The organism is Ensifer sp. Root31 (assembly GCF_001424825.1).
Classification (GTDB): Bacteria; Pseudomonadota; Alphaproteobacteria; order Rhizobiales; family Rhizobiaceae; genus Ensifer; species Ensifer canadensis.
In genome coordinates, this window is the sequence record NZ_LMCO01000026.1 from 1 (window position 1) to 57671 (window position 57671).

The 57671-nt window shown below is 62.3% G+C and carries 52 protein-coding genes (1 of these 52 running past the window's edge); 33 read left to right on the plus strand and 19 right to left on the minus strand.

Going from position 1 to position 57671, the window contains the following annotated elements; translation table 11 throughout:
• The first annotated feature begins 188 nt into the window (after positions 1-188).
• Together ASD00_RS22560 and ASD00_RS22565 are read left to right on the plus strand one after the other, a co-directional pair.
• Positions 189-1586, plus strand: coding sequence for a PLP-dependent aminotransferase family protein (locus ASD00_RS22560; protein ID WP_057208892.1), 1398 nt, complete (start codon positions 189-191; stop codon positions 1584-1586).
• A 394-nt stretch (positions 1587-1980) separates the two neighbouring features.
• Positions 1981-3024 (plus strand): glutamine synthetase beta-grasp domain-containing protein, encoded by a 1044-nt coding sequence (locus ASD00_RS22565; RefSeq protein WP_057208895.1) that lies wholly within the window; start codon positions 1981-1983, stop codon positions 3022-3024.
• 185 nt (positions 3025-3209) lie between these two features.
• Here ASD00_RS22565 and ASD00_RS22570 read toward each other — a convergent pair whose 3' ends face one another.
• The 7 genes from ASD00_RS22570 to ASD00_RS22600 form a co-directional block, all read right to left on the minus strand.
• Positions 3210-4118 (minus strand): ABC transporter ATP-binding protein, encoded by a 909-nt coding sequence (locus ASD00_RS22570; protein WP_025428413.1) that lies wholly within the window; start codon positions 4116-4118, stop codon positions 3210-3212.
• Positions 4115-4918 (minus strand): ABC transporter ATP-binding protein, encoded by an 804-nt coding sequence (locus tag ASD00_RS22575; protein ID WP_057208897.1) that lies wholly within the window; start codon positions 4916-4918, stop codon positions 4115-4117. Before ASD00_RS22575 ends, ASD00_RS22570 begins: the two co-directional genes overlap by 4 nt.
• Positions 4915-5805, minus strand: a complete 891-nt coding sequence (locus tag ASD00_RS22580) for an ABC transporter permease (protein ID WP_057208900.1) — start codon at positions 5803-5805, stop codon at positions 4915-4917. The genes ASD00_RS22575 and ASD00_RS22580 overlap by 4 nt, the downstream gene beginning before the upstream one ends.
• A 1-nt stretch (position 5806) precedes the next feature.
• On the minus strand, positions 5807-6784 hold the full coding sequence (locus tag ASD00_RS22585) for an ABC transporter permease (RefSeq protein WP_025428416.1): 978 nt from the start codon (positions 6782-6784) through the stop codon (positions 5807-5809).
• Positions 6785-6948: 164 nt separating this feature from the next.
• Positions 6949-8595 (minus strand): ABC transporter substrate-binding protein, encoded by a 1647-nt coding sequence (locus ASD00_RS22590; protein ID WP_057208902.1) that lies wholly within the window; start codon positions 8593-8595, stop codon positions 6949-6951.
• Between the two features lie 35 nt (positions 8596-8630).
• Positions 8631-9653 (minus strand): glycoside hydrolase family 3 N-terminal domain-containing protein, encoded by a 1023-nt coding sequence (locus ASD00_RS22595; protein ID WP_057208905.1) that lies wholly within the window; start codon positions 9651-9653, stop codon positions 8631-8633.
• Between the two features lie 24 nt (positions 9654-9677).
• On the minus strand, positions 9678-10157 hold the full coding sequence (locus tag ASD00_RS22600; RefSeq protein ID WP_057208907.1) for a GNAT family N-acetyltransferase: 480 nt from the start codon (positions 10155-10157) through the stop codon (positions 9678-9680).
• A 521-nt stretch (positions 10158-10678) separates the two neighbouring features.
• Between ASD00_RS22600 and napE the strand changes: the two genes are divergently transcribed.
• Genes napE through ASD00_RS22630 form a run of 6 tightly spaced genes read left to right on the plus strand, consistent with a single transcriptional unit; the run spans position 10679 to position 15302 of the window.
• Positions 10679-10870, plus strand: coding sequence for a periplasmic nitrate reductase, NapE protein (gene napE, locus ASD00_RS22605; RefSeq protein WP_025428420.1), 192 nt, complete (start codon positions 10679-10681; stop codon positions 10868-10870).
• A 17-nt stretch (positions 10871-10887) separates the two neighbouring features.
• A complete protein-coding gene (gene napF / locus ASD00_RS39105; RefSeq protein WP_244494681.1) occupies positions 10888-11373 on the plus strand; it encodes a ferredoxin-type protein NapF in 486 nt (161 codons plus the stop codon).
• Positions 11366-11653 carry a chaperone NapD gene (locus ASD00_RS22615; RefSeq protein WP_025428422.1) on the plus strand — a complete coding sequence of 96 codons (288 nt, stop codon included), beginning with the start codon at positions 11366-11368 and terminating at the stop codon, positions 11651-11653. The genes napF and ASD00_RS22615 overlap by 8 nt, the downstream gene beginning before the upstream one ends.
• Complete coding sequence (gene napA / locus ASD00_RS22620; RefSeq protein WP_057208913.1) at positions 11628-14132, plus strand: periplasmic nitrate reductase subunit alpha; 2505 nt, start codon at positions 11628-11630, stop codon at positions 14130-14132. Before ASD00_RS22615 ends, napA begins: the two co-directional genes overlap by 26 nt.
• Positions 14102-14602 (plus strand): nitrate reductase cytochrome c-type subunit, encoded by a 501-nt coding sequence (locus ASD00_RS22625; protein ID WP_057208915.1) that lies wholly within the window; start codon positions 14102-14104, stop codon positions 14600-14602. The genes napA and ASD00_RS22625 overlap by 31 nt, the downstream gene beginning before the upstream one ends.
• A 4-nt stretch (positions 14603-14606) precedes the next feature.
• On the plus strand, positions 14607-15302 hold the full coding sequence (locus ASD00_RS22630) for a NapC/NirT family cytochrome c (protein ID WP_025428425.1): 696 nt from the start codon (positions 14607-14609) through the stop codon (positions 15300-15302).
• Between the two features lie 40 nt (positions 15303-15342).
• On the opposite strand, the gene ASD00_RS22635 is transcribed toward ASD00_RS22630, so the two are convergent.
• On the minus strand, positions 15343-15711 hold the full coding sequence (locus ASD00_RS22635) for a YbaN family protein (RefSeq protein ID WP_025428426.1): 369 nt from the start codon (positions 15709-15711) through the stop codon (positions 15343-15345).
• Between the two features lie 19 nt (positions 15712-15730).
• A complete protein-coding gene (locus tag ASD00_RS22640) occupies positions 15731-16432 on the minus strand; it encodes a DUF2161 family putative PD-(D/E)XK-type phosphodiesterase (RefSeq protein ID WP_057208940.1) in 702 nt (233 codons plus the stop codon).
• 244 nt (positions 16433-16676) lie between these two features.
• On the opposite strand from ASD00_RS22640, the gene ASD00_RS22645 reads away from it, so the two are divergent.
• Together ASD00_RS22645 and ASD00_RS22650 are read left to right on the plus strand one after the other, a co-directional pair.
• On the plus strand, positions 16677-18041 hold the full coding sequence (locus ASD00_RS22645) for a nodulation protein NfeD (protein WP_025428428.1): 1365 nt from the start codon (positions 16677-16679) through the stop codon (positions 18039-18041).
• A 26-nt stretch (positions 18042-18067) separates the two neighbouring features.
• Positions 18068-18841, plus strand: a complete 774-nt coding sequence (locus tag ASD00_RS22650; protein WP_025428429.1) for a slipin family protein — start codon at positions 18068-18070, stop codon at positions 18839-18841.
• 22 nt (positions 18842-18863) lie between these two features.
• Here ASD00_RS22650 and ASD00_RS22655 read toward each other — a convergent pair whose 3' ends face one another.
• The 4 genes from ASD00_RS22655 to ASD00_RS22670 all read right to left on the minus strand — a co-directional run bounded on the left by ASD00_RS22655 (position 18864) and on the right by ASD00_RS22670 (position 24259).
• Positions 18864-19676, minus strand: a complete 813-nt coding sequence (locus ASD00_RS22655; protein WP_025428430.1) for an inositol monophosphatase family protein — start codon at positions 19674-19676, stop codon at positions 18864-18866.
• 122 nt (positions 19677-19798) lie between these two features.
• Entirely contained in the window at positions 19799-20860 is a 1062-nt protein-coding gene (locus ASD00_RS22660; RefSeq protein ID WP_025428431.1) for an ABC transporter ATP-binding protein, read from the minus strand.
• Positions 20857-23094: an iron ABC transporter permease gene (locus ASD00_RS22665; RefSeq protein ID WP_057208918.1), complete on the minus strand. Its 2238-nt coding sequence runs from the start codon at positions 23092-23094 to the stop codon at positions 20857-20859. The genes ASD00_RS22660 and ASD00_RS22665 overlap by 4 nt, the downstream gene beginning before the upstream one ends.
• Before the next feature lie 136 nt (positions 23095-23230).
• A complete protein-coding gene (locus tag ASD00_RS22670) occupies positions 23231-24259 on the minus strand; it encodes an ABC transporter substrate-binding protein (RefSeq protein WP_025428433.1) in 1029 nt (342 codons plus the stop codon).
• A gap of 192 nt (positions 24260-24451) precedes the next feature.
• Here ASD00_RS22670 and ASD00_RS22675 point away from each other — a divergent pair, with 192 nt between their 5' ends.
• Positions 24452-25453, plus strand: coding sequence for a substrate-binding domain-containing protein (locus ASD00_RS22675; RefSeq protein ID WP_025428434.1), 1002 nt, complete (start codon positions 24452-24454; stop codon positions 25451-25453).
• Positions 25454-25492: 39 nt separating this feature from the next.
• On the opposite strand, the gene ASD00_RS22680 is transcribed toward ASD00_RS22675, so the two are convergent.
• Positions 25493-26290 carry a phosphatase PAP2 family protein gene (locus ASD00_RS22680; RefSeq protein WP_057208920.1) on the minus strand — a complete coding sequence of 266 codons (798 nt, stop codon included), beginning with the start codon at positions 26288-26290 and terminating at the stop codon, positions 25493-25495.
• A 277-nt stretch (positions 26291-26567) separates the two neighbouring features.
• A complete protein-coding gene (gene fabZ / locus ASD00_RS22685) occupies positions 26568-27056 on the minus strand; it encodes a 3-hydroxyacyl-ACP dehydratase FabZ (protein WP_025428436.1) in 489 nt (162 codons plus the stop codon).
• 354 nt (positions 27057-27410) lie between these two features.
• On the opposite strand from fabZ, the gene ASD00_RS22690 reads away from it, so the two are divergent.
• From ASD00_RS22690 to ASD00_RS22705, 4 genes are all read left to right on the plus strand, one after another.
• Positions 27411-28106 (plus strand): response regulator, encoded by a 696-nt coding sequence (locus ASD00_RS22690; protein ID WP_025428437.1) that lies wholly within the window; start codon positions 27411-27413, stop codon positions 28104-28106.
• Positions 28103-29275, plus strand: a complete 1173-nt coding sequence (locus ASD00_RS22695) for an ATP-binding protein (protein ID WP_171521349.1) — start codon at positions 28103-28105, stop codon at positions 29273-29275. Before ASD00_RS22690 ends, ASD00_RS22695 begins: the two co-directional genes overlap by 4 nt.
• Positions 29276-29491: 216 nt before the next feature.
• A complete protein-coding gene (locus ASD00_RS22700; protein WP_234908102.1) occupies positions 29492-30496 on the plus strand; it encodes a DUF535 family protein in 1005 nt (334 codons plus the stop codon).
• A 144-nt stretch (positions 30497-30640) separates the two neighbouring features.
• Positions 30641-31033 carry a GFA family protein gene (locus ASD00_RS22705; RefSeq protein WP_025428440.1) on the plus strand — a complete coding sequence of 131 codons (393 nt, stop codon included), beginning with the start codon at positions 30641-30643 and terminating at the stop codon, positions 31031-31033.
• Positions 31034-31058: 25 nt separating this feature from the next.
• On the opposite strand, the gene ASD00_RS22710 is transcribed toward ASD00_RS22705, so the two are convergent.
• The 3 genes from ASD00_RS22710 to ASD00_RS22720 form a co-directional block, all read right to left on the minus strand.
• On the minus strand, positions 31059-31688 hold the full coding sequence (locus tag ASD00_RS22710) for a LysE family transporter (RefSeq protein ID WP_025428441.1): 630 nt from the start codon (positions 31686-31688) through the stop codon (positions 31059-31061).
• Between the two features lie 3 nt (positions 31689-31691).
• Positions 31692-32141 (minus strand): Lrp/AsnC family transcriptional regulator, encoded by a 450-nt coding sequence (locus ASD00_RS22715; RefSeq protein ID WP_025428442.1) that lies wholly within the window; start codon positions 32139-32141, stop codon positions 31692-31694.
• Between the two features lie 89 nt (positions 32142-32230).
• Entirely contained in the window at positions 32231-33289 is a 1059-nt protein-coding gene (locus tag ASD00_RS22720; RefSeq protein WP_057208922.1) for a LacI family DNA-binding transcriptional regulator, read from the minus strand.
• A gap of 242 nt (positions 33290-33531) precedes the next feature.
• Here ASD00_RS22720 and ASD00_RS22725 point away from each other — a divergent pair, with 242 nt between their 5' ends.
• From ASD00_RS22725 to ASD00_RS22760, 8 genes are all read left to right on the plus strand, one after another.
• Positions 33532-34524, plus strand: coding sequence for an autoinducer 2 ABC transporter substrate-binding protein (locus ASD00_RS22725; RefSeq protein ID WP_025428444.1), 993 nt, complete (start codon positions 33532-33534; stop codon positions 34522-34524).
• 183 nt (positions 34525-34707) lie between these two features.
• Positions 34708-36222: a sugar ABC transporter ATP-binding protein gene (locus tag ASD00_RS22730; RefSeq protein ID WP_025428445.1), complete on the plus strand. Its 1515-nt coding sequence runs from the start codon at positions 34708-34710 to the stop codon at positions 36220-36222.
• The gene (locus tag ASD00_RS22735) at positions 36215-37216 is read left to right on the plus strand and encodes an ABC transporter permease (protein WP_025428446.1); all 1002 of its coding nucleotides are present in this window, start codon (positions 36215-36217) and stop codon (positions 37214-37216) included. The genes ASD00_RS22730 and ASD00_RS22735 overlap by 8 nt, the downstream gene beginning before the upstream one ends.
• Complete coding sequence (locus ASD00_RS22740; protein WP_025428447.1) at positions 37213-38211, plus strand: ABC transporter permease; 999 nt, start codon at positions 37213-37215, stop codon at positions 38209-38211. Before ASD00_RS22735 ends, ASD00_RS22740 begins: the two co-directional genes overlap by 4 nt.
• Before the next feature lie 2 nt (positions 38212-38213).
• Entirely contained in the window at positions 38214-39062 is an 849-nt protein-coding gene (locus ASD00_RS22745) for a sugar phosphate isomerase/epimerase (protein WP_025428448.1), read from the plus strand.
• Between the two features lie 93 nt (positions 39063-39155).
• Positions 39156-40601, plus strand: coding sequence for an FGGY family carbohydrate kinase (locus ASD00_RS22750; RefSeq protein WP_057208942.1), 1446 nt, complete (start codon positions 39156-39158; stop codon positions 40599-40601).
• Positions 40602-40621: 20 nt separating this feature from the next.
• Positions 40622-41317: a class II aldolase/adducin family protein gene (locus ASD00_RS22755; RefSeq protein WP_057208924.1), complete on the plus strand. Its 696-nt coding sequence runs from the start codon at positions 40622-40624 to the stop codon at positions 41315-41317.
• A 93-nt stretch (positions 41318-41410) separates the two neighbouring features.
• A complete protein-coding gene (locus ASD00_RS22760) occupies positions 41411-41983 on the plus strand; it encodes a gluconokinase (RefSeq protein ID WP_162174748.1) in 573 nt (190 codons plus the stop codon).
• A gap of 370 nt (positions 41984-42353) precedes the next feature.
• On the opposite strand, the gene ASD00_RS42335 is transcribed toward ASD00_RS22760, so the two are convergent.
• Positions 42354-42476, minus strand: coding sequence for a hypothetical protein (locus ASD00_RS42335; protein WP_025428452.1), 123 nt, complete (start codon positions 42474-42476; stop codon positions 42354-42356).
• A gap of 620 nt (positions 42477-43096) precedes the next feature.
• On the opposite strand from ASD00_RS42335, the gene bcsN reads away from it, so the two are divergent.
• From bcsN to ASD00_RS22810, 10 genes are all read left to right on the plus strand, one after another.
• Entirely contained in the window at positions 43097-44074 is a 978-nt protein-coding gene (gene bcsN / locus ASD00_RS22765) for a cellulose biosynthesis protein BcsN (protein ID WP_057208926.1), read from the plus strand.
• Between the two features lie 112 nt (positions 44075-44186).
• On the plus strand, positions 44187-46367 hold the full coding sequence (bcsA, locus tag ASD00_RS22770) for a UDP-forming cellulose synthase catalytic subunit (protein ID WP_057208928.1): 2181 nt from the start codon (positions 44187-44189) through the stop codon (positions 46365-46367).
• Positions 46364-48712: a cellulose biosynthesis cyclic di-GMP-binding regulatory protein BcsB gene (locus tag ASD00_RS22775; protein ID WP_057208931.1), complete on the plus strand. Its 2349-nt coding sequence runs from the start codon at positions 46364-46366 to the stop codon at positions 48710-48712. The genes bcsA and ASD00_RS22775 overlap by 4 nt, the downstream gene beginning before the upstream one ends.
• On the plus strand, positions 48709-49764 hold the full coding sequence (locus tag ASD00_RS22780) for a glycosyl hydrolase family 8 (RefSeq protein WP_082523680.1): 1056 nt from the start codon (positions 48709-48711) through the stop codon (positions 49762-49764). Before ASD00_RS22775 ends, ASD00_RS22780 begins: the two co-directional genes overlap by 4 nt.
• The gene (locus tag ASD00_RS22785) at positions 49761-51971 is read left to right on the plus strand and encodes a hypothetical protein (protein WP_057208932.1); all 2211 of its coding nucleotides are present in this window, start codon (positions 49761-49763) and stop codon (positions 51969-51971) included. Before ASD00_RS22780 ends, ASD00_RS22785 begins: the two co-directional genes overlap by 4 nt.
• A gap of 283 nt (positions 51972-52254) precedes the next feature.
• On the plus strand, positions 52255-53418 hold the full coding sequence (locus ASD00_RS22790) for an isovaleryl-CoA dehydrogenase (RefSeq protein ID WP_025428458.1): 1164 nt from the start codon (positions 52255-52257) through the stop codon (positions 53416-53418).
• 53 nt (positions 53419-53471) lie between these two features.
• Positions 53472-55079 carry a carboxyl transferase domain-containing protein gene (locus tag ASD00_RS22795; protein WP_025428459.1) on the plus strand — a complete coding sequence of 536 codons (1608 nt, stop codon included), beginning with the start codon at positions 53472-53474 and terminating at the stop codon, positions 55077-55079.
• A gap of 10 nt (positions 55080-55089) precedes the next feature.
• Positions 55090-55473, plus strand: a complete 384-nt coding sequence (locus ASD00_RS22800) for a RidA family protein (protein ID WP_057208934.1) — start codon at positions 55090-55092, stop codon at positions 55471-55473.
• 16 nt (positions 55474-55489) lie between these two features.
• Positions 55490-57478: an acetyl/propionyl/methylcrotonyl-CoA carboxylase subunit alpha gene (locus ASD00_RS22805; RefSeq protein ID WP_025428461.1), complete on the plus strand. Its 1989-nt coding sequence runs from the start codon at positions 55490-55492 to the stop codon at positions 57476-57478.
• Positions 57475-57671 carry the start of a hydroxymethylglutaryl-CoA lyase gene (locus tag ASD00_RS22810; protein WP_057208936.1) on the plus strand. Its footprint extends 673 nt past the window's final position, so the window shows 197 of its 870 coding nt (coding positions 1-197); the start codon lies at positions 57475-57477; its stop codon lies beyond the right edge, outside the window. Before ASD00_RS22805 ends, ASD00_RS22810 begins: the two co-directional genes overlap by 4 nt.

Below are 57671 nucleotides of genomic sequence, written 5' to 3' on the forward strand. Positions count from 1 at the left end.
GTAAGCCGAAAGGCCGGAAGCGTGACTGTCCCTCGATCATCACCTGCATCTCAATGGTCCGTTCTCTCCTGGGACGCGGCTGCTTTCATGCCACCTCCTTTCCACCTGTATCGGCTGGGGGCGATGGTTCTTCCAGAGACAATGCGGTACAGTTACGCCAAACTGTCCTGTGCGAAGGTCCAATACAGATGGCGTTTCAACAAACGGAGATCGGTGGCGAAACCTTGCTCGACGGGGTCATGGGCACGATCCGGCAGCGCATTGCCAGCCGGTCGTTGACGCCGGGCGCCAAGCTTCCGTCCATTCGGGCGCTTGCGACAACGATGCGGGTTTCCAAATCGACGGTTGTCGAGGCTTACGAGCGTCTGGCGGCCGAAGGCGTGATCCGGTCGCGGCCCGGCTCCGGCTTTTTCGTGTCTGCCCCCCTGGCGCCGTTGTCGCTCACGGAAGTCGGACCGCGGCTCGACCGCGCAGTCGACCCTCTCTGGGTTTCGCGTCAGGCGCTTGAAACGGACGCCCACGTTCTGAAGCCCGGTTGCGGCTGGTTGCCGGCGTCCTGGATGCCGGAGGCAGCGCTCAGGCGGGCGCTGCGCTCGCTCGCGCGCACGGATGCCGCGAGCCTGACGGATTACGGCACGCCGCTCGGCTTGCGACCGCTGCGGCAGTTGCTGTCGCGAAGGCTGGCCGAGCATGGTGTCGAGGCATCGCCCGATCAGATCATCCTGACCGAGTCAGGCACCCAGGCGATCGATCTTCTCTGTCGGTTCCTGCTCGAACCGGGCGATACCGTCATCGTCGACGATCCATGCTACTTCAATTTCCAGGCGCTGTTGCGGGCGCATCGCGTCAATGTCGTCAGCGTGCCCTATACGCCTGTTGGTCCCGATCTCGATCGCTTCGCCGAGGCGCTGGAGGCCTACCGTCCTCGCCTCTACATCACCAATTCCGCCGTGCACAATCCGACCGGCGCCACGCTTTCTCCCGTGATTGCCCACCGCCTGTTGCGACTTGTCGAGCAGGCAGGGTTGACTGTTGTCGAGGACGACATCTTCGCCGATTTCGAGCATGTGCCGGCGTCACGGCTTGCCGCCTTCGATGGGCTCGACCGTGTGGTGCAGATCGGCAGCTTTTCCAAGACGCTCTCCGCCTCGGTGCGCTGCGGCTATATCGCCGCCCCCCGAGGCTGGATCGAGGGGCTGACCGATCTCAAGATCGCGACCACTTTCGGCGGCCCGAGCCTTGCAGCCGAACTGGTGCTGACCCTTTTGCGCGATGGCAGCTACCGAAAGCACATGGAGGCGCTGCGGCTGCGGCTGACGCGGACGATGACCGAGACGGTAGCGCGCCTGGCCACGGTCGGGATCACGCCCTGGATCGAGCCGCAGGCCGGCATGTTCCTCTGGTGTCGGCTCCCGGAAGGTCTTGATGCCTCGGAGCTGGCCCAGAAGGCGCTGGCTCACGATATTGTCCTCGCCCCCGGCAATGCTTTCAGCCATTCGGGTTCGGCGGCAGGATTTCTGCGCTTCAACGTCGCCCAATCGATTGATGAGCGGCTCTATCGCGTGCTGGCTGAGATTGCTCGATAACCACTCATATCCATAGCGGCCGATTTGAGCGAGCCGCGAGACGGTGCTTGTTCTTCGAGCAGCCTTTTTGACGCGGGTTGTTGTCGATCCGGCAAGGCGGCCGCAGCTGTGTCGCCTCAATTCGCCGGTGTTTACGGCACTCCGCCGGGCCTGTGCCTCAAACCGCGGCGTTCGATGCCTATTTTGTGTGCAATTCGCTTCATCCTTAATCTCGACACGTCTTTCGATCCATCGCGGGGAATGTTGCCGGCATTGATTTTTCGATCTTTGGCGGCGCAAACGCGAACTGGCACGATTAATGCTTTCGTGTGAGCACCGGTTGTTGGGCAGCTGAATTGGACTGCCGGACCGCTTCGGAACTTAGCCAGATCATGGCGCCATGTGAGAGAACGCAATGACAAAGTATAAGCTCGAGTACATTTGGCTCGATGGGTACACACCGGCCCCGAACCTCCGCGGAAAAACCTTGATCAAGGAATTCGATGCATTCCCGAAGCTGGATGAGCTTCCTTTCTGGGGCTTCGACGGAAGCTCGACGATGCAGGCGGAAGGCAAGAGCTCGGACTGTGTCCTGAAGCCTGTCGCCGTTTATCCCGACAGCGAACGTAAGAACGGCGTTCTCGTGCTCTGCGAAGTCATGATGCCCGATGGCAAGACGCCGCATCCGTCCAACACCCGCGCAACCGTCATGGAAGACGATAGCGCCTGGTTCGGCTTCGAGCAGGAATACTTCTTCTACAAGAACGGCCGTCCGCTCGGCTTCCCGGAAACCGGCTTCCCGGCACCGCAGGGCCCGTACTACACCGGTGTCGGCTACAGCAATGTCGGCGATATCGCCCGCCAGATCGTCGAAGAACATCTCGACATCTGCCTGGCGGCCGGCATCAACCACGAAGGCATCAATGCCGAAGTGGCTAAGGGCCAATGGGAGTTCCAGGTCTTCGGCAAGGGTTCCAAGAAGGCCGCCGACGAAATCTGGCTGGCGCGCTACCTGCTGCAGCGCCTGACTGAAAAGTACGGCATCGATATCGAGTATCACTGCAAGCCGCTCGGCGACACCGACTGGAACGGCTCGGGCATGCATGCCAACTTCTCGACCGCCTTCATGCGCGACGTCGGTGGCAAGGACTACTTCGAAAACCTGATGTCGGCTTTCGAGGACGCCCGCGCGGATCACATCGCCGTCTACGGACCCGACAACCATATGCGCCTGACCGGCAAGCACGAGACGCAGTCGATCCACCAGTTCAGCTACGGCGTGGCTGACCGCGGCGCTTCGATCCGCGTCCCGCACAGCTTCGTCAACAACGACTACCGCGGCTACCTCGAAGATCGCCGCCCGAACTCGCAAGGCGACCCCTACCAGATCGCTTCGCAGATCCTGAAGACGATCTCGACGGTTCCGACCGATGTCGAAAACCAGATGAAGGCGGCCTGAGCATGTGTCATGGCGTGCTGTAGCGGCACGCCATGCACGCTCTGTCTCCAAGCATATGCAATCGCTAACGGTTGCAAAGACAAAACGCCCCGCTTTCGAGCGGGGCGTTTTGTCTTTTGCTGTCCTGGGAGGATAGCTTCGGGGAGGGTGGGTGCCGGCGGCAATGCCGGCGGCGGCGCCGCGGTTCAGGCGGTGCGAACGAAGTGGTCCGTATCCACTTCGACGATGCGGTCCTGCGTCATCGCGGATTTGCGCCGGATCTCTTCGACATCCTCCGGACGCAGCCGAACGCTCGGGTCGTCGAAGCGGATATCCGGGTCAGGCACGGCAGAGAGCAGCAGCTTGGTGTAGGGGTGAGCGGGGTTGTCGATCACCTTGCCGACATTGCCCCATTCGACGATCTGGCCGGCATACATGACGGCGATATCCTCGGCGACATAACGGGCGGTGGCGATGTCGTGGGTGATGTAGAGCAGACCGAGCTTCATCTGCTGCTTCATCTCGCTCAAGAGATTGAGCACGCCGAGGCGAACAGAGACGTCGAGCATCGACGTCGGCTCGTCGGCGACGATCACTTCCGGCTTGGCGGCAAGCGCGCGGGCGATATTGACGCGCTGGCGCTGGCCGCCGGAAAGCTCGTGCGGATATTTGGGCGCGACGAGGTCGGGGTCGAGTTTCACCTGTTGCAGCAGCGCACGAACCGTCGCGTCGATCTCGGAACGCTTGATATCCGGGCGGTGCAGCAGCAGCGGCCGCTTCAAATGATAGGCGATGGTATGAGCCGGGTTGAGCGAGGCGAACGGGTCCTGGAAGATCATCTGCACCGCGCGTCGGTAGAGGACCGTCTCGGCCGGGCTGGCGCCGTCGACCGGCTCGCCCCTGAAGAGGATCTTTCCCTCCGTCGGCATATATTCGCGCATCGCCATACGGGCGCAGGTGGTCTTGCCGCTGCCTGACTCGCCGACGAGGGCGAGTGCGCGGCCTGCATGCAGCGAAAACGAGATCGAGCGGGCCGCATGGACTGCGCCCGGACCGTGGCCGAATGTCTTGGTGACCCTGTCAAGCGCAAGGATCGGGGTTGGCTGGGCGGTCATAGCAGGACACCTCCATGGAGCGACGGGAAGGAGGTCCAAAGTTGTTTTGTGTAGTCGTGCTGCGGCGATCCGTAGATCGCCTCCGCCGTGTTCTGCTCGACGAGCTTGCCGGCGAGCATGATGCCGATCCGGTCGCAGAACTGCACCATCAGCCCGAGATCGTGGGTGATGAACAGAACGGCGAAGCCGAGGGTTCGCCGCAATTCGTTGATTCGCTGGAGGATTTCACGCTGGACGACGACGTCGAGCGCCGTCGTCGGTTCATCCATGACCACCAGCCTCGGATCGAGCGCCAGGCAAATGGCGATGACGATGCGCTGGCGCATGCCGCCGGAAAACTGATGCGGGTAGTCGCGCATGCGGTCGGGCGCGATATCGACGAGTTTCAGCATTTCGGCGGTGCGGTCGCGCGCCTGCGCACGGCTCATGCCCTTGTGGGTCTTCAGCACGTCATAGAATTGCTGTTCGATGCGCAGCACCGGATTGAGCGAGTTCATCGCGCTCTGAAACACCATGGCGACCTCGCGCCAGCGGAAATCACGCAGGCCCTTGTCATCAAGGTCGAGCACATTGCGACCGTTGAGCAGGATGGTGCTGTCACGCCGGATGAGCGCCGGCGGCTTGTGCAGGCGGCTGATGGCGAAGGCGATGGTGCTCTTGCCGCAACCGGATTCGCCGGCAAGGCCGAAGACTTCGCCGGGGGCGACGTCGAAGCTGACATTGTCGACGGCACGAAAGTCCTTTTCCTCGCCGATATAGTCGATCGTGAGGTTTTTGACGGATAGCAATGGTGCGGTCACAGGCGACCCTCCCCGGAGCGGATGAGCGCGGACCAGCGCCCGAGACGGTTGCCGGTCCGCAGCCGCGGATTGGCGATTTCGTCGACGGCGAAATTCAGAAGCGACAGGCCGATGCCGAGAAAGGCAAGCGCGAAGCAGGGGGTGAGAATGTCCCACCAGGCACCGACCGAAAGCGCCGAGGCCTTCTGCGCGGCATAGAGCATGGTGCCCCAGGAGACGACCTTAGGGTCGCCGAGGCCGAGAAACTCTAGCGTCGCCTGGGTGATGATCGCGAAGATGACGCTGCCGATGAAGTTGATGCCGACGATCGAGATCAGGTTGGGGAAGATCTCGAAGGTCATGATGCGCCAGCGTGGCTCACCCATCATCTCCGCCGATTTGACGTAGTCCTTTTGCTTGACGGAAAGCGTCTCGGCGCGGGTGACGCGCGCGCCCCAGGCCCAGGAGGTTCCGCCAAGGATCAGCGCGATGACCCAGGGGCTGGCCTGACCGATGAAGGCGGCGAGCACCAGGAGCAGCGGCAGGTTGGGAACCACTAGCACCATGTTGGTGAAGAAGCTGATGACTTCGTCGACCTTGCCGCCGCGATAGCCGGCGAGAATGCCGAGCGCCGTGCCGACGATTGTGATGAGCAGGCCTGCGCCGAAGCCGACGGCAAGCGAGGTGCGGGCGCCATAGATCAGCCGCGTGAACACATCCTGGCCGATGCGGGTGGTGCCGAGCCAGTGGGCAAGCGACGGCGCCTGATGCGGCCGTCCGACGCGGGCGCCTGGATCGTAGGGGGTGAGCAGTGGTGCGGCGATCGCCACGAGAAGGATGAAGGCGATGATGGCGACGCCGACCAGAGCCTTGCGATTGCGGATCAATCCGAAGGGGTTGGTCTTCATCTCACGCCTTCTTCAGTCGGGGGTCGAGCAGCACATAGCTGACGTCGACGATGAAATTGGCAACCAGCATGGTCGCGGTCATGATCAGCAGCTGCCCCTGGATGACAGGGTAGTCGCGGGCAAGGATCGCCTGGTAGAGGATGTTGCCAAGGCCTGGATAGTTGAACACGACTTCGGTCACCAGCGAGCCGCCGAGGATCGTGCCGATGGCGATGGCAAGGCTCGACACGGTCGGCAGCAGCGCATTGCGCGCCGCGTACCAGAGCATCACATGGCCGTCCGACAGGCCCTTGGCGCGGGCCATGACGATATAATCCTCGCCGAGCAGGTTGATCATGTTGTTGCGCATGGTGACGGCGAAACCGCCGGTCAAGACCGTGCAGAGCGTCAGCATCGGCAAAATGCCGTGATAAAGCACGCTACCGAGATATTGCAGCGTAAAGGCCGGGTCGAGTGCCGGGTCGGCGGCGTAGCCCGTCGGGAACCAATTCAACGTGAAGCCGAAGAAGAAGACGACGATCAGCGACGTAACGACGGCCGGAACCGAGGTCGCGAAGATCGCACCGACCGAAACGATGACATCGAAAAGGCTGCCGCGGCGCCAGGCGGCGAGAATGCCGAGGAAGGTTCCCAGCGTGAAGCTGATGATGGTCGCCGTGCCCATCAGGCCGACCGTCCACACCAGCGCGTTGCCGAGAACCGTCGTCACCGGAAGCGGGAAATATTTGATCGAGCGGCCGAGGTCGCCGCTGAAGATGCTGCCGAGATAGGTCAGATATTGCTGCCAGAGCGGGCCATCGACGAAGCCGAAGGTGAGCTTCAGCGCCTGCAGACTTTCGGGTGGAAGCTCCGCCCCCGCGCTCGAAAACATGATCTGCACGGGATCGCCCGGCATCAGCCGCGGCAAAAAGAAGTTGATCGTCGCCGCCGCGACGAAGGCTGCCAGATAGAAGCATAGGCGGCGAAGCAGGAAAGCCATGGGGACTCCATCGACTGCGCCCTGGCCCTGTTACCGGCAGGAAAGGCGGCAGAAACGCTTTGAAATGGCGCAAGCCTTTAATCGCGGAGCTATTGTGCTCCCGAGGCCGGCGCGAAAGCGGGAGCGGCCCGGTGATGAGCCACTCCCGCCAGTCCTGGGGGTGTTTAGTTGACCGGTTCGAGTGCCAGCAAATGCAGCAGGCGCGCCGGGTTGGTCCGCGAGATCGACGGATTGACGAACGGGGTCTCGGCCGTCACCCAGCCTTTGAAGCGCTTGGTGTTGTACTGGTACCAGTTTGGATTGTTGAAGACCGGCATGATCGGCAGGTTCTCGGCGACGATGCGCTGAGCCTTGTTCATGGCTTCCTTCTGCTTGGCGAGGTCAGCCGTGTGGGTGAACTCGGTCAAAAGCTTCTCGACATCGTCATTGAACCAACGCTGCGCGGTAAAGCGCGTCTTGCCCTTGTCCGAAGCGCTGAAGGCGCGCTTGTAGGGATAATAGGGCGAGGCCGAGGCCGGCAGACTGTTGATCGCCGCGTCGAAGGTGCCGTTGATGAGGTTGCCGGTCCATACGGCTTCCTCCGGCGTTTCGATCTTGGCGTCGAGGCCGACGGCCTGCAGGCCCTCGACGGCGATCGTGACCGTGTCGATCCAGTCAGTCCAGGCGCTCGGAACGATGATCGAGAAGGCGATCTTGCTGCCATCCGGATTGTCGCGGAAACCGTCACCGTCCTTGTCGACATAGCCGGCCTCGTCGAGCAGGGCCTTGGCGGCATCGGCGTCGTATTTGCCGTAGGTGCCGAAATCGGTCGCGACCGACGGATCCGCCCAGCTCTTATAGAGTTCGCCCATGCCGGCAGGGTCTTCGTTGAGTGTCGGATAACCGTAGCCGGCGACGTCGACCATGGTGCCGCGATCAAGCGCCATGCTGGCCGCACGACGGAACTTCACGTCGTTGAAGGCCTTGCGGTTGTTCTCGTTGGCGGTTTCCTGGTTGAAGAGGAACGCCACCATGCTGCTCGGCGAATACCAGAAATGGTAGTGCTCCGGGTCCTTGGCGACGTAGACGTTCTCTATATCCGGGATGAAGGAAACGCCCCAGTCGAGCGTGCCCGACGCGGTCGCGGTCAGAATCTGGTTGTTGTCGGCAAGCTGCGGGAAGCGCATGCAATCGACTTTGAGCGCGGCGTCCCAATAGTGCGGGTTGCGGCACTGGTCGTAGGTCTGGCCGGTGAAGCGCGGGATCTCCGTCATCGGGCCGCTGCCAACAGGTGTTTCGTTGGCGAAGGTCACCGGTTCGGCGATGTCCTTCCAGACATGCTCCGGCACGATCGGCAGCTGGGCAAGCTGTTCGGCAGCAAGCGAGCTTGGATTGGCGAGCGTGAAGCGAACGGTCTGGCCGTCGACGGCTTCGACGCCGGTGATGAAGGTCCAGATGCTGACGAAGTCGAGCGCCGGGAACTTCTTCAGGTAGTCGTAGGTGAACTTGACGTCAGCAGCCGTCAGCGGCTTGCCATCAGACCATTTCAGGTTTGGGCGCAGCTTGAACTCGATGCTCTTCAGATCGTCGGCAAGCTTGAAGCTTTCGGCGAGGCGGAAGACCGGCTTGTTGTCATCGAAGCGATTGAAGACGACCAGCGGCTCGTAGATGAAGTCGAGCGTGCTTTGGCGCGCCGACGTCTGGTTGAACGGGTTGAAGTTGCGAACCCAGGTCGTGGCCGGCTCGATATTGACCGTCAGGATCGACTGCGCCACGGCCGGTGCAGCGAAAAGGGTCAGCGCGGTCGCTGCCCAGAGAATGGATTTTTTCATGGTTTCTCCCCTCTTGATTGGTGAGTGGCGTCTCGTCAGGCGACGAGAACGCTCTTGAACATCTCTTCGACTTCGGCGTGCGCCGCGCGAATGTCGACCTTGAGCTTGCCGAGCCGGCTCTGGCCGGCGGCGATACGCTTCTGGGCTGCCTCTGTCAGCGGACGGGCGGCCTTGGCGGCAGCCTCGCTCTCGGCCAGATCGCCGTGGCTGTGAAGTGCGACGTCGGAGCCGGCGTCGAGCACCTGCTTCACACGCTCGGGCAAGGTGCCGCGCAGTGATTCCATGAAGATGCAATCGGACACCAGCACGCCCTCATAGCCCATGTCGTTGCGGATCACTTCATGCATCGTCGGCGAGATCGAGGCCGGCAGCTCGCTGTCATAGGCGGAGTAGACGACGTGCGCGACCATCGCCCAGGGCGTGTCCTTGAGGGCAACGAAGGGCTTGAAGTCGGTTGTGACAAGCGTTTCGCGCGATGCGTCGACAACGGGCCGTTCCTTGTGGGAATCACGTGTCGCGCGGCCATGCCCAGGGATGTGCTTCATGACAGGCATGTTGCCGGTCTCAAGCAGGCCATCGACCACCTCGCGGCCGAGGGCGGCGATGAAGTCCGGATCCGAACCGAAGGAGCGCGCACCGATGACGGCGCTGGTCGTTTCGAAGACGAGATCGAGGACCGGCGAGCAGCCGCTGGTGAGGCCGAGTTCGCTCATCATCGTGCCCATTGCCTGGGACGACAGGCGAAGCGCCTTTTTGCCGAGCGCAAGGTCATGGCGCGCCAGTTCGGCAAACTGGCCGAAGCTGCGGAAAAGCGGCCAGGGACCGGCGTCGAGATGCTGGACGCGACCGCCCTCCTGGTCAGTGAAGACAGGTGCGTCGTCGCGCCCAACGGCCTCGCGGAAGCGCTCGATCAGGATCTTGACCTGGCCGGGCTCGCGCAGATTGCGTCGGCCGACGAAGAGGCCGAGCGGGTTGGTTTCGCGAAACAGGGCGAACTCGTCGTCCGAGAGTGTTGGGTTTGGTAGGCCGACGAAGAGGGCGAGCGGTGTCGATGCCATTGGAGAGCTCCGATGTTCAGATGATTATTTGGATGGATTACGAAGCATGCCTTCGTAGATGCCTTTGTCGGCGGCGGGGATGGCAACGGCGCCGATGGTCTTGGCGTAGAAATCGACCGGGCCGGCATCGCCGATAAAGGCATAGGCATGGCCGAGCGTCTTCATGGTCTCGAGCGATGCGGTCAACAGATCAACGCCGATACCGCGCCCTCGGCTCTCGCCGGCGACCCCGGTCGGGCCGAAGAAACCGCGCGCCGTCGTGTCGTAGCAGGCAAAGCCGAGCAGCTTACCACCTTCCACCGCGATCAGGCAGGCGATCGGCTGGCGGGAGAAGGCGACCGAAACCTCGCTCGCCCAATTCTCACTGAAGTTCTGCCTTACCCAGTCGACGACGACGTGCATTTCGGGCGGCAGCGCCGGGCGAATACGAATGCCGGTCGTGTCGGTTTTCCGCTTGAGATTGGCGAGCGTCGGCGAATACAAGCTCACAAGCAAGTCCGGCACCCCTAGTCCTCCGTATATTCCCTTATTAAGGAATTGATCCCTTTGTAATGCAATATGTGTCCTCATCTCCGGCGGGTTGTCAACCGGCAATCGTGGCGATGGGGTGGGAGGGTTGACGCTTCACCATGATGGCAGCGAGAACAGTCGGCTGCGCATAGTATTATCGCGCCACAGAGCCTTGGCTCCGGCGAACTCGTCGGCGGTCAAACGACGAATCATCGAGTTGCCTTCAAAAACCAATGGCTTCGAGACTGAACATGCGCGCACTGCCAGCACATGCGCCAAGCTGTCGCCGCCGCTCTTCGTTCTCTTGTTGTTCTTTTCATATTGTAATTTACAAAAATACTAAGTTTGATTTTCGCTGTTTTTTTCAAGGAACCACTGCAATTCCCAGGGCAAATATCTCATTGAATTGACAGATGTTATTTTTATTCTTGATTACAAAAGTAGAGTTTGTTCCGCTTTATTTTCCGTCACGGATTGTTACTATGCTTTCGGTTCAACGAGCCCGGGAGCCAGGCGTGTCAGAGTTACCTCCACAGCACTTGACCGAGCAGGAGCCGCGATCTCGCCGGCGCCAGGAGCTTTTGACATTTCTTGTTCTTGCCTTTGGCATCTGGCCGCTGGTGGCCGTCGGCGTGGTCGGCGGTTACGGCTTCATCGTATGGATGCTGCAGATCGTTTACGGCCCTCCCGGCCCGCTTGGGCATTGAGGTGATCCATGGGGGCGATGACAACCAGACGAGGATTGTTCCTGGGCCGGCAGGCGGAGCGGAGGCGCGTCCTGCCGCCGGGCGTCACGCTTGAAAGCCTGACGGCATGCACCGGCTGCGGCCAATGTGTGGAAAAGTGTCCCACCCAAATCATCGTGCTGCTTGACGAACGTCCGTCGCTCGATTTTTCAGGCGGCGAATGCACGTTCTGCGGCGGTTGTGCACGGGCCTGTCCGGAGCAGGTATTCGCAGCGGAGGCCGTAACGCGGCTTGCCCATGTCGTTGCGATCGGCGACGGCTGCCTCGCGCGCAACAATGTCGCCTGCCAATCCTGTCGCGATGCCTGTCCGCAGCAGGCGATCCGATTTCGGCCGCGGACCGGCGGGCCGTTCCTGCCAGAGGTGGATGTCAACAGTTGCAGCGGATGCGGTGCCTGCATCGGCGTCTGTCCTGTCGGTGCAATCGGCATTGCGGATCGGGTTCAGGAGGGCGTCCATGCCTGATCCCTCCCGGCAATATCATATCTCAAGCGCCGTCGTCGTCGCTCTTCCGGCGATGAAGGATGCTGTCCTTGCCGCGCTGGCGCGCATGGCAAATGTCGAGGTTTACGGCCATGAGGGCGGCAAGATTGTCGTCGTCATCGAGGGAACGAGTACCGGCATGCTTGGCGAATGCCTGTCGACGATCTCCACGCTCGAGGGCGTGGTAGCGGCCAATATGGTTTTCGAACATGTCGAAACGGAAGGAGTGACGGACGATGACCACCGAACTGATGCGGCGTGATATCCTGAAGGCGCACGCGGCCGGCATCGCCGCCGCCACCGCCGGCATCGCACTGCCCGCCGCCGCTCAACCGGTGCCCGGCGGTATCAGCGCGCTCGAAATCAAGTGGTCGAAGGCGCCCTGTCGCTTCTGCGGCACCGGCTGCGGCGTCATGGTCGGCGTCAAGGAGGGGCAGGTCGTTGCCACCCATGGCGACATGCAGGCCGAGGTCAACCGCGGCCTCAACTGCATCAAGGGCTATTTCCTCTCCAAGATCATGTATGGCTCCGACCGGCTGAAGACGCCGATGCTGCGCAAGCTGAACGGCGCCTACAGCAAGGACGGCGAGTTCGAGGCGGTGAGCTGGGACGAAGCCTTCGACGTCATGGCCGAACAGTGCAAGAAGGTGCTGAAGGAAAAGGGGCCGACGGCGGTCGGCATGTTCGGATCCGGCCAGTGGACGATCTTCGAGGGCTATGCTGCGACGAAGCTGATGCGCGCCGGCTTCCGCTCCAACAACCTCGACCCCAATGCCCGCCATTGCATGGCCTCGGCGGCCTACGCCTTCATGCGAACCTTCGGCATGGACGAGCCGATGGGCTGCTATGACGACTTCGAGCATGCGGACGCCTTCGTGCTTTGGGGCTCGAACATGGCGGAGATGCATCCGATCCTGTGGACCAGGCTTGCTGATCGCCGCCTGGGCCAGTCGCATGTGAAGGTGGCCGTCCTGTCGACCTTCACCCACCGCAGCATGGACCTCGCCGACATTCCGATGGTGTTCAAGCCCGGCACCGACCTGGTGATCCTCAACTACATCGCCAATTACATCATCGAGAAGGGCCGGGTGAACGAGGACTTCGTTCGCAAACACACCACCTTCATGCGCGGCGTCACTGATATCGGCTATGGCCTGCGTCCGGACAATCCCATCGAAGTTAAGGCTGCCAATTCATCCGACCCCGGCAAGATGGAACCGATGGACTACGAGGCGTTCAAGGCGTTCGTCTCGGAATACACTCTGGAGAAGACCGCCGAGATGACCGGTGTTGACCCGGCGTTTCTGGAGGAACTCGCCGAACTCTACGCCGATCCGCAGCGCAAGGTGATGTCGTTGTGGACCATGGGGTTCAATCAGCATGTGCGGGGCGTCTGGGCCAACCAGATGGTCTACAACATTCACCTTCTGACCGGAAAGATCTCGGAGCCCGGCAACAGCCCGTTCTCGCTGACCGGCCAGCCGTCTGCCTGCGGCACCGCGCGCGAGGTCGGCACCTTCGCCCACCGTTTGCCTGCCGACATGACCGTGACCAATCCGGAGCACCGCAAGCACGCCGAGGAGATCTGGCGCGTTCCGCATGGGATCATCCCGGAAAAGCCCGGCTATCACGCTGTCGAGCAGGATCGCATGCTCAAGGATGGCAAGCTCAGCTTCTACTGGGTTCAGGTCAACAACAACGTCCAGGCCGCCCCCAATACCAGCAACGAAACCTACCAAGGCTATCGAAACCCGGAGAATTTCATCGTGGTCTCGGATGCCTATCCGACGATCACGGCCATGAGCGCCGACCTCATCCTGCCGGCGGCCATGTGGGTGGAAAAGGAAGGCGCCTACGGCAATGCCGAGCGGCGGACCCATGTCTGGCACCAGCTGGTGCAGGCGCCGGGCGAGGCGCGCTCGGATCTCTGGCAGATGGTCGAGTTCTCCAAACGCTTCATAACCGACGAAGTCTGGCCGGCCGAAATCCTCGCTGCCAACCCAGAGTTCAAGGGCAAGAGCCTGCATGACGTCCTGTTCCAGAACGGTGAGGTCAACCGCTTCCCCTTAAGCGAAGTCAGCGGCGACTACGCCAACAACGAGGCCGAAGCCTTCGGCTTCTACCTCCAGAAGGGCCTGTTCGAGGAATATGCCACCTTCGGTCGCGGCCATGGCCACGATCTCGCGCCATACGACCGATACCACGAGGAACGCGGTCTGCGTTGGCCGGTGGTCGACGGCAAGGAGACACGCTGGCGCTATCGCGAGGGCTACGACCCCTACGTCAAGGCCGGCGAGGGCGTGAAATTCTACGGCCGCCCGGACGGCAAGGCGGTCATTCTTGCGGTGCCCTACGAGCCGCCGGCGGAATCACCCGACGAGGAATTCGATCTCTGGCTGGTGACGGGTCGCGTGCTCGAACACTGGCATTCGGGTTCGATGACGATGCGTGTGCCGGAGCTCTATCGCGCCTTTCCGGGCGCCCGCTGCTTCATGAATGCGGATGACGCCCGCAAGCGCGGCATCAATCAGGGAGCGGAGGTGCGGATCATGTCGCGGCGCGGCGAGATCCGCTCACGCATCGACACGCGCGGACGCAATCGCATGCCGCCCGGCGTGATCTTCGTGCCGTGGTTCGATGCGAGCCAGTTGATCAACAAGGTGACACTCGACGCAACGGATCCCATCTCCAAACAGACGGATTTCAAAAAATGCGCAGTCAAGATCGTCTCAGTCGCTTGAAGCGACCAGAATGGGTGGTCGTTGCCATCGGCCTCGCCATGTTTGTCACGACGACGGCGATTGCCCAGGTCGTCCAGCAAATGGTGCCGCAGCTTGAAGGCCCGACACCACAGATGGAAACCGGGGCTGCCGCGAGCTTGCCGAAATGGGTGGTCGATGACAAACGCAAGATGCGCGCCTATCCGGATCAGCCGCCGATCATTCCGCACTCGATCGAGGGCTATCAGCTTTCGGTCAATACCAATCGCTGTCTCTCCTGCCACAAACGCGAGTTCACGCAGGATAGCGGCGCACCGATGATCAGCGTGACGCACTACATGACGCGCGACGGGCAGATGATCGCCGACGTTTCGCCGCGGCGCTACTTCTGCACGGCATGTCATGTGCCGCAGGCGGATGTTCGCCCATTGGTCGACAATGTCTTCAAGGACATGAGCGAACTCGGCGTCAAGCCGGCCGGAAGCGAGTGAGCCCATGCAGCGGATCCGGAGACTTATCCTGTGGGCGTGGCGGCTTGTCAGCACGCCGGCGGGCACGCTCAGCCTCGGCTTTCTGACGCTGGGCGGCTTCATCGGTGGCGTGATGTTCTGGGGCGCCTTCAATACGGCGCTGGAGATCACCAATACCGAGAAGTTCTGCACTTCCTGTCACGAGATGAAAGACAACGTCTATGAGGAACTGACGCGCACGATCCATTTTTCCAATCGTTCCGGCGTGCGCGCCTCCTGCCCGGATTGTCACGTTCCGCATCAGTGGACCGACAAGATCGCCCGCAAGATGCAGGCGTCGAAGGAGGTCTGGGGCAAGATCTTCGGCACCATCAACACCCGCCCCAAATTTCTGGAAAAACGGCTTGAACTGGCCCAGCACGAATGGGCGCGGCTGAAGGCCAACGACAGCCTGGAATGCCGCAACTGCCATTCCTCTGTTGCCATGGATCTGCAGAAGCAGACGGAGCGGGCCGCCACCATTCACACGCGCTACCTGCTATCGGGCAAGGCGACCTGCATCGATTGCCACAAGGGCATCGCGCACGAACTGCCGAACATGCAGGGTATCGATCCCGGCTGGAAGATGCCGAAGGAGCTGGAAGGCACAAGCACCTCGGGCATGACGCCGATCGACGATCTTCGCCGCGCGATGATGGAGCTTCACGCCAGCAATCTCTGATCGTCGCTTCCGGTAAATGCGCCGCGAAGTGGGTGACCCCTCAGGCGGTCGGCCTGGTGATGATAAAAAGGGCCGGGAGCAGCATCGCCCCGGCGACAACCGACGCAAGCGGCAGGCTCGGTTTGCTGACGATGCAGAAGAAGGCGAAGCTCGTAGCCATCAGCGAAATGGCTATGATCTTTGCCCGTGCCGGTATCGCACCTTTTTCCCGCCAGAGCCGCAAGGATGGACCGAAGGTCGGGTGTTCCAGCAGCCAGCGCTCAAGTCGCGGCGACGCGCGAGCGAACAGGCCGGCCGCCAGGAGAAGAAAGGGCGTGGTTGGCAAGATCGGCAAAAAGATGCCGGCGACGGCGAAACCGATCATCAGCCATCCAAGACCAAGACAGAGCAGCCGAAGAGGAAGGTTCATAGCTGGTCTCCAAGCCGGGTCAATCTTCGGAACATGTCGACATCGCCGCGGTATCATTCTCACCCGATACTCGGCCTTGCGGCCAGCGCCGAAGTGCTTCAGCTCCCATTTCGGTCAGCGCATAGATGCCGCGGTCGACCCGTTCGAACCAGCCATAGACATTGCCTTGCAGGATCTTGGCGGCATCGGGTGCGGCCTCACGCAGGTCGCGAGGACGTAGATTGCCATCCTGCAATGCCGCCGCGCAGGCGAGGGCCTGCTGGCGATAGGCGGTCATGATCGGCGCGCGCGTGCTGCCGCCGAGCGTCGGGTCGCCCTTGCGACGGCGGTGTTCCTTGATGAGACGCGCTCGCTTTTTCAGGTTCCTGCGCGGCATGGCGGCCGATGCCGCAACAATCACGTCGACCGTGCCGTTGTCGGCAACAGCGAGCATGCCGAACCCGAGCCGGCGGCAGAGATCGCGAAAGCGGCGGTCGCTCTCCCGCCCTTTGCCCTTGGCCGAGACACGCGCTGCGATCCAAACTTCGTCACCGGCATTGGCGCGATCCACTGCCTGCAGCACCAGTTCCAGATTGAACGTCAGCTTCAGCTCGCAGATAACGACGAGCGGCGGCTCGTCGTCGCTGAGCGCAAGGATATCGCAGCCCCCGACCTCACCTTTGACGGAGTATCCCGCCTCTTCGAGGAAGCGCTTGATCGGAAGATAAAGTGTTGTCTCCAAGCGGATGGGTTCCTGTCGAGATCGAAGGCGGTTCGTCTTGGCAAGTGCCGCCATGGTCGTTTGTTACGCGAGCCGGGGCAATTGTTCTGACATGCAGATAACCCCGATCCGGGGCTTTGTCATCCGGTTGTCCGGTCGCAGCTCGGTGGTGCGTTGTGCTTCGTCTTAACTTTATGGTGTGTTAATATTGCTGCGTGGGCGGCCTTCGCCGGAGGGCGCCCGGTATCCGAGGCTTTGACGACAGATGTTGCGAGTCCTCACCCTGTTGCTGTCGCTGATATCAGCATTCGTGTTTCCCGCCGCGTCCGCGCCAGAAACCGAGAAGGTTGTTTTGGTGCTGTCTTTGAAGGGGGCGATCGGTCCGGCATCGGCTGAATATATCAAACGCGGATTGCAGAAGGCCAATGATCGGCACCTGCCGCTTGTCGTTCTCCAAATGGATACGCCGGGTGGTCTCGATACCTCCATGCGCGAAATCATCCAGGCGATCCTGGCATCATCCGTTCCAGTCGCGAGCTTCGTTGCACCCAGCGGAGCACGTGCGGCAAGCGCTGGCACCTACATCCTCTATGCAAGCCATATCGCTGCCATGGCGCCGGGAACCAATCTCGGGGCGGCAACGCCGATCGCTATCGGCGGAGACATGTTCGGCGGCCAGAAGGACGAGCGTCCCGGCGAGAACGACAAAGATACTGCTGCCCAATCTCGGCCAACCCAGACGACAATCGAGGCCAAGCTCATCAACGATGCCGTCGCCTATATCCGCGGACTGGCCGAGTTGCGCGGGCGCAATGCCGATTGGGCCGAACGGGCTGTGCGCGAGGCTGCGAGCCTGTCTGCGGCTGCTGCCGTTCAGGAGAAAGTCGTCGATTTCACTGCCGCTTCCATCGACGATCTGCTGAAGCAGGCGCAGGGGCGAATTGTCCGTGTCGGGCAGGCGGATATCACGCTTGAAACGACTGGGCTTGGCGTGGAGGCTTTTGTGCCCGACTGGCGCACGCGCCTGCTTGGGGTGATCACCGATCCGAACATCGCGATCATTCTGATGATGATCGGCATCTATGGACTGATCTTCGAGTTCCTGACCCCCGGATCGGTCGTGCCTGGCACCGTCGGCGGGATCTGCCTGCTGCTCGGTCTCTACGCACTGGCCGTTTTGCCGGTGAGCTATGCCGGTCTCGGTTTGATCCTGCTCGGCGTCGGCCTGATGGTTGCGGAGGCGCATTCGCCTTCTTTCGGTGTACTCGGTGCCGGCGGCGCCCTGGCGCTGGTTCTCGGCGCTGCGATCCTTTTCGATACCGACACTCCGGGGCTGCAGGTCTCATGGGCTATGCTTGCCGGCGTCGGCATTGCCAGCCTCGGTTTCAGCCTGCTCGTCGCCCGTCTCGCCTTCAGCGCGCGGCGCCATGCGGTGGTGACCGGCGGCGAGCAGATGATCGGGCTGGCGGGCAAGGTCGATAGCTGGGCCGGCGCCAGCGGCTATGTGATCGCCCACGGCGAACGGTGGCAGGCTGTCAGCAGCCAGACGCTGGATGCGGGAGAAAATGTGAAGGTTGTCGGCCGCAACGGGCTGACGCTCGAGGTCGCGCGCGACGAGGCAAAAGCCTGACGCATGCGGTAGAAGGAGTAAAGATCATGGACATACTTGGGAGCCTCGCTCCCTATCTCGCGATCCTGTTGTTCCTCCTGATCGTCATTGCCTATGCGATCAGGATCCTGCGCGAATATGAGCGCGGCGTCATCTTCACACTCGGTCGCTTCACGGGCGTCAAGGGTCCGGGGCTGATCCTGCTTCTTCCCTATGTCCAGCAGATGGTGCGGGTCGATCTTAGAACCCGCGTGCTCGATGTTCCAAGCCAGGACGTCATCTCGCACGACAACGTGTCGGTCCGCGTCAGCGCGGTCATCTACTTCAGGGTGATAGATGCCGAAAAGTCGACGATCCAGGTCGAGGATTTCATGATGGCGACGAGCCAGCTCGCCCAGACGACATTGCGCTCAGTACTCGGCAAACACGACCTCGATGAGATGCTGGCAGAACGCGACCGCCTGAACGAAGACATCCAGAAGATCCTCGACAGCCAGACCGATGCCTGGGGCATCAAGGTTGCCACGGTCGAGATCAAACATGTCGACATCAACGAAAGCATGGTCCGCGCCATTGCCCGCCAGGCAGAGGCCGAACGGGAACGTCGTGCCAAGGTCATCAACGCCGAAGGCGAGCAGCAGGCGGCGGCCAAGCTGCTCGAGGCCGCCGAGATCCTCGCCCGGCAGCCCGAAGCCATGCAGTTGCGCTATTTGAGCACCTTGAACGTGATCGCCGGCGAAAAGAACTCGACGATCGTGTTTCCGTTCCCGATGGAGCTCGTCAACCTGCTGTCGGCCAAGGTCGATAAGTCGACGAGCTGATCACGTTTGGGGTCTCGATGTTTCAGGCTGCCTTGCGTTCGAGTTGTGCGACCTTGAGCAGGTCGTCGATAGCACCGGGCGCTGCGACCAGAACAGCGCTTCCCCGGGTCAGGGCTTCGCCCTGTGTCGGGAAGGGCAGCGACCAGCCGCCTGCCTCGTTGACGAGGCAATAACCGGCCAGGCAATCCCAGGCATGCATGTAGGGTTCGTAGTAGCCGACGAGCCGACCGGCGGCCACATAGGCGATCATCAGCGCGCCCGAACCGTTGCGCATGAAGTTGCCGCCGGCGGCAAGAAGGCGCTCGACGATCCCCGCGACTTCGGCCGGCGTCACGTGATTGTTGGCGCCAAGTCCTGTCACGGCATCGCGGATCGTCCGTGTCGCATCGAGGCGCAGGGTCTTGCCGTTCAGTGTCGCGCCCAGTCCGGAAGCAGCCGCATAGAGCTCGTCGTGACACGGCGACTGGATCACGCCGATCACGGGTTTGTCGGCATAAAGCACGGCGATCGAGATGCACCAGTTGGGCATGCCGTTGACAAAGGGCGTCGTTCCATCGATCGGATCGATCACCCAGGTGAAGCCCGAAGTGCCACTGACAAGGCCGTGTTCTTCGCCGAGCACACCGTCGTCCGGGAACGAGGCGCTGATGCGATCGCGGATCAGCGTCTCGACGTTCCGGTCGGCGATTGAAACAACGTCATGGGCGTCGGCCTTGGTTTCGATGACCAGAGTCTCGCGCTGCAGGAAGTAGTCATGGGCAAGCCGTCCGGCTTCCTCGGCAATGGTCTTGGTGAGCGCGAAGCGAGCTTCAAGGCCCGCGATTGGCGAAGTCATGCAATAGTCCTTCCTGTGTCGATCTCAAGACATCATACGCTACAGAGGCGCGCGTCAGTTGGGCGCGCAAAAGATGCTGTAACGCTCTAAATTTGCTGCATAATGTTCCCGGGTTTAAGGAGTTATGCAGTAATCAAAGCAAGGCCGCGGTTGCGGAAGCCGATGGCGACTTCGGTCGAGGGAGATAACATCTCCTCGATCGCATCATCAACCACGAATAGCAATCCATTCTGTGTTTCAACTTCATACTCGATGTGGCCGCCGAGATAGGCGGCGGTACTGATCGTACCGGGCAGTGCTGCACCAGTCGCCGGCGTCAGCGTCACGGCATTGGGGCGCACGGCAAGCTTCGATGGGCCGGGCCGAGCATCGCGCGATGGCAGCCTGTGTTCGAGGCCGCCGACACGGATGGTGGCAAGGCCGGCGTCGGATGCGGTGATCTCGCAAGGCAGCACATTGGCCTCGCCCATGAAGTCGGCGATGAAGGCCGATGCCGGCGCCTCGTAGAGTTCGCGCGGCGCCCCCTCCTGGGCGATCTCGCCATCCTTCATGACGATGATCCTATCGGAGACGGCAAGCGCCTCGTCCTGGTCGTGCGTGACGTAGACGGCGGTAAAGCCGAGCCGTTGTTGCAGCTCGCGGATTTCGGTGCGGACGCGCCGGCGCAGCCGCGCGTCAAGGTTGGAAAGCGGTTCGTCGAGCAGCAGCACCTGCGGCTCGAGCACCAGCGCGCGGGCGACGGCGACGCGCTGCTGCTGCCCACCGGACAATTCGGCCGGCAGCCGCTGGCCAAGGCCGCCGAGGCCGACGAGCTTCAGGCCTTCCTCGGCCCGATCGCGTGCCTCCTTCTTTTTCATGCCCGAGGATTCCAGGCCGTAGGCGACGTTGTCGAGCGAGGTCATATGCGGGAACAGCGCGTAGGACTGGAACACCATCGACACATCGCGCTCGTTGGCCGGTAGCATGGTGACGTCCTTGCCGCCAATCAGGATCCGGCCGGCGGATGGATGCTCCAGGCCGGCGAGCATGCGCAGCGTGGTGGTCTTGCCGCAGCCGGATGGCCCCAGCAGGGTGACGAGAGTGCCGGGTTCGATGGTCAGCGACAGATCGTGGATGGCGGTGAAGGCGCCGAACTGCTTGCGCACGTTCTGGAAGACGACCGAGCCGGTGCGTGGGGTGCTCATGCGGGGTTCTCCTGGGAAAGGGTCTTGGTGGCAGCGCGGGCCGGAGCCGCGCCGAAGACGCGGTTCTCCCGCCGAAGCTTGCGCTCGCCGACAAGCAGTTGCAGGCCGGTGATGACAGTGATCATCACCACGATGAGGGCCGACGAATAGGCGATCGCCACGCCGAACTCGCCGTTTTCGACGAGGCCGACGATATAGGACGTCGCCATGTTGTATTCGGCGCTGACGAGGAAGACGACGGCGCTGATCGACGTGATCGCCCGGACGAAGGAGTAGACGAGGGCGGCGACGATCGCCGGACGCAAGAGCGGCAGGATGACCTTGCGCAGCGTGCGGAAGCTGGTTGCCCGGAGCGTCAGCGATGCCTCGTCCAGGCTTTTGTCGAGCTGGCTCATCGCCGCGATGCCGCCGCGTACGCCCACCGGCATGTTGCGGAAGACGAAGCAGGCAACGAGGATCAGTGCCGTGCCGGTCATTTCGAGTGGCGGCAGGTTGAAGGCGATGATGTAGCTGATGCCGATGACCGTGCCGGGAATGGCAAAGCTCAACATCAAGGCGAATTCGAACACATCCCGCCCGGCAAATCGCTGCCGGACGATCAGGTAGGCGGTCAACAGCCCGACGAGGGCCGTCAGTGGCGCTGAGATCAGCGCGATTTCCATCGTCGTCCAGAATGAATTCCAGGCGACGCCGGTCCAGGCGATGACGCCGTCGGTGACCGAGAACGAGAAGGCCTTGATATAGTGCTCAAACGTCAGCGAGTTATCGAGACCCCAGGTTTTCACGAAGCCGCCAAACAGGATCATGCCATAGACCACGACCGTGAAGATCATCCACGGGATCACCACGGCGTGGACGCCGATCGACAGCGAGCGGGGCAGAGCGATATGCGAGCCGGAATCGCCCTTGCCGGTGACGGTGGAATAGTTCTTGCCCGCCAGCCAATAGCGCTGGGCGAGGAACGCCGACAAAGTGAAGCACAAGAGGATGATCGCGAGCACGGCGGCGCGTGACGGGTCGTTCTGCGCGCCGACGACGGCAAAGAAGATTTCCGTCGAAAGCACACCATGGCTGCCGCCAAGCACGAGCGGATTACCGAAATCGGCCATGCTCTCGATAAAGCCGATCAGGAAGGCGTTGGCGAGGCCCGGCTTCATCAGCGGAAGCGAGACGTTCCAGAATGTCCGCCAGCGGTCGGCCCGCAACGTCTGCGATGCCTCTTCCATCGAAGGGCTGACGCCCTCGACGACGCCGATCAGTACCAGGAACGAGATCGGGGTGAAGGACAGCACCTGCGCGATCCAGATGCCGGTGAGGCCATAGAGCCAGCGCCCCGGCTCGATGCCAAAAGCATCGGACAGGAACTCGGTAATGACGCCGGCGCGACCGAAGAGCAGGGTCAGCGCCAGGCCGATGACGAAGGGCGGCGTGATGATCGGCAGCACCGTCAGCATGCGCATGCCCTTCTTGAAAGGGAAGCGGGTGCGGGTTGCGACGAGCGCGAAGGCAAGGCCGAGCAACGTCGAGCCGGAAGCGGTCATCAGCGCCAGCCACAGCGTGCGCCAGGCGACGCCGCAGCGCTCGCCCCCGGTGACGCAGCCAAGGCTCCAGATCGAGCCGTCCTGGATGTTGCGCAGGAAACCGTCAGGTTTGAACGAACCGTCGAAGTCCTGGACTGAAGCCGCAAACATGCTGCCGACGGGATAGAAGACGAAGACGACGACGAGGCAGACGAGCAGCGCGATGGAGGCGACGATGAAGGCATCGCCCTTCATGACGCCGCGCTCCGCCAGCCCAAATGCGAAGATGAGGATGAAGGCGAGGGAGGCGAGAACGGCGCCGGCGCCCATCGAGGGCTGTCCGTCGGCAAGCGGGCCGAACAGGGTTTCGCTGATCGTCCAGGTCCAACCGGTAAAGCCGATCGCCAGACCCTGGGCAGCGATGAAGAGAAGGCCGAGCGCGCCGGCTACCGCCAACACCAGGCCGCGGCGGGCCGGATCGCGGACGAACCGGGCAACTGCGCAGATGCCGAGCAGGACGAGCGCGACGACGAGCCATGAACGCCCGTGGGCAAAGATTTGCGCAAGGCCGGGTGCCACGGCAGCATCGGAGGGGAAGCCGGAAAGCCAGCCAAGCCCGAAGAAGCCTCCCTCGATGCGGTACCAGGGCACAGCCAAGAATGCGGCCAACCCGAGCCCGAGTGTGAGGTCGAGCCTACGGTTGCGATGTTCCATCACGGTCCTCGCGTCTCTTCAATATTGGAATGTCGATTTGTTGCAGGGCCGGCTTTCGGCCGCCGGAAACGCCTGCGGTCTTTCGAGATGTGATCGACCGGATCGTTCGATCCGGCCGATCGTAAACCGAATGGCGTCAGTTGGCGCTGGCGCCGACGTCGCGGTCCCAGCGCTCAAGCAGCGCCTTGCGCTTTTCGGAATCGCCGTAGGTGGCGAAGTCGTAGTCGATCAGCTTGATGTCCTCGAACTTGGGTGCTTCCTTCGGCACTTCCGCACTCTTGTTGGACGGCAGCTGGAAGGACTTGGCATCCTTCATGCGCGACTGAACGTCTGCCTTCAGCGCCCAGTCGTACCACGCCTTGGCATTGTCAAGGTTCTTGGCGCCGCGGATGATCGACATCGAACCGATCTCGTAGCCGGTGCCTTCGCAAGGGGCGATCGCCTTGATCGGGAAGCCTTCGGCTGCCTGGGCGACGGCATCATGCATGAAGACGATGCCGAGGCCGGCTTCGCCGCGGGCGGCCGACTTGACCGGCGCCGAGCCGGACTTGGTGTATTGCGCGACGTTGGCGTTGAGCTTCTTCAGGTAATCGAACGCCTCGTCTTCGCCCATGATCTGCACCAGCGATGCAAGCGCCGTATAGGCGGTGCCCGACGAGTTGGGGTTTGCCATCTGGATCTCGCCCTTCAGCGACGCGTCCAGCAGGTCGGCCCAGCATTTCGGCTCCTTGAAGCCCTTCTTCTGGAAGATCTCGGTGTTGTATCCCCAGCCGAGCGCGCCGGCATAGACGCCGACGGTGCGATAGCCGGAGCCTTCGGCCTGCTTCTTTGCCCAATCCTGGAGCTGATCGAGCATTGGCGACTTGTATTCGAGCGTCAGCCCGTCGGATGCGGCCTGCAGATGCGGGTCGCCGGTGCCTGCCCACCAGATATCGGTCTTGGGGTTGCGTGCCTCGGCACGAACCTTGGCATAGGTCTCGCCGGAAGACAGGCGAACCATGTTGACCTTGATCCCGCTTTCCTTCTCGAAATCGGCGGTCATCTGCTCGCAAATGACGACGTCCGCCGAGCAGATTAGATTAAGACTGCCTGCCGCCTGCGCCTCAGACGCCGCGAATGCTAGGCCGGTTGCGGCGAGCGCAACCGAAATGGATACAGCTTTCATAACTTCCTCCCAATGATGCGATGCCTCCACACCGCAGTAATGCAAGCGCGTGCAAGGTGTCACATGGATTGGAATGTTGTCAATCCGAGTCCAAACAAAAGCGGAAAGTTTAATCTGTTGGGTTTGATCGAGCTTGCACAGGTCTGCGATTTGTTGCAAGAAGTTTGCAAGGCCGTGCAAGATTGGTTCCCGATGAGCGACAAGATATTCGTCAGTGCCGAGGAAGTAGCAAGGAAGGCCGGCGTTTCCCGGTCCGCCGTTTCACGCGCGTTTACAGCGGGTGCAAGCATTGCGCCGGAGACACGCCGCAAGGTTATGGAAGCGGCCGAGGTGCTCGGCTATCACGTCAATCATCTGGCCCGCGGACTGATGCGCAACGAAAGCGGCATCGTCTGCCTCGTCGTTTCCGATATGGGCACGCCTTATCGTTCTGCGCTGATCAAGGCGCTGACGCAGCAACTGCAGAACGCCGGCAAGATCGCGATGCTCGTCAACACCGACCGCTCCGACGAACGTGTCGATATGGCGTTGCGGCAGGCGATCCGGTACCGGGCCGATGCCTCGATCGTGCTGTCCGGCATGCCGGACAAGTCGCTCGTCGACCTCTGTGTCAGGAATGGCCAGCGGTTGGTTCTGATCAATCGAAACGACGAGCATCAGGGACCGCTCCGGATAAACCTCGACGAGGACGACACGGCGCAGAGCGTTGTGACGGCGTTCCTGCGGGCTGGCTGTCGCCGTCTCGCCTTTGCCAATTCGGAGGCGGGAACGCCAAGCCTCATGGCGCGCGAAGTGGGCTTCGTTGCCGCCGCGCGGGAGCAGGGGCTCGATGTGACCGTCGAGCGCTTCGGCCCGACGGGTTACGAAAGCGGCAAGGTTCTCGCTCAGCGACTGATGACCCGCCGCGAGCGCCCGGATGCGGTCTTCTGCGTCACCGATCTCGTGGCTCTCGGCTTCATGGACGCGGCCCGACATCAGTTTTCGCTGTCGATCCCCGACGATCTCTGCGTCGTCGGCTTCGACGACATTCCGCAGGCGGCCTGGAACTCCTATGACCTGACGACATTTGCCCAGCCGATCGAGGAGATCGCGGCAGCGGCGGTCGCGTGGCTGATGAGTGATGATGTCGGGCAATCGCAGTCGCTGCGGCTCAACGCCCCCTTCGTCTGGCGCCGGTCCGTGCGCAGCGCCTGAGTAAGCAGAAACCGACCGGCAGCGAGGCTGCCGCCGATCTCATGTTTCGAGATGGCGTCGGCCGCGTGTCAGAGCGGCATCGATGCGCGTGCCGTGGGCTGCAAAGGCCGACCATAGCCACAGCATGATCCAGAGCATCAGCAACCAGGCGAGCACAACATCCGAGAGAAAATGGGCGCCGAAGGCGATGCGATTGAGCGAGAAGGCGAGCACGACGGGGATCAAGGCGATTATCGTCGTCAAGCGCCATCGTGTTGGTAGAAAGACCACCAATGCAATCAACGCAATTGCTGTCGCCGCCTCGCCGGAGGCAAACGAACAACTGCGCGAACAGGCGCCGGACACCTGCCAGGCGGGCGTAAACGGCAGGGTTCCGCCGAACTCGATGATTTCGGAGGGGCGGGCGCGACCGACCAGTCTTTTCAGAAGCTGGATGGCAAGGCCCGGGCCGGCCGCATAGAAGGTCAGGAAAAACAACATTTTGTGCGGGCGTGGCAGCCAGGCGCGCGGCGCGCGCATCTGCACGGCTAGCGTGACTGCTACGGCAGGCAGGATCAAAATCGGGATCAGACGGTTGAAATCGCGCAGCAAACGCAGCGCGTGTTCTCGCGATAGCGGAAAATCCGCGTCACCGGCCGCCGCCCAGCGAGACACGGCAAGATCGATGCCGGGAAACGCCATGAAAATGAAGCCTACGAAGATCGTTGCCGATGCGGCTGCCTGGACCGGCTGTTCCTGGACGTAGGCGTAGCATCGCGCAAGCCATGTCTGGGGATTGGCAGCCTGCCACCGGCGGCCGGCGGCAGGTGTGATGGTGGATCGCAGGAAGCTGGACATTCCGAATGCTCGCGATGAAAAAATCTGAGGAGGTGCGAGCGGGAGAGTTGCGGTTGTCTGTCAAGGAAGGGCGGGGAACTCGAGAAGGCTCGGAGCGCACGGAAAATCAACCATTCGAAGTGGTGCTTAGGGCCGCTGGGGCAGGCATTCCTCCCCACGCGGCGCTGGGCAAGGCTGCGCCACCGCGAGCGCCAAAGTGACTGCTAAGCGGTTAACGCAAGCATCGATAAGAAACGGACGACCCATCGAATCGCCACGCGTGGCTGTCATGGCAAGCTCAAGCCGCCGCCACGGGTTGCTTCCCTTCGGTCTCCAGGTATGCCGAAATCTCGGCCTCGGCAACGAGCGCGCCGTCGACCAGGGCCTCGCCGCGGTAACGCCAGATATTGCGGCGATAGGCGAGCTTGGTCATGTGATAAGCGATGGCGTCGCCAGGGCGGACGGGCTTGCGGAACCGTGCCTTGTCCACCGTCAGCATGTAGATGATTTTGGGCGTCAACCCTTGCGCCAGCTTGGAGGCGGCACACATGACGCCTGCCGTCTGCGCCATGCCCTCGATGATGAGCGCTCCGGGAAAGACCGGATTGCCGGGGAAATGCCCTTGAAACTGCGGCTCGTTGATCGAAACATTCTTGATCCCTACGCAGCTTTCTTCGCCACGGATCGAGACGAGCCTGTCGACGAGCAGGAATGGATAGCGATGCGGGATGCATTGCAGAATCCTGGCAATGTCGGCCGACGTAAGATGGTTCGTTTCAAGAGGCATGAAAGTTTCCTTGTGGTTTTTAATGGTTGGCCCGCGTCCGGCCATGCGAGAAGAGGTGGCGGTCCGCCATTCGGCCCGATCCGGATGAGCGAGCCAGGCGTGTGCAGTTTCGATCGGTCGTGTTGGATGGGGCCGCAAGTTAGCGTTACCGGCACATGCACCGTGCTCGACAGCTATGGTCCGGGGGCGTCGGCGGGGACACTCTGTTCGATTTGTCAAGAAATGGCGGAGAAACGAAGAACGCTTGATGCGGAACGCTCTGTGATGCTGTCGAGCACTGCTCGGATGAATTGCATGCCGGATTTTTTCGTCCCATAAGTTCGAGACCACAACACATGCGCGAGGAATTTGCAGATGGTCGACAAGGGGCTCATCCTTTTGGTCGAGGACGAACCGGAGATCGCGCAGATCCTCGATGCCTATCTCGTGCGCGATGGCTTCAGGACTGTGCGTGCCGCGGATGGTGAAACCGCGCTTACCCACCATTCCGTGCTTTCGCCCGATCTCATTCTTCTCGACGTGCGCATCCCGCGGCTCGACGGTTTCGAAGTGCTGGCGCGCATCCGTCGCGAGAGCAACACTCCAACGATCATGGTGACGGCCCTTGCCGAGGATCTCGATCGACTGGCTGGCCTTAGGCTCGGCGCCGACGACTATGTCGTCAAGCCGTTCAATCCGCAGGAGGTCGTGGCTCGCGTCAATGCGGTGCTGCGGCGGACGCGAAACGGCGCCGGCGCCACGATATTGCGCTTCGAAAACGTCGAGGTCGACCTCGACGCCCATGCCGCCTTTATCGACGACAGCGGCAAGCGCCGGTCCCTGCCGCTGACGCTCAGCGAGTTCCGTATCCTGGCCCACATGATCCGCCGCCCGACGCACGCCTTTGATCGGGCCGACATACTCGACGCCTGCCTTCCGGATAGTGACGCGCTGGCGCGCACCGTCGATACCCACGTCGCCAACCTTCGGCGCAAGCTTGAGGATCTCGGAGCCTGCGGATTCTTCACCGCGGTTCGCGGCGTCGGCTACCGGTTCGTGGAGCCGAGATGAAAATCAGAATGTCGCGGCTGCCGCTCAGCGTTCTCACCGCCATGCTTCAGGCGGTCCTGCTCGTGGTCAGTGTTTGTATCGTCTATTTCGGGGTCATGTGGGTCGAGTCGGACCTTGAGGAGCGGATGCTCAAGCGGATGCCGTCTGGCGCGGCCCAGGCATATACCGACCTCAATGCCGGCCGCATGCCTCAGGAGGAGCACCTTCGGTCGCTCGTCACCAACATCCCGCAGATTGAGGAATGGGGCAACAACGAGATCGACCTGTCGATCATCACGTTCGGTGTCATCGCTGCGGCAACCTGCAGCCTGATCGGCTATTGGCTTGCCCGCAAAATCAGCCGCCCATTGGAATTGCTCGCGCAGGCAACCGAGGATCTGCGCGCGGGCGATTTCGCAGTCCGTGTTGGATCCGTGCGGAAGGGGGCGAAGGAAGTGGCGACGTTGATCAGGACTTTCGATGAACTTGCGGCGGAACTTGAAAGCATGGAAAGCCGTCTGCGCTTCAACACGATGGCCGTCGCCCACGAACTGCGCACACCGCTGACGATATTGCAGGGCAATCTGCAGGGCATGGCCGACGGGGTCTTTCCGCTGGAACAGGAGCGTGTGCGGCAGCTCCTCGTGCAGGTGGAAGGGTTGTCCGCCCTGGTCGAGGATCTGCGCACACTCTCGCTGGCGGCGGGCCAGAAGCTGGTCACCCAGCTCAGCGCCGTCGATCTTTCTGCCGAGGCGACACAGGTGCTCGGCGCCTCCCGCACCATTCTGGCATCCGCAGGCCTCTCGCTTGAGGCAGCGCTCGAACCAGCGGTCGTGTCGGGCGATTCCCAGCGCCTGCGCCAGGCCCTGCTCGCGCTCGTCGAAAATGCCTGCCGCTATGCGGCCTCCGGTGGCGTGCTTCGCTGCGAAACCGGTGCGCGTGGAGCCGATGAAGCCTTCATCCGCGTGCTCGATCGCGGGCCAGGGCTCCCGGACGACGTGTCGACCCATTCGATCGACCTGTTCTGGCGCGGCGATGCGTCACGATCGCGAGCAACCGGCGGAACAGGCCTTGGCCTCTCCGTCGTGCAGGCGATTGCCAAGGCCCACGGCGGCCGGCTGGAGTTCGCAGCGCGCCCCGGCGGCGGAGCGATGATCACCATAATGCTGCCGCGCGAAAGCGCCGCCTGATCACTATCAGAATGACCTTGAATAGGGCCGGGTCAGGTCCTGTGCAGCGTTCGGCGAAAGCCGAGCGGCGATTTGCACGCGGAGATGGATGCGCCACAAACGGCGCTCAATTCCCGATCACATCTCCGCATTCCCTTGACAAACAGAAGGCAAACCCAGCGGCGCCGGATATCCCGGCGATGCTTGGACAAGCATTTGCTTTCAAGGAATTGCATCATGTCCCTGGAAGGTCGTTTGCAGGAATACAGCGCTCGATCGGGTTTGCCATCGCTCCCCTTAGATGGCGGTGACACAGTAGAGGCCCTGCCGCCATCGGTGGGCTTTGTCGCTGCCGCCAATATGCCGGAGCGCGGTCGCTCGGGCCGGCAGATCCTGTGGCAGGTCCTCAAACTCGGCGGGCGGCTCACGTTGAAGCGAGCGGCCGTGTTCTCGATGCGCCTTTTGCTTCAGCCGGTGCTGACGACGCGCTGGCTCGCCTTTCTCGGCGCGTTCGGCGATCGCTACAAATTGGGGCTTCCGCATGACGATCTCATCCGCAAGTCGGTCCCGACCTTTCTGCTGCATGGCGCGTCCTCGCGGCGGCGTCTTGAACTGTTGATGGACCACTTCGATGTGGCGAGCGAAGTCCTGTCCCGCCGCTCGCTGATGGCGCTTTGGCGCGGCACACCGATGGAAATGGGCACCGTTGGCGGGCGCGACGAAAACTATCGCATCCAGTTGCTGCTGGCCGACCACTGCGGCGGCCGCCATGAGGGCGCCTTTGCGATCAGGCTCAGCCGGCAAAGCGATCGCTATGCGCTGTGTACCGTCAGTTTTGCCTTCGTGCGCTGCGGTGAAGGCGCCTATAGCCTGGCGATCGGCGGTATGCAGGGGCCGCGCGGAGGCGATGCGAAACGTGCGTTGATTACCGCGACCCGCGATCTTGGTGGTTTGCGGCCCAAGGACGCCGTTTTGCTGACGCTTCAGGGGCTCGCCTCCGAGGGCAACGCTCCGCACGTCTATGCCGTCTCCAACGAAAGGCATGTGATCAATCGCAGGCGGCGCAAACGCCGCCGGATGATGATGGCCGATCTCGATGCCTATTGGCGCGACAGGGGAGGCGAGCCGTCTGATCCGTTCGGCTTCAGTCTTCCGACCGGCGAGGGCCAGGCCGCGCAAGGCGGAAACAGGCGCGACCAGAGCAAACGTGCGTTTCGCGACATCGGCGCGTGGTTCTACTGACCGCCGGCGCATGACTGCTCTTTTCCTGGACCTCTGACGGAGTGTGTCAATACAGCGCTACGCCAAGTTGCGTGCTGCACGCTATGTTGTGCGAATCGAAACTGCAACTGAGGGTAAAGAGTGACAAGAGCCGTGACCAAGAGGATGAAACCACATACTGGTGGATGCCTTTGCGGGGCGATCCGTTTTGAGGCGCAGGGGCCGGCTGGAAAGCCGCACACGTGCTCCTGCAAACTGTGCCAGCGGCATTCGGGTGCACTGACCGTCGCCTGGGTTGAATTCCCAACGGAAGCTGTTGCCTGGATCGGGCCGGGCGGTGCGCCCTCGACCTATCGCTCCTCGGACTATTCCAGTCGCGCCTTCTGCGCCACGTGCGGGAGCACGATCGGTGCGCTCGATGACGCACCCGTCGTGGCATTGGTGCTCGGCTGTTTCGACAAGACCGGTGCCATTGATCTGATCCCGGTCTCGCATAGCTACCGCGGCGGACGACCGAAATGGTGGCATGTCGAATGCGTTAAGCCGACAGCCGGATAGCCGCCGACAGCTGTTGGCGTAGCTCTTAATCTGAGGCGAGGTTCACAACGACCGATCCGATGGCTATCGCACCGAAGGCAATCAGGACGATACCCGAAAGGCGTGAGACCCAGCTGACAAAACGGTCGGGCAGGCGTTGCCGGGCAAGGGCGATCCCGCCGCTCAAAAGCATCCACCAGGCGAGTGAACCGAGGAATACGCCGGCAACGACGATGGCGGCGTTCGCAAGCCCACCGGCTTTCGCCAGGCCGAGGACGGCGAAGAACGCGGCAAAGGACAGGATCGTCAGCGGATTGGCGATCGTCAGCGCGAAGGTCGCCGCGGTTGTCTGGATGAGGTCGCGCGCACCGACCTGGGCCGCGGCTGTGACCGGGCTCGGTTGAAGCCCACGCCAGCCAAGCCAAATCATGAAGGCGCCGCCGAGCAGGCTGAGCGGTGTCGATACCGTGGCGAGCAGGGTCGCAAAGGCAGCAAAGCCGGCGGCCGCTAGCAGCGCATAGCTGGCGTCAGCAAGCGCCGTGCCCAAGCCGCCGGCGACACCGGCCCAGAAGCCGCGCTCGAGCGTGCGGTTGATGCATAGCACACCGATCGGGCCGAGCGGGGCAGCAATGGCCAGGCCGAGCAACAGGCCTTTTCCAAACAGCAATGCAGACATGGATCAGCGCTCCGGGCTGGTGAACTGGGTTTCCCTTACAGTCGACAAGGCAATCACCGTCTCGCTACGAGCCAGGAAGCGGCGGTGCTTGAGCTCTGCCAGGAAGGGCTCGATATCGCCGAGCGATGGCATGCGTACCTTGACGCAATAGGACCAGGCGCCGGTGACGTGATGGCACTCCGCCACGCAAGGGTGATCGGCCATGAAGGTGCGAAACGCGGCTTCATCCGCATCGGGGGATAGTCCGACCCAGACATAGGCGAGCACGTCGAGCCCGAGCGCGCTATGGTCGGCGTCGATGGTGAAGCGGCGGATCACCCCGCTAGTGACGAGCCGGCGGATACGTTCGTTGACCGAGGAGGGCGAAAGCTCGACCGCAGCACCAATGTCGGTCAAAGACCGGCGGGCGTCCTGCGCGAGAATTCCAATGATTTTTCTGTCTATTTCGTCCATATCCAATGAATACGTGGAAATAGAATAGATGTACAGAAAAATCATCGGTGGAAATATTGCGCAGCCGAAAAATCAACGGAGATCGTAGCTCAGTCGATGTCCTTGAGGGCATCGAGCGGGCCAGTGAGCGCCGTGCGCGGTTGGACCAGCTCGGGGCTGATCAGGTGAATGCGTGGCTGGGGCCGCCCTTCTTCGATGACCTCGAACGCCTTGGCGATCATGCCTTCGACGTCCTGCCGGATCATGATGACCGGGAAGGGCAGGAAGGACGCGAAGGGGTCGTAGTCATAGCAGCCGACGGTGAGGTCGGCGAAGTTCTCGTGCGGATGACCGGCCATGAAACGCAACAGGCCCTCGAAGTTGATCGAGGAGTTGACGAACAGGGCGCGCGGCAGCTTGCCGTGTTTTTCGTAGAAGGCTTCGAAGGCGAGCCTGGCATTGTTGGGAGCGTAGCCTGTCGGCTGGATGCAGCCGTCCGGATCCTCTCCCAACAGCTCGCGTTTGACGGCGCGGAAGCCACGGATGCGCTCACGGCTGGCGTGGTCGTCGCGGCCACCGAAGAGGTAGAGCTCATCCGGCCGCAGTGGCTGATCCGCCGGGAAATGGCGGATGATCGCCTCGGTCAGCATCCGGCCGCCTTCGTAGTTGTCGCTGATGACGGACGGAACCTTGGTGCCGGGTAGGTCGATATTGATATGCTTCAGGCCCACGGTCTCGCAGACTTCGTGCACGCCGTCCGGGTCTGTCGCTCCGCAGATGAATAGCTCGTCGATCGAGTAGGAGATCAGCGTCTCTGCAGTCCGGCGCTCTTCTTCCGGGTCGCGACTGGCGCTGACGACGATCGGGCATTGTCCCTTGCTTCTGACATGCGCTTCGAAGGTCTGCGCCATCGAAGAGAAGTAACGGTTGTCATGGACGGGCAGCAGCAGGCCGATGAGGCCCGAGCGCGAACTGCGCAGGCCGCGTGCCTGGCGGTTGGCGGTGTATTGGTGGGTTTCGGCCAGGTCGCGGATCAGCGCCGCCGTGCTCTCCTTGATCCGCCGCTTCTGCCAGGTTCCATTCAGAACCGCACTCACGGTTGAAGGCGAACTGCCTGATAGCACCGACAAGTCGTAGATCGTCGCCTTCTTCTTGCTGCTCTTCGTCATCCACGTGCCTCCCTCATCGTCTTAGTGCCGATTTCCCCTTGACGAAAGATTAAGTCTGCACAATAGTCTTTGCACCATCGATTGTGCAAACAAGAAATATCGATTGTGCATGCGATGGTGTCGTCTGAGGAGGCGGCGATCAGGGAGGCGGGAATTCGTTCCCAGCCAGTTGCGATTTGAAACTGGAGGCCGGCGCTTTTGCAGCCGGGCGTGTCCCCTATGGGGGCGAGTGGAGGAGAGACATGATCAAGAAAATTCTGGTCGCCGCCCTGGCGACATCGCTGTCGCTTGCCGGTGCGGCTGCCGCATTCGCTCAGGACGCCGGAAAGGTCGGCGTCGTGGTCAAGATTGGCGGTATTCCGTGGTTCAACGCCATGGAGGCCGGTATCAAGGAACGTGGCCAAAAGCTCGGCATCGACGCCTTCATGGTCGGCCCGACGAGCGCCGACCCGGCGCTGCAGGTACGCGCCATCGAGGATCTGATCGCCCAGGGCGTGAAGGTCATCGGCGTCGTGCCCAACGATGCCAAGGTTCTGGAGCCGGTTCTGACCAAGGCGAAGGAAAAGGGCATCATCGTCATTACGCATGAATCGCCGAGCCAGAAGGGCGCCGACTGGGATTTCGAGCTGGCGTCCTCGACCGGCTTCGGCGAAGCGCATGGCAAGCTGCTCGCCGAGAAGATGGGCGGCAAGGGCGAATATGCCGTCTTCGTCGGCTCGCTGACCGTGCCGCTGCACAATGCCTGGGCCGATGCAGCGATTGCCTACATCAAGAAGAACCACCCGGATATGACGCTGGTCGGCGAACGCTACGGCGTTGCCGAAGACGTCGACAAGAGCCGCTCGACCGCGCTCGACCTGATTTCCGCCCATCCGGACCTCAAGGGCTTTCTTGCCTTCGGCAGCCAGGGACCGATCGGGGCAGGCCGCGCCGTGGAAGAGCGCCGCAAGGTCGGCGAGATCTTCGTGCTCGGCCCGTTCTCGCCGGGCCAGGGGCAGAAGCTGGTGAAGTCGGACGCGATCTCCGGCGGCTTCATGTGGAATCCGAAGCAGGCGGGCGAAGTGTTCGTGACGCTCGCCGACAAGCTGATGAAGGGTGAGGAAGTCAAGGACGGCGACGAGATCGAAGGTCTCGGCAAGGTCAAGCCGGACTTCGAGAACCACAACATCATCGTCGATCAGCTCGTGCCGATCAACAAGGATACAGTCGCGGACCTTGCGGCCATGGGTCTCTGACCCGCTACAGCGTCGCACGTCCTATTGGACGCGCAAAGACCGCTGTAACGCTATGAATTGTTGCATGTTTTATCCCTAGATCAGCAGCGATTTAAGGAAACATGCAGTGGGTTCTCCCGGCTGCTGGGCCGGCTTCGGCCGGCCTGGCACGTCCCTTCAAAACGGTATTCGGGGCACACGTTCATGCATCAGCTTGCGACCGCGGGAGGCAGCGAAATGCCGCTTCTGTCCTTGCACGACATCAACATGACTTTCGGTGGCGTCAAAGCGCTCAAAAATGTGAGCTTCGACGTTCGTCCGGGCGAGGTCCATTGCCTCGCGGGCGAAAACGGTTGCGGCAAGAGCACCCTGATCAAGATCATTACCGGCGTCTACCGCCCGGCCGAAGGCGCCTCGATCGAATATGACGGCGAGACCTATTCGCACATGTCGCCGGTGACCGCTCAGGATCGCGGCATTCAGGTCATCTGGCAGGACCTGGCGCTTTTCCCCGAAATGAGCGTCGCTGAAAACATCGCCTTCCAGACCGTTCTCGGCCGCTGGCCGAAGCTGGTCGATTATGGCCGCATGCGCAAGATCGCGACGGATGCGCTTGAGCGCCTCGGCATCACGCTCGACGTCGACCTGCCGCTCAAGGAATATGCGATTGCCCAGCGCCAGATCGTGGCGATTGCCCGCGCGCTCGTCGGCGAAGCGAAGCTCGTCTTCATGGATGAACCGACCGCATCGCTGACCCAGTCGGAGACCGATCATCTGCTCGACATCGTTCGTGGCCTTTCGGCCTCCGGCGTCGCCGTCGTCTTCGTCAGCCACCGCCTTGCGGAAGTGCTGGAAATTTCAAGCCGCATCACCGTGCTGCGCGACGGTGCGCTGGTCGGCGTCTATCCCGCCGCCGGCATGACGCAATCGCGCATCACCGAACTGATGACCGGCAAGACCTTCGACCAGCAGGTCCGCGCCAAATCCGGGCAGGATCAGCCCGTCGTGCTGGAGGTAAAGGGCCTGAGCCGCCCCGGCCAGTTTGATGACATATCGCTGACCGTCAGGCGCGGTGAGACGCTGGGGATTACCGGTCTTCTCGGCGCCGGTCGAACCGAACTCGCGCAGACGCTCTTCGGCATGCTGCAACCGGTGGTCGGTACGATTACGCTCGAGGGCAAGCCGGTCCGTTTCGCCTCCAATCGCGATGCCATCAAGGCGGGCGTCGCCTATCTCTCCGAAGACCGGCTGTCGCTCGGCCTCATCCAGCCGCAGTCGATCGCCGACAATCTCGTCATCAGCTCGCTCGGCAAGATCGTTTCGGGCGGCTTTCTTTCGGATGAGCGCAAGCGCAAGCTCGTCGCCGGCTGGATTGCCGATCTCGGCGTCAAGATCGGCCTGCAAGGCGACGCGATCTCGACGCTGTCAGGCGGCAATCAGCAGCGTATCGCCATCGCCAAATGGCTGGCGACCGATCCGAAGCTGCTCATCCTCGACGCGCCCACCGTCGGCGTCGACGTCGGCGCACGCGCCGGCATCTTCGACATCGTCGCCAAGCTCGCAGAGACGGGGCTCGCGATCATTCTGATCTCCGACGAGGTTCCGGAGGTCTATTTCAACGCGGACCGCGTCCTGCACATGGCGCAGGGTCGCATCGTCGGCAGCTATGATCCCCGCAGCGTTCCGCTCGCCGAAATCGAGGGGGCGGTCTATGCATAGTTTCGCCCGCACCCACGCGACGGAAGTCGCGCTGCTCGCCGTCATCGCCGTCATCTGCACGGTGCTGTCGTTGGCGACGGCCAATTTCTTCTCGCTCGGCAACGCCTTCGATCTCCTGAACACCAGTTCGGTCAACATCATCTTTGCCGTCGGCCTGCTGGTCGTGCTCATCGCCGGCGGCATCGACATCTCCTTCGCTGTTGCCGCCTCGGTGGTGCAGTACGGTACGGCGATCGCGCTTGGCTGGATCGGCGGCGGCGGCTGGATCTCCGGCCTGATCATCGCCGGATCGATCGGCATATGCCTTGGCGCCATCAATGCGCTGCTGATCCACCGTTTCCGCATCATTTCGATCGTCGCGACGATCTCGACCTTCAATATCTACTTCGGCCTGCTGATGTTCTTCACCAAGGGCGTTTCGATCTACGACCTGCCGGAATGGCTGACGGATCGCGTCGTGCTCTTCGAGCATGAAATGGCCGACGGCAGTTGGATCGAGATCACCCTTCCGGTGCTGGTAATGGTGCTGTGCGTCATCGCCACTTGGGTGCTGATCACGCGCACGACCACCGGTCGCCAGCTCTATGCCTTCGGTGATAATCCGGAAGGCGCGCGCCGCTTCGGCATCAACATCGGTGCCATGCAGTTCATCGCCTTCGGCTGGCTCGGTCTGATGGCCGGCATCGGCGGGCTGGTGCAGGCACACTATGCGCAGGAAGTGGTGCCGAACGCGCTCTACGGACGCGAACTCGATGTCCTCGCTGCCGTCGTTCTCGGCGGTGCAAGGCTCGGCGGCGGCAAGGGCTCGGTGCTTGGCTGCGTGCTCGGTGTGCTCTTGATCGCGATCACCCAGAACGGGCTGAACCTGATGGGCGTTTCCCCCTTTGCGTTCAAGATGATCGTCGGCGCCATCATCCTGATCGCCATCACCCTTTCCAACACCAGCATCGAACGGCTCCTGCCCTTCGCCAGCCAGAAAGGTGCACGCCGATGACAAGGTTTTCGGATCGCCTGAAGGCATGGATCGGACCAGAGATGGCAGGCCCAGGCTTGGCGCTGGTTGCCGTCATCCTGGTGTTCGGCCTGGCGTCGCCTCAGTTTCTGAGTGCCGCGACCTTTGGCTCGGTGGCGTTCCAGCTGCCCGAACTTGGGTTGCTGACCCTGGCGATGCTGCTGCCGATCCTGACCGGTGGCCTCAACCTTGCCGTAACCTTCACCGCCAACATTGCCGGGCTGACGCTTGCCTGGGTGCTGCAGGCAAACGGTGGCGCGGATGCCGGTGCCGGTGCCTTTGCGCTCGGCTGTGTGCTCGCTGTCACAGTCGGGGCCGCAAGCGGCGTCGTGATGGGCCTGGTCATCGCCTTTACCCGCGCACACCCGATCCTCGTCTCGTTGTCGATGATGATCTTCCTGCGCGGTCTCGGCGAATTTCTGACGCGCGGTGGAGACGTTTCGGGTTTTCCCCCATTCATCGGGCCGCTCGGCCATGGTTCGATCGCTGGCGTACCGGTCCCGTTGATCGTCTTCATCGTCTGCGTGCTCGCCTGGCATGTGCTGCTGACCCGAACCAGGCTCGGCTTCAACACCTACATGATCGGCTCAAACCTTGAGGCAACGCGCTATTCCGGTATCAACACCCGCAAGGTGATCGTGCTTGTCTACACGCTCTCGGGCGCCATGTGTGCGATTGCCGGCATCATCATGCTGGCGCGGTTCAACTCGGTGCGCATCGGCCATGGCGAATCCTATCTGTTGATCACCGTGCTCGCCTGTTTCCTCGGCGGCGTCAATCCGTTCGGCGGCTTCGGCCGGGTCATTCCGGTGTTCGTGGCGCTCGTCGTGCTGCAGCTGCTGTCGTCCGGTCTTAATCTCATCGGCGCCAATCAGCACCTCGCCACGGCGGTCTGGGGATTGCTGCTCGTCGGCGTCATGGTGCTGCGCTTCGCCGCCTCCAAGTTCAAGATTTCATTTGTCAGAAAAGGAACGTGATCATGCAGGGTTTTGGCGTCCATACGAGCATGTGGACCATGAATTGGGACCGGCCCGGTGCCGAGCGTGCGGTCGCAGCTGCGGTCAAGTACAAGGTGGATTTCATCGAGATCCCGATGCTCAATCCGCCGGCCGTCGACACCGCCCACACCAAGGCGCTGCTGGAGAAGAACAAGCTGCGCGCGGTCTGCTCGCTCGGTCTTCCTGAACGCGCCTGGGCTTCCGTCAGGCCAGATGCGGCGATCGAGCACCTGAAGATCGCGATCGACAAGACGGCCGATCTCGGCGGCGAGGCGCTGTCCGGCGTCATCTATGGCGGCATCGGCGAGCGTACCGGCGTACCGCCGACCGAAGCCGAATACGACAATATCGCCCGCGTGCTGACGGCGGCGGCAAAACACGCCAAATCGCGCGGCATCGAACTCGGCGTCGAGGCCGTGAACCGCTACGAAAACCACCTGATCAACACCGGCAGGCAGGCCGTCGACATGATCAAGCGCGTCGGCGCCGACAATGTCTTCGTGCATCTCGACACCTACCACATGAACATCGAGGAAAAGGGCATCGGCACCGGCATTCTCGATGCGCGCGAGCACATCAAATACATCCACCTATCCGAAAGCGATCGCGGCACGCCGGGCTATGGCAATTGCGCCTGGGACGAGATCTTTGCGACGCTTGCGGCGATCGGCTTCAAGGGTGGCCTTGCCATGGAGAGCTTCATCAACATGCCGCCGGAAGTCGCCTATGGCCTCGCCGTCTGGCGCCCCGTCGCCAGGGACGAGGAAGAGGTGATGGGCAACGGCTTGCCGTTCCTGCGCAACAAGGCCAAGCAATACGGGCTGATCTAGAGCGTTTCCGGGCCTCGTTTAAACCGGAAACGCTCAAATTGGGCGGCGATCCGATCCTTGGCGGCCGGGCATGTGACGGGAGGTGCGGACATCATGCCAACACCATCACGCAACGAGCAGGGCACGATCGCGGTGCTCGACGTCGGCAAGACCAACGTCAAGCTCAATGCCGTCACGGCAGATGGTGTCGTGCTTGAGACGCTCAGCATCCCCAACCCGGTGCTGCCCGGACCACCCTGGCGCCATCACGATCTCGGCGCCATTAGCGAGTGGGTCTTTTCCGGCATCGGACAACTCTGCCGGCGTCACCCACTTTCGGCCTTCGTTGCCTCCGGACACGGTTCCGGAGGCGTCCTTGTTGGTGACGATCCCGAGATCGGCGAGGGCGCCACCCTGCCGATGATCGACTATGAACAGCCGCTGCCGGAGGCGATCAAAGCCGGTTATGTCCCGCTGTCCGGATCGTTCTTCGACCGCGGCAGCGCGACGATGCATGCGGCAACCCATCAGGCCCGGCAGCTCTACTGGATGCAGGAGTGCGAACCGGAAGCCTTCTCGCGGGCGCGCTGGTATCTCGGTCTGCCGCAATACTGGGCATGGCGGCTTTCGGGCGTGGCGACCTCGGAGGCGAGCCTGCTTGGCGCGCAGTCGCATCTCTGGAACGTGGCGGAGCGGCATTTCGCACCGATCGTCGCGGCGCGTGGCTGGGGCCGGCTGATGCCGCCCTTCGCCGACGCCTGGCAGGATCTCGGGCCGGTGCGCGCAGATTTGGCGCGGCGTCACGGCTTGCCGCAGGGGCTTCGTATCCTGGTCGGTGCGCATGACAGCAGCCTCAACCACTACCGCTATCATGCCGCCGGACTGCACGAGTTCACCGTCATTTCCACCGGCACCTGGATTGTCGGTTTCTCCGGTCAGACCTCGATCGACAAGCTCGAAGAAAACAGGGGCATGACCTCGAACAGCGACGTCTTCGGCAATCCGCTCGGTGGCGTGCTGACCATGGGCGGGCGAGAATTTTCGCTGGTGGCCGGCCCCGGGCAACCAAGCGACCCTGTGCCCGAACAGATCGTCCGGCGATTGATCGCCGGCAGAACGATGGCGCTGCCTTCCTTCGGCGACGACAACGGCTTGTTTCCGGGCAGCGCCGGGCAGGGACGTATATCAGGGCCGAAGCCGGAGACTGCCATGGAGCGGAAGGCGGTGGCGCTCGTCTATTGTGCGCTCTTGACCGCCGAATGCATCGAGGCCCTGGGGGCGGGATCTCTGGTCGTTCTCGACGGCAGCTTCCTGGGCGACCCGCTTTATGCCCGCCTTGTCGCCGCACTGCTGCCGGACCGACAGGTCCGGTTCAATCTCGATGCCTACGGCGTTGCATCCGGCGCGGCCCTGCTTGCCGGCCAACATTCCCGCAGGCGGCCAGCGCCGCTTTCGCTGGCCGAGGCCAGCGATGTCGCATCACTCACGGCTGCGATCTCCGACTACGCGACTGAGTGGCGTGCGAGGGCGCGTCAGCCAGCCGAACCCGTTTTCCACTGACACTTCGAAAGGAACGACTGATGAACCAGCCCGATGTACTCTCCCTTCGCCGCGAGATGGTGGATATCTGCCGCCGGATGAATTCGAGCGGCATCAACCAGGGGACGGCCGGCAACCTGTCGGTGCGCATCGGCGATGGTTTCCTGGTCACGCCCTCGTCGCTCGCCTATGAGACGATGCAGCCGGAAGATCTGGTCGAGATGGATTTTAAGGGCAACTACACAGGCCTTCGACCGTCATCCGAATGGCGTTTCCATCGCGATATCCTGCGCGAGCGCACGGATATCAACGTGGTTCTTCATTGCCACTCTATCTATGCCACCACGCTTGCTTGCCACCACAAAACCATCCCCAGCTTCCACTATATGACCGGCATTGCCGGTGGCACGACGATCCGCTGCGCCGAATATGCGACGTTCGGGACCCAGGCGCTGTCCAACAACGCGCTGGTGGCGCTCAAGGACCGCACCGCCTGCCTGCTCGGTCAGCATGGTCAGATCTCGCTCGGCAAGACGCTGGAATCGGCATTGTGGATGGCGATCGAAATCGAGACCCTCTCGCGCATGTATGTCCAGGCCCTCACGCTCGGCGAGCCGCCGGTTCTGCCCGACGACGAGATGCAGCGGGTGATCGCCCAGATGCGCCGGATGAGTTATGGCCAGGCACCTGATGATGAGGGCGTCAACGATCTCGCTCGCCCGCGGGCCGCCAGTTGACAGCAGCCGGGCTTGTGTCGTTGCTGGTGCAGCGCTATCAGCGACGTCGCGATTAGGCACCGGAGAGACGAGCGATCCATGGCGAGCCCCGATATGTCATCCCGTAGTCATGCGCCGAGGTTCCGTTGCTCGATTGTCGTCATGGGCGTTTCCGGCAGCGGCAAGACTTCTGTCGGCGAGGCGGTGGCACGGGGCTTTGGCTATCGCTTCATCGAAGGCGATGCTTTGCACCCGCAAGCCAATATCGCCAAGATGTCAGCCGGCATCCCGCTCACCGATGAGGACAGATGGCCCTGGCTCCGTGAGATCGGAAAGCAGCTTTCCTCGAGCGCCGACCCGCTCGTCGTTTCGTGCTCGGCGTTGAAGCGGAGCTATCGCGATCTGTTGCGCGAGAATGCAGGGGGAGATCTGGTCTTCGTCTATCTCCATGGCAGCCGCGACGTTCTCGCCGGCCGAATGCAACACCGCGAGGGGCATTTCATGCCGGCGTCACTGCTCGACACGCAGTTGGCGACGCTTGAAGAGCCGATCGGCGAGCCGCTCACGGTCGTCGTCGATGTCGATCAGCCCACGGCCGACGTGGTCAAGGCAACGCTTGCCGCACTCGACGGCCTGGGTTTGTCGAACAATGCTGCGTCATCTGATACCGCATTCGGATCGCGCTAGACCCGTCATCATCTGGATCTCCAGCAATTGCTGTGTCAGCTCCGACCGGGTGTCGGAAAGGCACCGCAAGTGCAGCAGTGCCGACCGTGAAACCGGCAGTACCGCTATTGATGACCGTCTGGATGCTAGCAGCCCTGTCTATCGGTCTCCCCGGCTTTTGTTCAGTGCCACAAACGGATTTGATCAAAGCCGGCACATCGGGCGTGAGAGCGATAGGCGTGGCTGGCCGCGCCCATGGGCTTGACATCCGATGGTTCCGATCATGGCGTTGTCCAAGCGGCGTTGAAGCCAGAAACGCGGCGTGCCTTGCTGTTCAAGGTGTGGCTGCAGACGCAGATCGCATAAACAGGCCTGCTGTTGGTGCGCCTCGCTAGAGGATGCGACCAAACAAGGAGCCGTAGGCGATGACGGCGATCGCGAGAGTAAACCCGGCACCCACGAAGATGGGGGTGAAATCGTAGTCATGGAAACGGGCGGGAAGTAGGCTTCGCATGGCGAGCTCCAATTTTCACTCTGCTTGCGACGGCCGCCGGACGGTGCGGGCAGCACGCTGCGATGACGAAAATGCCTCAAAGGAACCCGCAGCAGAGGCTTTGGCTCGTTCAAGAATTCGATCAGGTGGATCAAATCTATTTCAGCGTAAATCTCGGCGCAGATTTTTGTTGAAGATGAGCTTCACCAAAGATTTTGTACGCAGAAAGTTTTTCTATCCTGCGCTTCGGATATTAATAAGTAAACGTCTGGCTGCGGCAAATCTTCATGGATTGCATCGCTTCTGATGTTTTCTATTATTACCTGTTCGGCGAAAGAATTTATTTGAGTATTTTTCCGATTTTCACCCGGTCTTTGTATGTGAGGCGCGATAGCTATGCGCCTGTAGCGCCGTTTATGTCGCCTTTTTCAACATAGCGGCGGGCTCGCGGCGGTTGATCTGAAATGGCTCTGTAGGTTGCGCCGGATTGCCCGAGTTGGCGACCGCTGATGGACGCGTTTTCGCGGGGCTACTGTGCCAACTGCAATAGCTGCAACGGTCACCCCGCCACCAGAGCTCGAAAAGCCATCCCCTATCCTTTGCGGGTTTGCGAAATTGCCTGAATCACCTAATGCTCGGGCATGGCAGGACGATTTTTCAGCAGGCGATTCGACGTATCGGACGACCGCTCCACGATCACCAACAAGCCGCTGGGCGTGGTCGCGCCTACAGCTCTGCTTGCGGCAGGCCTCCTCATGTCCGGCTGCGCGACGCACAATGACGTCGGTACGCCGACCAATGCGACGATTGTTCCGGCCGAGAATGCGCTGATCCTGCCGCCGCCAGGCGGGCCCGCCGTTCTGAATGTGGTCGAGCGGCGAAGAACCAACGCCATCGAGCAGGATATCTACCTCTACACTTCGGCCGCGACGCCGGGGCAGAACTTCCTGCGCGCGCAGTTCTTCGGGCCGATGGAGACCAGGTTCGACCAGCAGAAGAGCAGCGGCTACGTTGCGGTCAGGAGCTCCGAGATGATGCGGCAGGCGCGGCGTGCGCTTCCCGGTGTGTCGTTGGAGCAGTCGTCGGACTTTCTGCAGAACAATTACGGGCCCTTCGGTTATGCTTATGGCCGTGGCCGCGGCGACGACGCCTGCATTTTCGCCTGGCAGCAGATACGCGGGGCGGAAAATCATCGTTCTCCCCTTAAAGGCTACGGCACCATTCAGATCCGCTTCCGCTATTGCGCAACTGGCGCAAGCGAAAACGACCTTCTCGCACCCGTCTATGGCTATACGATCGTCGGCACATTCGGCGATCCCGCCTGGAACCCTTACGGCGCCCCGCCGCCGCTGGAGGCGGGCATCGGCCGCGTTGGCAACCCGATTTACCGCAAGGAGCCGGCGCCCACTGACACGCGACCCGTGACCGTGATGACGGCGCCTGCGCCGACCATGCGCGTGGTCCGCGTCGAGCAACCCGCGCGTCAGCAGCCAGTCGCCGTGCCGGCGACGGCGAATTCGATCAGGTTGCCGGAACCGGGTGGCGCGGCAAAGACTGGAGCGACCGTGATTGTGCCGTTACCTGCCTGCGATGCACCGGCGGGGGGCAATTGTCCTTAATCAGCTCCTAACGATCGTTTGGTATGGGCTCGTATCGGGCTTGCAAAAGCCCAGATGAAGTCAGGTCAAGCGATACCAGTGGCATGATGCCGAATGCTGGAAGGCAGAATGAATGAGCAAGATCGGTCCCGTTGCAGCGTGGGCGTTTTTCTCCCTTTGCGTCATTGCCGTCATCACATTGCCGGTCAATCTTCAGACCCAGCTGATCGTGAGCGTGCTCGTCGTTACGTTCATGGCGATACTGAAGCTCATCAAGGCCGAAGGTCGCTGGCGCCTGATCGCGCTCGCCTTCGGAACGGCTATCGTGCTTCGCTATGTCTACTGGCGCACGACCAGCACGCTGCCGCCGTTGAACCAGCTTGAGAACTTCATTCCCGGCTTCCTGCTCTACCTCGCCGAAATGTACAGCGTGATGATGCTGTCGCTGAGCTTGTTCGTCGTCGCGATGCCGCTGCCGCCGCGCAAGGCAAAGGCCATCTCGCCGGGGGCGTTTCCGAAGGTCGACGTCTTCGTGCCGTCCTATAACGAGGATGCAGGGTTGCTGGCCAATACGCTGGCTGCCGCCAAAGGCATGGATTACCCGGCCGACAAGCTGCAGGTCTGGCTGCTTGATGATGGCGGCACCCAGCAAAAGCGCTACTCGATGAATCTGGTGGAGGCGCAGCGCGCCTCGGCCCGGCATATGGAATTGCAGGCTCTCTGCGACGATCTCGGTGTGCGCTACCTGACCCGCGAGCGCAACGAACATGCCAAGGCCGGTAATCTCAACAACGGCATGCTGCATTCAGACGGCGAGTTGATCGCCGTCTTTGACGCCGACCACGCGCCAGCTCGCGATTTCCTGTTGGAAACGGTGGGCTATTTCGAAAGCGACCCGAAGCTTTTCCTGGTGCAGACGCCGCACTTCTTTCTCAATCCTGATCCGCTCGAGCGCAATCTGCGAACCTTCGAAAAGATGCCGAGTGAGAACGAAATGTTCTACGGCATCATCCAGCGCGGCCTCGACAAGTGGAACGCGGCCTTCTTCTGCGGCTCGGCTGCCGTGCTCCGGCGCAAGGCGCTCGATGATACCGACGGCTTCAGCGGCATGAGCATCACCGAGGACTGCGAAACGGCGCTGGCGCTGCACGGCCGCGGCTGGAACAGCATCTATGTCGATCGGCCGCTAATCGCCGGGCTGCAACCGGCAACCTTTGCCAGCTTCATCGGCCAGCGCAGTCGCTGGGCGCAGGGCATGATGCAGATCCTATTGTTCCGTTTTCCGCTGTTCAAGCGCGGGCTGTCGATCCCGCAGCGGCTTTGCTACATGTCGTCGACGCTGTTCTGGCTCTTCCCGGTGTCGCGCACGATCTTTCTGTTTGCGCCGCTGTTCTATCTGTTCTTCGACCTGGAAATCTTCACCGCGTCGGGTGGTGAGTTCCTTGCCTATACGCTCGCCTACATGCTCGTGAACCTGATGATGCAGAACTATCTCTACGGCGCCTTCCGTTGGCCGTGGATCTCGGAGCTCTACGAATATGCCCAGACCGTGCATCTGCTGCCGGCGGTCATCTCGGTCCTGATGCGCCCGAGCCGGCCGACCTTCAAGGTGACGGCCAAGGACGAGTCGATCCTGGAGAGCCGCCTGTCGGAAATCAGCCGACCGTTCTTCGTCATCTTCGCCGTGCTTTTCATCGCCCTTCTGATGACGGTCTACCGGGTCTACACCGAGCCCTACAAGGCTGACGTAACCCTGGTCGTGGGAGGTTGGAACCTCCTCAATCTGATCATGGCGGGCTGCGCGCTCGGCGTGGTCTCGGAACGCGGGGAAAAGGCGTCATCGCGGCGCGTGAAGGTCAGCCGGCGCTGCGAATTCGGTGTCGCAGATCAATGGTATCCGGCAACGATCGAAGACGTATCGGCCAACGGCGCCCGAATTCAGGTCTATGGCGTCGATGCGGCGACGCTACCCGTCGACACGGACGGGCTCATTCGCTTCGAGCCCTATAGTGGCGATGGCACCTCCGAGACCTTGCCGGTCGCGATCAAGAACAAGGAGAGTGCCGGCGACATCACCACGATCGGCTGCCGTTATCTGCCGCAGGTCGCGCGTCACCACAGTCTGGTGGCGGATCTGATCTTTGCGAACTCCCAGCAATGGAGCGAGTTCCAGAAGGCGCGGCGCGGAAACCCAGGACTGGTCGCAGGCACGGCCTGGTTCCTGTGGCTGGCTTTCTATCAGATGAGCCGCGGCCTGATCTATTTCGCGCGCAGCTTGCGCTCCTCCGACAGGCAAGCGGAGGCGCGGCGATGAAGCGGATGCCGGTTGCCCTCCTCATCATGTTCCTTGCCGCGACGACACAGACGTTCGCGCAGTCGAACCCGTTCGACATGTCGCCGGAGCGGCCGGCCGTCGAGCCGTCTATCGAACTGCCGGAAGGGACGGATGAGGGCCAGCCGACCAGCGAGCCCGGCGCGGACGCAAGCAGTCCCGCAGCGGTTGGCGGCGGGCCCGATGGTTTCAGGCGGTACATCATTCCCTTCAGCGCGCTGTCGCTCACCGGTGAGGTCGATGAACGCGCCTGGTCGATGTATCTGACGCCGGCCCAGGCACAATCGGCTGCAACGTTGAATTTCGGTTATCAGAATGCGATCGTGATCGCGCCGGAGGCTTCGTCCCTTTCGGTTTTCGTCAACGGCGAGCTGGTCGGCGAGGGGCCGATCAAGGCGTCGGGCACCGCCGAGACCCGGAGTTACGCACTGCCGGCCGGTCTGCTGCGGGCCGGTTCCAATGACATCAGGTTTCGGGTGCAGCAGCACCACCGTACCGACTGCACCATCGAATCCACCTATGAACTCTGGACCGAAATCGCGCCGGAGACGGCTTTCATCAGCTTTGCGGATGCGCAGAGCGCGGCATTTGCGAGCGTGGACGATATCCGCGCCGTCGGTCTGGACGACAGGGGACACACGCAGTTCAATCTTGTCGTTCCGGGAATGCAGCAGCCGAGCCGCGCTGCGGGCCTGATGCGGCTTGCACAGGGGTTGGCCCTGCGCGGCCATATGCCGGCGCAGCGGGTCATTCTCAGCGAAGGACTGCCGGAGCTGGGCAAGCCCGGCGAGTTGACCGTGATTGCGGGCACCGTCGATGAGGTATCGCCGCTGCTCCCTTCGCTGCCCGATGGCGCTGCCAGTGGGTCGGTTGCGGCCTTCGTCCGCGATGGCGAGACGAATGCGCCGGTTCTGGTTCTCAGCGGCCCCGACTGGCCGGCCGTTCAGGCCGCGATCGAGGCTATCGCCGAGCCAATGGACCGGCCGAGCAATGTCCCCCGCGACGTCATCAACACCGAACGTTGGCTTTTGCCGGAAACACCTGTCGTTGCCGGCAACACGCGCTTGCGTTTCTCCGAGCTCGGCGTCGAGACCAGCGAATTCACCGGTCGTCGCTTCCGGTCCCGGTTTTCGGTGGCAGTCCCGTCGGATTTCTATGCGGACGCCTATGGCGAGGCGACGATCCTGCTGGATGCGGCCTATACCGAGACGGTGCGGCCCGGCAGCCGGATCGACATCTATGTCAACGGCAACATCGCCTCGACGGTCCCGTTCGATTCGGCGACCGGCGGCATCCTGCGGCATTTGCCGATCAATGTGACCATGCGCCATTTCAAGCCCGGGCCCAACCTGATCGAGCTCGAGGCCGTGCTTTTGACGGAGCAGGACAAGGCCTGTGCGCCGGGTGCGCCAGCCTCGACGGATCCGCGTTTTGCACTGTTCGACACGTCCGAACTTCATATGCCCAACTTCGCGCGGATCGGTCGGCGGCCCAATCTCGCCGCGATGTCGGGCGCGGCGGCACCCTATCGCAACAGCGCGGGCCTGATCCCGCTCTTCATTGACCGGGCCGATGCCGACACCTTGTCGGCCGCTGCCACGTTCCTGGCACGGTTGGCGGTGGCCGGCGGGCGGCCGATCGCGGTCGAGATGATTGCCTCGCCTTTGGCCGCTGGCACGCGCAATGCGCTCTTCATCGGTACATTGCCCGAATTGCCGAAAACTGTGCTGACGCAAGTCGGTATCGATCCCAGCCGCCAGATGTCCTGGGGCAGCGCACAGGCCGTCGGGCGCGGCGCGGATACCCAGAAGGCGATCGATGAATGGCAGACGCGCCTGAGTGGCGGCGCCTGGCGCACCCAGATCACGGCTCTTCAGGATTGGGTAAAGCAGGAGTTCGACATCTCCCTGAGTTCGCTACGCATTCTGCCGCAGGAACAAAGCGATTTTGTCCCTCCGGAAACGGCAACCTTGCTCCTCGCTCAAGGGGCAAACCCCACGGATGACGCCACGTGGACGCTGGTTGCAGCGCCGTCCGCCAAACAGTTGAGCGATGGGGTGTCGGCACTTGCCGACATCGATCAATGGCGAGAGATCGCCGGGCACATCTCGACCTACGAGCCGGCAACCAACGCCGTCAAGGTGGTGCCGGTCGCCAATTTCAGTTTCGTGCAGACAAGGCCGGCCTCGTTTGGCAATTACCGGCTGATCATTGCCAACTGGCTGTCGAGCAACATTCTTTTCTACGCCGTGCTGCTCGTAACACTATCGGTGCTGCTGGGCCTCGCCACGTCATCCATGCTCAGTCGGCTCGGGCGCCGCCCATGATCTGGCGCACGGTTCTTCTCCTCACCCTGGCTCTTGTCGTCGCTCTGCCTCAGACGCGCGCGGCAGCCCAGGGACGGGGCGAGACCGTGAGCGCCGAGGATTGGCAGAAGTATAAGACAAAGTTCCTCGATCCCGGTGGGCGCATTATCGATGACGGTAACGGCGGCATCAGCCACAGCGAGGGACAAGGTTATGGTTTGTGGCTGGCGGTGCTTGCCGGCAGCGCTGCCGATTTCGAGCTGATCTGGTCCTTTACCCGTCGCGAGCTGCTTTTGCGCGACGACGGACTTGCCGCCTGGAAATGGAGCCCGAGCGAAAAGCCGCATGTGATCGATATCAACAATGCGACCGACGGCGATATCCTGATCGCCTATGCGCTGACGCTTGCCGGCGAACGGTGGAAGCGAAAGGACTACCTCTCGGCGGCCTCCAAGATCGCGAAAGCAATCCTCGACCGGACCGTGATCGACTACGGCGGCCGAACCTTGCTGCTGCCGGGGGTTGCCGGTTTTTCCGCAACCGATCGCGAAGACGGTCCCGTCGTCAACCCTTCCTACTGGATCTTCGAGGCCTTCCCTGTCCTTGATCGCGTCGCGCCTTCGCCGATATGGGCGGCGCTGGCGAATGATGGTCGCAAGATGCTTGATCAACTGCAGCTCGGCCCGCGAAAGATGCCGGCCGATTGGATCAGCGCCAAAACGCGCCTGAAGGCGGCGCAGGGCTTCCCGGCGGAATTCGGCTACAATTCGCTGCGCATTCCGCTCTACGTGGTTCGGGCAGACATCGATGACGCCGAATTGCTTTCAAGATTGCGGCAGGGCATGCTTGGTGCCAATGGCGAATTGCTCATCAGCGACGTAACGACAGGGGCTGTTCGGGCGACGCTGACGGACCCCGGTTATCAATTTGTTAACCATATTCTGGCCTGTCTCATGGAGCGGGCTCCGTTGCCCGACAGCGTCAAGGTGTTCAGCCCGACGCAATATTACCCTTCGACACTGCACCTCCTCGGGTTGTCTTATGCGAAGGAGAAGCGTCCGGAGTGTCTATGAAGTCCTCAACCGTTGTCATCGCCGGAATCATCCTCACGGCGGTCGGGATTGTCGGATTTACCGACGATGGGCTTCTGCGCAAGAATTGGGCCGGCAACGCCGGTGCGCCAGCGACGGGCCCTGACGGAGGCGCGCTTCCCGACGAGGCGTCGTTCGGTGTCGTGGACAGAGGTTCGAGAGGCGCAGCGCCTGAGTTTCGGCAGGTCACGCAGAATACGCAGCCCGCCGATGCGAGGCGGTCGCAGGCAACGGCGCCGGTGGTAGACGAATCGGCACTGCGCTACTTCGCCAGCAAGGGTGATACCGCTCGACTGCAGGCCGAGATATCACGGCTGAGGGCGCTCTATCCCGATTGGACGCCGCCCAAGGACCCACTTGCGGTTCCGCGTAACAAGGATGTCCAGCTCGAAACGATGTGGCAGCGCTATTCGGAGGGGCGCTACGCCGAGGTTCGAAAGGCGATCGCCGAGCGCCAGGCAAGCGAGGCCGCCTGGAAACCGCCGGCCGATCTGCTCGAGCGGCTGAACGTCGCCGAAGCACGGGCGCGCCTGGTGAATGCCTCCGATCTCAAGCAGTACGAGACGGTCATCGAGGTTGCGGCGAGCACACCGAGCCTGTTGACGTGCTCGGAAGTGGATGTGCTGTGGCGGGTGGCCGATGCCTTCACCGAGACCAAACGTCCCGATCGCGCCCGAGACGCCTATCTCTACGTGCTGAAGAATTGCGAGAACGCTCCGGAGCGGCTGGCGACGGTGCAGAAGGCGGTTTCCGGACTGCCCTATGAGATGGCGCAGGAGATTTTGGCCCACGAACGGACAGCACCTGGAGGCGCTGCCGAGTTCGAAAGCATTCGCGACGACCTGGCGCGCCGCTTCGTTGCGGAAGGCGACGCGGATGGCAAGCTGGCGGTCGATCCCAAATATATCCAGCGCCTCGAACGCCTGGTCGAAACCGAGGGCATGGCGAGTGACGCGCTGCTCCTGGGCTGGTACCAGCTTCGCCGGGAGAATATCAGCGCGGCCGAACAATGGTTCCGTCGCGCCCACGACAAGGAAGATTCAGCCTCCGCGTCGCAAGGCCTGGCGCTGACCTTGATCGCCCGCAAGGCGCATGAGGATGCGGAAAAAGTACTGTATCCCTGGCGCGATACGTCGACCGATGCCAAGGCGACCTATTTTGCCGCGACGGCAAACCTGCTGGCGATCGAGCCACCGGTCACGCTGAGCGAGGAAGTACTGACCCGGATCGCGCAGGAGACGACCAAAGGGCGTGATCCGGCCACGGCGCAGCAGTTCGGCTGGTATGCCCGTGCCATGGAACAACCGGCGACGGCCGCACAATGGTTTGCCACCGCGCTTCGCTGGAAGCCCGATGACGAACCTTCGGCCTATGGCCTGGCGCTCAGCCGCAACCAGCTGGGCGATGCTGCCGGCGTCGCCGAGATCCAGCGGCTCTGGGCGGGGCGCTCGGAGCGCATCGCCCTCCTCGGCGAGACCGAGGAGGAACGGCGCGACGCCATCGCCCGGCAACAACAGCCGCTTGCGCGAGAGCCGGCACCGATAGCTGATGCGGAGCGAAGGTCACCTGCAGTCGTGACGGAGGCCGCGCCACGAACGACGACACGCTATGTGGTCGAGCAGCCGGTTGCCGTTGCTCGCCGACCACAAGCGGCCGGCAGGGCGGTAACGGGATGCCGGACGACCATCAACCCGGCGCGGCTGTCGCCGCAGGCGGCGCTGACGCGCGGCTGGTGCCTGATGGATCTGAACCGCCCGCTGGAAGCGGCCGAATCCTTCGAGGTCGCCCTGCAGGCACCAGCATTGCAAATGCGCGAAGATGCCGCTTATGGCCAGAGCCTCGCCTATCTCAGGGCCGGGCTGACCAACAAGGCTGCGGTCGCCGCAACGAAATCAACACAGAGCCGTGGTCGGGCCGAAGAACTCCAGAGCGCGATCCTCGCCGACCGGGCGATTGCCGCTTTCGATGCCAAACGTTATCGCGAGACGCTGATTTTTCTCGATCAGTTGGGGCAGATCTCGACGCAGCGGTCCGACCTGATGGTGCTGCGCGGTTACGCCTATCTCAGTCTCAAGTATTACGCCGAAGCCCGACGTATCTTCGAGGCAGTCGCTGCCACCGGCAATCGTGAGGCGCAGCGCGGCCTTGCCGATGTCGGCAAGGCGCAGGAGATCTGGCCGAACAAGTAAACGCTTCGCAACCGATTCCGTCGCGACACGACAGTTGCCGCGAGCCAGATTGGCCGAAGCACCTTCACGCAGCGGATGTATCGCCAAACGTTCCTAAACTTTGCAGATCGTGCTTCCCGGATTTCCTCTTTGGAAGGAAATTAGCGGGACGCGGTGTTATCGTCGCTCGACATCGCGGCGTTGATATCATTGCAATCGCCGCGTTGCGCGTAGAGGATGGAGCGCAGACCGGCCAGTTGGTGGTGAGGAGATCACTGATAGGGTCGAGGGGAGGAGACGAGAGATGTTTCAGGGCGGATTGAGCTTCGCGCTCGGCGAGGACATTGACGCGTTGCGCGATAGCGTGCGCCGTTTTGCGACTGAGCGTATCGCGCCGCTGGCGGCGGAAACCGATCGCAACAACGCTTTCCCGACGCCACTCTGGCGTGAGATGGGAGATCTCGGGCTGCTCGGCATCACCGCCGACGAGGCCTATGGCGGTGCGGGCATGGGCTATGTCGCCCATTGCGTCGCCATGGAAGAGATCAGCCGCGCCTCCGCCTCCGTCGGCTTGAGCTACGGCGCCCATTCCAATCTCTGCGTCAACCAGATCAGCCGCAACGGCAACGAGGCGCAGAAGGCGCGCTACCTGCCGAAACTGATCTCCGGCGAACATGTCGGCGCACTCGCCATGTCCGAACCGGGAGCGGGCTCCGACGTCGTTTCCATGACGCTTCGGGCCGAGAAGCGCGGCGACCGCTACGTTCTCAACGGTGGCAAGATGTGGATTACCAACGGCCCGGATGCGGACGTGCTGGTCGTCTACGCCAAGACGGACCCAAGTGCCGGTCCGCGCGGAATTACCGCCTTCCTCGTCGAAAAAGACTTTGCTGGCTTTTCCACCGGCCAGAAGCTCGACAAGCTCGGCATGCGCGGCTCGAACACCTGCGAGTTGATCTTCCGGGATTGCGAGGTGCCGGCGGAAAATATTCTCGGCAACGAAGGCGGCGGTGTCCGAGTGCTGATGTCGGGCCTCGATTATGAGCGTGTCGTCCTGTCCGCCGGACCGCTCGGCATCATGTCCGCTTGCCTTGACGTCGTCGTCCCCTATCTCCACGAGCGCAAGCAGTTTGGCCAGGCGATCGGCGAGTTCCAGCTCATGCAGGGCAAGCTTGCCGACATGTATGTGACGGCGAACGCGGCGCGCGCCTATGTCTATGCGGTGGCTGCAGCCTGCGATCGTGGTGAGACCACCCGCAAGGACGCGGCCGGCTGTATTCTTTATGCGGCCGAGAAGGCAACGGCGCTGGCGCTCGAAGCCATCCAGGCGCTCGGCGGTAACGGCTACACCAACGACTATCCGGCCGGGCGGCTGTTGCGTGACGCCAAGCTCTACGAGATCGGTGCCGGAACCAGTGAAATCCGCCGCATGCTGATCGGCCGCGAGCTGTTCACCGAGACCAGATAGACGCCAGGGTAGACCTCCGAAGCCACAATCAGGCTCGATCGAATGAGGACTTCATGACTGTTCTGAAATCTCACATCTCGCCCTCGTCCGACGTGTTCAAGGCCAATCAGGCGGCGATGGCGGAGGCGATTACGACTGTGGAGGACGCCGTCAAGATGGCGGCCGGCGGTGGAGGCGAGACGGCGCGCGAGCGCCATGTCAGCCGCGGCAAACTGCTGCCGCGCGACCGCGTCGCCTCGCTGATCGACCCGGCAACGCCCTTCCTCGAAATCTGCTCGACGGCCGCACACGGCATGTATAACGGCGATGCGCCGGCAGCGGGTCTCATCACCGGTATCGGCCGGGTGTCCGGCCGCGAATGCATGATCGTTTGCAACGACCCGACCGTCAAAGGCGGGACCTATTATCCCATGACGGTCAAGAAGCATCTGCGTGCGCAGGAGATTGCCGCCGAGAACCAGTTGCCGTGCATCTACCTGGTCGATTCCGGCGGCGCCAACCTGCCGAACCAGGACGAGGTCTTTCCCGACCGGGAGCATTTCGGTCGGATCTTTTACAACCAGGCCAACATGTCGGCGGCCGGAATTCCGCAGATCGCCGTTGTCATGGGATCGTGCACCGCAGGTGGCGCCTATGTGCCGGCCATGTCGGACGAGACGATCATCGTCGAGGGTCAGGGCACGATCTTCCTGGCCGGCCCGCCGCTGGTGCGCGCGGCGACCGGTGAAGTGGTCTCGGCCGAGGACCTTGGCGGCGCCGACGTGCACACGCGTCTCTCCGGTGTTGCCGACCATATGGCGCGCGATGATGCGCATGCGCTGGCGCTTGCCCGCCGTGCGGTCGCCGCACTCAACCGCCGCAAACCGACGTCGGTGGAATTGCAGAGCCCGGAGCCGCCGCTTTACGATCCGCAGGAGATCGCCGGCATCGTGCCGGCGGACCTGCGCACGCCCTATGACATCCGCGAAGTCATCGCCCGACTTGTCGATGGCTCCCGCTTCGACGAGTTCAAGGCGCGCTACGGCACCACGCTCGTCTGCGGTTTCGCGCATGTCCACGGCGTTCCCGTCGGCATCATCGCCAACAATGGCGTGCTTTTTTCGGAATCGGCGCTGAAGGGTGCGCACTTCGTCGAGCTTTGCGCCCAGCGCAAGATCCCGCTGGTGTTCCTGCAAAACATCACCGGCTTCATGGTCGGCCGCAAATATGAGACCGAAGGCATCGCCAAGCACGGCGCCAAGCTGGTCACGGCCGTGGCGACGGCGCAGGTGCCGAAAATCACCATGCTGGTCGGCGGATCGTTCGGTGCCGGCAACTATGGCATGTGCGGTCGCGCCTTCTCGCCGCGGTTCCTCTGGACCTGGCCCAACAGCCGGATTTCTGTAATGGGCGGCGAACAGGCGGCCGGCGTGTTGTCGACGGTGCGCGGCGAGGCGCTGAAGCGCGCCGGAACGCCCTGGAACGAGGAAGAGGAAGCCAAGTTCCGGCAGCCGGTTCTCGATCTCTTCGAGCGCCAGAGCCATCCGCTCTATGCCTCGGCCCGGCTCTGGGACGACGGCGTCGTCGACCCGCGCAAGAGCCGCGACGTTCTCGGGTTGTCCCTGTCGGCGGCGCTCAATGCGCCAATAGAAGATACGCGTTTCGGCCTGTTCAGAATGTAGGGAGATCGCGATGAAGCGCGAAAACGTCAACGCCAAGAATGCGCCGCAACCCCGTGGCGGCTATTCGCAAGCCGTGCGGCTCGAGAATTTCGAGCGACTGGTTTTCGTCAGCGGCCAGGTGCCGCTCAATTCCGACGACGTGCTGCCCGACGGCTTCGAGGCACAGGCGCGCCAGGTCTGGCTGAACATTGACGCCCAATTGAAGGCCGCCGGCATGAGCAAGGCCGATATCGTCAAGGTGACGGCCTTTCTCGCCGATCGCAACCACACCATGGCCAACCGCGCGGCCCGTGCCGAATATCTCGGTCCGCTCGCGCCGGCGATGACGGTGGTGATTGCCGGCATCTTCGATTCCGGTTGGTTGCTCGAAGTCGAAGTGATCGCGGCACAATAGGGCGGGCCATATGCCGATGTTTTCAAAGCTTCTGATTGCCAACCGCGGTGAGATCGCCTGCCGCGTCATCCGCACGGCCCGGCGCCTGGGCATCCGCACTGTCGCCGTTTATTCCGATGCCGATGTCGACGCTTTACATGTGACGTTGGCGGACGAGGCGATCCGCATCGGACCGCCAACAGCCTCCGAGAGCTATCTTTCGATCGAGCGGATCGTGGCTGCGGCTCGGTCCGTCAACGCGGATGCCATTCACCCGGGCTACGGTTTCCTGTCGGAAAACGCCAATTTTGCCGAGGCGGTCGAGGCCGCGGGCATGACTTTCGTCGGCCCGTCGCCGGACGCTATTCGCGCGATGGGGCTGAAGGATGCGGCCAAGGCGCTGATGCAACAGGCCGGCGTGCCCGTTGTCCCCGGTTATCACGGTGACGAGCAGGAGCCATCCTTCCTGGCGGACCGGGCGGCTGACGTCGGCTTTCCCGTACTCATCAAGGCGCGCGCAGGTGGCGGCGGCAAGGGGATGCGCAAGGTCGAGCAGCCGCACGAGTTTGCTGCGGCCCTTGAAGCAGCGCGCCGCGAAGCCGAAGCCGCCTTCGGCGACGGCGCGGTGCTCATCGAGAAATACCTGACCAAGCCGCGTCACATCGAAGTCCAGGTCTTCGGCGACCGCCACGGCAATATCCTGCATCTGTTCGAGCGCGACTGCTCGCTGCAGCGCCGCCATCAGAAAGTGATCGAGGAGGCGCCGGCGCCCGGCATGACGGCGGAGGTTCGCCGCGCCATGGGCGAGGCCGCGGTCAAGGCTGCGCGCGCCATCGGCTATGTCGGTGCGGGCACGGTCGAATTCATCGCCGATGTCACCAACGGGCTCTGGCCGGACCAGTTCTATTTCATGGAAATGAACACCCGGCTTCAGGTGGAGCATCCGGTCACCGAGGCGATCACGGGCATTGACCTCGTCGAGTGGCAGTTGCGCGCCGCTGTCGGCGAGGCCTTGCCAAAGCGACAGAATGAAATCGCCATTGATGGCTGGGCGTTCGAGGCACGGATCTATGCCGAGGATCCGGCGCGCGGCTTCCTGCCGGCAACCGGGCGGCTCGCAACGCTCGATTTTCCTGTAGACGGCGTCCGCGTCGATGCCGGCGTCCGGCAGGGCGACGTCATCGCCCCCTACTACGACCCGCTGATCGCCAAGCTGATCGTACACGGGCCGAGCCGCTCGTCGGCGCTGGCGCGGCTGGAGAGCGCCCTCAAAGCCTGCCGTATCGGCGGTACCATCACCAATCTCGATTTCTTGGCCCGCCTCGCTGCAGAGCCCGAGTTTCGCGCCGGGCGGCCGGATACCGGCCTTATCGACCGGGCAATCGATCAATTGACGACGCCTGTGGTGCCGAGTGACGAGGCGCTGGCACTGGCGGCGATCGCCGCCACCGGCGTGCTGCAGCCGATGAAATCCGACGATCCCTGGTCGTCGCTCGGTCACTGGCAGATCTGGGGGGATGCTCATAGAAGCATTGCCGTCGACCACGCCGGCGGGCGATCGGTCGTCACGCTTGCCGCGCGCGGGCGCGATCAGTTCGCAGTGCGGGCTGGCGAAAGCACCTTTCCGGTGCTTGTGCTCGATCGGTTCGACGATGGCGCCCGTGTGGAGATCTCCGGCGAGCAACGCGTCTTCCGCTTCCTGCGCGAGCATGAAACCATCACGCTCTTCGTCAGTGGCGAGACCTTCGTTCTTCGCCTTCCCGATGCGCTCGCCACCGCCCACGCCGGTGAGGCGGCGGAGGACGAGCTTGCCGCTCCGATGCCCGGCATCGTCAAGCTCATCCATGTTCGCGCCGGCGACGTGGTCACGAAGGGCCAACCGCTCGTGGTGATGGAAGCGATGAAAATGGAGCTGACGCTGGCAGCGTCGCGTGCGGGCGTCATCGAGAGCGCGCTGGTAACGCCAGGCGAACAGGTAAGCGCCGGCGCGATCCTCGTCGTGTTGCAACCGGAGCGCAGCGAATGAGCGTGCTGGCGCCAGAACATGTCACACTTGTCGAAATGGCGCCACGCGACGGCTTGCAGAACGAGAAGCGGCTTGTCGACACGAAGGACAAGATCCACCTTGTCGATCTGCTGTCGGACTGTGGTTACCAGCGCATAGAGGTCACGAGCTTCGTCAGCCCGAAATGGGTGCCGCAAATGGCGGATGCGTCGGC

Coding starts and splice junctions, on each gene's coding strand:
- ASD00_RS22690 (WP_025428437.1), top strand. CDS start 27,411: ATGGTCGACAAGGGGCTCATCCTTTTGGTCGAGGACGAACCGGAGATC.
- ASD00_RS22560 (WP_057208892.1), top strand. CDS start 189: ATGGCGTTTCAACAAACGGAGATCGGTGGCGAAACCTTGCTCGACGGG.
- ASD00_RS22800 (WP_057208934.1), top strand. CDS start 55,090: ATGAAGCGCGAAAACGTCAACGCCAAGAATGCGCCGCAACCCCGTGGC.
- ASD00_RS22760 (WP_162174748.1), top strand. CDS start 41,411: ATGTCATCCCGTAGTCATGCGCCGAGGTTCCGTTGCTCGATTGTCGTC.
- bcsA (WP_057208928.1), top strand. CDS start 44,187: ATGAGCAAGATCGGTCCCGTTGCAGCGTGGGCGTTTTTCTCCCTTTGC.
- ASD00_RS22580 (WP_057208900.1), bottom strand. CDS start 5,805: ATGAAGACCAACCCCTTCGGATTGATCCGCAATCGCAAGGCTCTGGTC.
- ASD00_RS22630 (WP_025428425.1), top strand. CDS start 14,607: ATGCAGCGGATCCGGAGACTTATCCTGTGGGCGTGGCGGCTTGTCAGC.
- ASD00_RS22805 (WP_025428461.1), top strand. CDS start 55,490: ATGTTTTCAAAGCTTCTGATTGCCAACCGCGGTGAGATCGCCTGCCGC.
- ASD00_RS22680 (WP_057208920.1), bottom strand. CDS start 26,290: ATGTCCAGCTTCCTGCGATCCACCATCACACCTGCCGCCGGCCGCCGG.
- ASD00_RS22735 (WP_025428446.1), top strand. CDS start 36,215: ATGCATAGTTTCGCCCGCACCCACGCGACGGAAGTCGCGCTGCTCGCC.
- ASD00_RS22655 (WP_025428430.1), bottom strand. CDS start 19,676: ATGACTTCGCCAATCGCGGGCCTTGAAGCTCGCTTCGCGCTCACCAAG.
- ASD00_RS22660 (WP_025428431.1), bottom strand. CDS start 20,860: ATGAGCACCCCACGCACCGGCTCGGTCGTCTTCCAGAACGTGCGCAAG.
- ASD00_RS22745 (WP_025428448.1), top strand. CDS start 38,214: ATGCAGGGTTTTGGCGTCCATACGAGCATGTGGACCATGAATTGGGAC.
- ASD00_RS22755 (WP_057208924.1), top strand. CDS start 40,622: ATGAACCAGCCCGATGTACTCTCCCTTCGCCGCGAGATGGTGGATATC.
- ASD00_RS22635 (WP_025428426.1), bottom strand. CDS start 15,711: ATGAACCTTCCTCTTCGGCTGCTCTGTCTTGGTCTTGGATGGCTGATG.
- ASD00_RS22705 (WP_025428440.1), top strand. CDS start 30,641: ATGAAACCACATACTGGTGGATGCCTTTGCGGGGCGATCCGTTTTGAG.
- ASD00_RS22795 (WP_025428459.1), top strand. CDS start 53,472: ATGACTGTTCTGAAATCTCACATCTCGCCCTCGTCCGACGTGTTCAAG.
- ASD00_RS22675 (WP_025428434.1), top strand. CDS start 24,452: ATGAGCGACAAGATATTCGTCAGTGCCGAGGAAGTAGCAAGGAAGGCC.
- ASD00_RS22645 (WP_025428428.1), top strand. CDS start 16,677: ATGTTGCGAGTCCTCACCCTGTTGCTGTCGCTGATATCAGCATTCGTG.
- ASD00_RS22700 (WP_234908102.1), top strand. CDS start 29,492: ATGTCCCTGGAAGGTCGTTTGCAGGAATACAGCGCTCGATCGGGTTTG.
- ASD00_RS22650 (WP_025428429.1), top strand. CDS start 18,068: ATGGACATACTTGGGAGCCTCGCTCCCTATCTCGCGATCCTGTTGTTC.
- ASD00_RS22695 (WP_171521349.1), top strand. CDS start 28,103: ATGAAAATCAGAATGTCGCGGCTGCCGCTCAGCGTTCTCACCGCCATG.
- ASD00_RS22725 (WP_025428444.1), top strand. CDS start 33,532: ATGATCAAGAAAATTCTGGTCGCCGCCCTGGCGACATCGCTGTCGCTT.
- ASD00_RS22715 (WP_025428442.1), bottom strand. CDS start 32,141: ATGGACGAAATAGACAGAAAAATCATTGGAATTCTCGCGCAGGACGCC.
- ASD00_RS22565 (WP_057208895.1), top strand. CDS start 1,981: ATGACAAAGTATAAGCTCGAGTACATTTGGCTCGATGGGTACACACCG.
- ASD00_RS22710 (WP_025428441.1), bottom strand. CDS start 31,688: ATGTCTGCATTGCTGTTTGGAAAAGGCCTGTTGCTCGGCCTGGCCATT.
- ASD00_RS22730 (WP_025428445.1), top strand. CDS start 34,708: ATGCATCAGCTTGCGACCGCGGGAGGCAGCGAAATGCCGCTTCTGTCC.
- ASD00_RS22615 (WP_025428422.1), top strand. CDS start 11,366: ATGCCTGATCCCTCCCGGCAATATCATATCTCAAGCGCCGTCGTCGTC.
- ASD00_RS22595 (WP_057208905.1), bottom strand. CDS start 9,653: ATGGCATCGACACCGCTCGCCCTCTTCGTCGGCCTACCAAACCCAACA.
- ASD00_RS22665 (WP_057208918.1), bottom strand. CDS start 23,094: ATGGAACATCGCAACCGTAGGCTCGACCTCACACTCGGGCTCGGGTTG.
- ASD00_RS22670 (WP_025428433.1), bottom strand. CDS start 24,259: ATGAAAGCTGTATCCATTTCGGTTGCGCTCGCCGCAACCGGCCTAGCA.
- ASD00_RS22585 (WP_025428416.1), bottom strand. CDS start 6,784: ATGGCTTTCCTGCTTCGCCGCCTATGCTTCTATCTGGCAGCCTTCGTC.
- napA (WP_057208913.1), top strand. CDS start 11,628: ATGACCACCGAACTGATGCGGCGTGATATCCTGAAGGCGCACGCGGCC.
- ASD00_RS22790 (WP_025428458.1), top strand. CDS start 52,255: ATGTTTCAGGGCGGATTGAGCTTCGCGCTCGGCGAGGACATTGACGCG.
- bcsN (WP_057208926.1), top strand. CDS start 43,097: ATGGCAGGACGATTTTTCAGCAGGCGATTCGACGTATCGGACGACCGC.
- ASD00_RS22750 (WP_057208942.1), top strand. CDS start 39,156: ATGCCAACACCATCACGCAACGAGCAGGGCACGATCGCGGTGCTCGAC.
- ASD00_RS42335 (WP_025428452.1), bottom strand. CDS start 42,476: ATGCGAAGCCTACTTCCCGCCCGTTTCCATGACTACGATTTCACCCCC.
- ASD00_RS22740 (WP_025428447.1), top strand. CDS start 37,213: ATGACAAGGTTTTCGGATCGCCTGAAGGCATGGATCGGACCAGAGATG.
- ASD00_RS22785 (WP_057208932.1), top strand. CDS start 49,761: ATGAAGTCCTCAACCGTTGTCATCGCCGGAATCATCCTCACGGCGGTC.
- napF (WP_244494681.1), top strand. CDS start 10,888: ATGACAACCAGACGAGGATTGTTCCTGGGCCGGCAGGCGGAGCGGAGG.
- ASD00_RS22780 (WP_082523680.1), top strand. CDS start 48,709: ATGATCTGGCGCACGGTTCTTCTCCTCACCCTGGCTCTTGTCGTCGCT.
- ASD00_RS22775 (WP_057208931.1), top strand. CDS start 46,364: ATGAAGCGGATGCCGGTTGCCCTCCTCATCATGTTCCTTGCCGCGACG.
- ASD00_RS22625 (WP_057208915.1), top strand. CDS start 14,102: ATGCGCAGTCAAGATCGTCTCAGTCGCTTGAAGCGACCAGAATGGGTG.
- ASD00_RS22590 (WP_057208902.1), bottom strand. CDS start 8,595: ATGAAAAAATCCATTCTCTGGGCAGCGACCGCGCTGACCCTTTTCGCT.
- ASD00_RS22720 (WP_057208922.1), bottom strand. CDS start 33,289: ATGACGAAGAGCAGCAAGAAGAAGGCGACGATCTACGACTTGTCGGTG.
- fabZ (WP_025428436.1), bottom strand. CDS start 27,056: ATGCCTCTTGAAACGAACCATCTTACGTCGGCCGACATTGCCAGGATT.
- ASD00_RS22570 (WP_025428413.1), bottom strand. CDS start 4,118: ATGACCGCCCAGCCAACCCCGATCCTTGCGCTTGACAGGGTCACCAAG.